Origin of the sequence: Shewanella nanhaiensis, from assembly GCF_019457885.1 — a bacterium.
GTDB classification, from domain to species: Bacteria; Pseudomonadota; Gammaproteobacteria; order Enterobacterales; family Shewanellaceae; genus Shewanella; species Shewanella nanhaiensis.
The window spans coordinates 1-47850 of record NZ_JAHZST010000026.1 but is presented as its reverse complement, the minus strand read 5'-3'; the positions used below and the strand labels follow the sequence as shown (position 1 = coordinate 47850).

Sequence of the window (47850 nt, the reverse complement as noted above, 5' to 3'; positions counted from 1 at the left end):
GTGAAGAAGCCACCTTATTAAGGTGGCTTTTTTACGTTTGGACTTTTTTAAAATAACAGCCATTAGCTCGAGCTGACCTGAAACGATGTCAGGTGGCTTATCCACTTAAGCACGTACGTGCAATGCCTATTCCCGACGTCGGCCCGCCGCTGAGCGGGGACTCCAGTTCAGCGACTACGTCGCTTCTCGCTACAGAGTAGCTTAATGCTACGCATTCAAAGCACTACTTCTCCGCCCCCATGTGTTCGCTGCGCGAACTCCGAGAGTAGGCCATTTCCAGGCGCCTAATAATACCAATCGGTATAATCATCTGGTCAGATTTATCCATGAACGATTGCATAAAGTTTTCACCGTACTAATGTCACTAATAAAGCTATTCCATGCTCGTGAGCATTGATCAACAATATCCTCATAATTGGTAAAACACTTATTAGCTAAGTGATACTGTCTCATCTAGCTCCTTACTATGCCAACCGGCATCATCCATGATCACTACAGCGTGACGATCTGGAAGGGTTGCTTGAGAGATAAGCTTTAGGTGCTGGTGCATTATCCCTTTGTCGATCCAAGGAGTGATAAGTGCCTCAGTGTTACCATTTGACGGACATACAGCACCGAAAAGCCTAGCCTTTTTAAAACCCTATAGATGCTTGATAACTCATACCTAATGCCAAAATTCTTAAAAAGGTATTCATTTATGTCATGATCAGAAAGTCTCCGCCAGTTTCAGAGAGACTTTGCTGTTCAATAAATGTTGAAAGTTGTCTAGATTGAGCAGCATTTAAGGCAGGAGGCCGGCCAGGAGATGTTTTGTGCTCAAGCCCAACTAGGCCTTGCTCCAAAAAATCATTTACCCATTTATTTACACTGGTACGGCTCACTTTAAGTATTTTGGTTATCTCAGAGCGATTGTGACCTTCACTGAAGTGCGCCAAGTCTAAAAGACGGATCCGCTTTTGTGCATTTTTCTCTCGGCGAGCCAGGCCTCGAAAATCGGTGGTTTCAAGCTTTTCCATGTGCAATTCAACTCATAGAATTAACTTAGGCATTGATGCTCGTTCACAGCTGCTATCGTATTGTGACTGTTAATTGCATTTTTACTAAAACTTATCTTGTAAGTACTCAGGAAGCTCAAGTAGTGAGTCTAACTGCTTATGAGCGATGATCCATTTTTGATCATTTCTCTGCTCTGGTGCAGGGATAGCAATGGTTTGCATATTGGCTGATCTGGCTGCAATAAGTCCATTGAATGAGTCTTCGATTGCAACACATTGGGAGCTGGATAGCTCTAGGTCATCAATGCAATTAAGGTAGACCTCTGGGTGCGGTTTTCCGCGCTTTAGATTCTCTGCCGATTGAATTGAATTAAAGTAGTGTCCTATCTCTAGTTTGTTTAAAACTGCTTGAATGATAGCTTGTGATGAAGAAGTGGCTAATCCTACTTTTAGTCCATTCGTTTTACAAAAATCCAGAGCCTTGAATACGCCTTGTATGGCTGTACCATGATCTAATATGTGTTGAACAACCTGATTCACTATCTCTGTGGCGGTTTTATGATTGTCATAGTCCCTCCATGGGAAACGCTGATACCAGTAACTGACGACTTCATCGATTCTAAGGCCAGTTGTTTGCAGTGTATCTTGGTAGCTGATGTTTAAACCGTGATTTCTCATTGTTTCATATTCAGCTAATTGCCAAGCTGGTTCAGAGTCTATTAACACCCCATCCATGTCGAAAATAACAGCTTTAATTAGTGGTGATGCCATAGTATTCCAGTATGTTCAGTATAATTAAGGTGAATATTACAGCTTTATAATGGCTTTGAGGATAATAAACTTGGTATTTTCTAGATAAGAAACCCATTATTTATATCCCTGATTTTATAATTTAACCAGATAAGTATTAGGTGTAAGTTATTGTCATTAATAGAAATAGTTAATCTCGTAAACTATGGTCTAATTACATTGATGAGTTTAATGGAATAGATTACAGTGCATTGTGAGTTGTGCTATGGATCTATCTCTTGTTTGCTCTCTATAAGAGTGTGATCTGATTCAAACTTTTCTAGACTTGTAGTATAATGCGGCCAGAAATAAGGGTCGAGCCTGCTGAACTGTGAGCTTATTTATAAAGCAGTGCAGTTTTGTTGTAAGAACGCCAAACAAAGAGGAATGTTGCCGTGCTAGAAGCATATCGTAAACACGTCGAAGAGCGTGCTTCAGAGGGCGTAGTCCCTAAGCCACTAGATGCCCAGCAAGTGGCAGAGCTAGTTGAATTAGTTAAAAACCCTCCAGCAGGTGAAGAGGCGTTTATCCTCGACCTGCTTGAGAACCGAATTCCACCGGGAGTAGATGAAGCTGCTTATGTAAAAGCAGGTTTCCTAGATGCTGTTGCTAAAGGTGAGGTGACCTCATCAATCTTATCTTCTGCACGCGCAGTTGAACTGTTGGGCACTATGCAAGGCGGTTACAACATTGAGCCTTTAATTGCTCAACTAGATGTTGAAGCGCAAGCGCCTCTTGCTGTTGAAGCACTCTCTAAAACATTATTGATGTTTGATTCTTTCCACGATGTAGTTGAGAAGATGCAAGCGGGTAATGAATTTGCTAAACAGGTCGTTAACTCTTGGGCTGAAGCTGAGTGGTTCCTAAACCGCCCTAAGCTTGAAGAGAAGGTTTCGTTGACTGTATTTAAAGTGACTGGTGAGACTAATACCGATGATCTGTCGCCTGCACCAGATGCTTGGTCTCGCCCAGATATTCCATTGCATGCGCTAGCTATGCTAAAGAATGCTCGTGATGGTATCGTTCCTGATGAAGCAGGTGTGATAGGTCCCATTAAAGAGATTGAGCAGCTTAAAACTAAAGGTTTCCCATTAGTCTATGTGGGTGATGTTGTTGGTACAGGATCTTCGCGTAAGTCTGCAACTAACTCAGTGCTTTGGTTTATGGGTGATGATATCCCTAATGTGCCTAACAAGCGTGGTGGCGGTTTCTGCTTAGGTGGCAAAATTGCGCCTATTTTCTTCAATACCATGGAAGATGCTGGCGCACTCCCTATCGAGCTAGATGTTAGCAAGATGGATATGGGCGATGTGATTGATATCTACCCGTACCAAGGTGTTGTTAAGCGTCACGATAGCGATGAAGTTATCTCTGAATTTAAATTGAAAACAGATGTGTTGATGGATGAAGTACGTGCCGGTGGCCGTATTCCGTTGATCATTGGCCGTGGACTCACTGCACGTGCCCGCGAAGTGCTTAAACTTGAGCCATCAGATGTGTTTGTACTCCCACAAGATGTTGCTGATACTGGTAAGGGATACACCCTTGCACAGAAGATGGTTGGTAAAGCATGTGGTGTAACAGGTATTCGTCCTGGTCAATATTGTGAGCCTAAGATGACTTCGGTCGGCTCTCAAGACACTACGGGTCCAATGACACGTGACGAGTTAAAAGATTTAGCGTGTTTAGGTTTCAGCGCCGATCTGACGATGCAGTCTTTCTGTCATACAGCGGCTTATCCAAAGCCTGTAGATGTAAATACTCACCATACACTACCTGATTTCATTATGAATCGTGGTGGCGTTTCTTTACGTCCTGGTGATGGTGTTATTCACTCTTGGTTAAATCGTATGTTACTTCCTGATACCGTTGGTACAGGTGGTGATTCTCATACACGTTTCCCTCTCGGTATCTCTTTCCCTGCTGGTTCCGGTCTGGTAGCTTTTGCTGCGGCGACTGGTGTTATGCCATTGGATATGCCTGAGTCAGTGTTAGTTCGCTTTAAGGGTGAGATGCAGCCTGGTATCACACTGCGTGATCTTGTACATGCTATTCCACATAAAGCGATTGAGATGGGCCTACTTACCGTTGAGAAGAAAGGTAAAATTAACTTCTTCTCTGGTCGTGTTCTTGAGATTGAAGGTCTTGAGAGTTTGAAAGTAGAGCAAGCATTTGAGCTATCTGATGCTTCTGCTGAGCGTAGTGCTGCAGGTTGTAGCATTAAGCTAGACAAAGAGCCAATTATTGAATACCTCAACTCTAACATCGTGATGTTGAAGTGGATGATTGCTGAAGGTTATGGCGATCGTCGTACTATCGAACGTCGTATTACTGCAATGCAGGAGTGGCTAGCAAACCCTGAGTTGATGTCTGCAGATGAAGATGCTGAATATGCTGCTGTGATTGAGATTGATTTGAATGACATTAAAGAGCCAATTCTTTGTGCACCAAACGATCCTGATGATGCCGTACTGCTTTCAGATGTAAAAGACACTAAGATTGATGAAGTGTTCGTTGGTTCTTGTATGACTAACATTGGTCACTTCCGCGCTACAGGTAAGATGCTAGATAAGTTTGCAAGCACTTTACCGACACGCTTATGGATTGCTCCGCCAACTAAGATGGATCGTGATCAGCTTACTGAAGAGGGTTACTACGCTATCTTTGGTCGTGTTGGTGCTCGTATCGAGATCCCTGGTTGTTCACTTTGTATGGGTAACCAAGCGCGTGTTGCTGAAGGTTCGACTGTCGTCTCTACTTCTACACGTAACTTCCCTAACCGTTTAGGTACAGGCGCAAATGTGTATTTGGCATCTGCTGAGTTAGCTTCTGTTGCTGCGCTGTTAGGTCGTCTGCCATCGGCAGAGGAGTATCAGACTTATGCGAAAGAGCTAGATGCAACTGCTGCAGATACCTATCGTTACCTGAACTTCGATAAGATTGAATCTTATACAGAGAAGGCTGGTGAGGTTATTTTTCAGTCTGCGGTTTAACAACTTTTTTGTAGAGTGAGTTAACAGTCAAAAGGCCAGCTAAATAGCTGGCCTTTTTGTATCTGTTTTTTTAGGTTACTCCTAGGGAAGAGAATAGAGCTGATGCTCACTAACCTAGTTGTACATTTTGAAAAGAGTTTGTTATGAATGCTTAGTGTGCAAGACTTCTAATAACTTGTCTTCTAATTCGAAGCGTGTTTCCATCGCATGACCTAAAGATGAAAGGTCTTTATCTAGTTGAAACAAGACTTTATCATCGACCAGTTCGGTGTATTTGTCATTGAAGTCTAGCGCTGAATCTGTGGTTTCGCTGATACGGGGAACGAGCTTTTGAGCGAGCTCTTTGCTTGAAACACCGTTCTTTTCGCATGCGGTCACGACTTGATCGTAAACCTCGAAATGCCCTTCAGAAACATAGTCCATGAGCTGATCACAAAACTCTTTAACCAAGGTGATTGCAGGGAGCGATTTCTCTGTCGAATCGTAGGGAGGAATTCCGGCTATTTTGCAGTAATTTATCAGTAGTTTACGACGGTTGTTTAGCCAGTGATCGATTAAGGTGTTTGCACCACCCCATCTTTGTTCGGCTTTTTCCAATTGTTTTAACATGATAGTTCCCGATTCTGATTTCTTCCCTGACTTCTAATGTAGGTGACAACTAGGGTATTAATCAACCATTATTCGACTATTTTGCGAGATAATAGAAATTGATCGGAGAGGTTGTTTTTTTCAGAAGAAAATAGTGACGAGGTAGGGGATTGAATCGGTTAAAAATAAAATGCCCAGCGATAAATGTTATCGCTGGGCGAGTATTGGTTTTGCGGGCTCGATGCGACGAGCTTCTTGATTGTTCTTGCTAGCGCAGACTTTTTATACCAAAGGCCAGTGAGCTGTGCAACTTTTTTTTCTCATATTGAGAACATTCACTGTTAATATTTATCAGGATACATTTCTGTTTACTCTTTGTTCAATTGAGTTAAACATGTTCATCTTGGTTATTTTTTATATGTAGTGGTGTTTGTCACATAAATGATCTCAGGGAGATTATTTTACTCTCGTAAATGCTAAACTACGCCCAGCGGAAATCAATAAGTCTAGGAATAGAGCCACATGGCAGAATTAAAAAATGATCGTTATTTACGCGCCTTACTAAAACAACCTGTCGACAGAACTCCTGTTTGGATGATGCGCCAAGCTGGCCGTTACCTTCCAGAGTACAAAGCGACACGTGCTGAAGCTGGTGATTTTATGTCACTGTGTAAGAATCAGGACTTAGCTTGTGAAGTTACGCTTCAGCCACTTCGCCGATATGATCTTGATGCTGCTATTCTGTTTTCAGATATTTTGACAATACCTGATGCTATGGGCTTAGGTCTGTACTTCGAAACCGGTGAAGGTCCTCGTTTCCAGCGTCCTACCGATACGATCGATGCGATCAAAAAGCTTTCAATTCCAGATCCAGAAGATGAGCTTGGCTATGTGATGCGTGCGGTTAGCACTATTCGCCGTGAGCTTAAAGGTGAAGTTCCTTTGATTGGCTTCTCTGGCTCACCTTGGACTCTGGCCACTTACATGGTGGAAGGTGGTTCAAGCAAGACATTCGAAAAGATTAAGAAGATGGCTTACGAAGAGCCTGCAACCTTGCATATGCTTCTCGACAAGCTTGCTGATTCAGTGATTTTGTACCTGAATGCTCAAGTAGCAAATGGTGCACAGTCTCTGATGATTTTCGATTCATGGGGTGGTGCGTTATCTCATCACGCATACCGTGAGTTCTCTCTGCGTTATATGCAGAAGATCGTTGATGGCTTAACACGTCATGCAGACGGCCGCCAAGTTCCTGTTACTCTGTTCACTAAAGGTGGCGGTTTATGGTTGGAATCAATGGCTGAAACTGGCTGTGATGCACTCGGTTTGGATTGGACAGTTGATATTGGCGATGCACGTCGTCGTGTTGGCCATAAAGTTGCCCTACAGGGTAATATGGATCCATCTGTACTGTATGCTTCTCCTGAGCGTATTCACCAAGAGGTAGATCAAATTCTATCTAGCTATGGTGAAGGTACTGGCCATGTATTTAACTTAGGACATGGCATCCACCAACATGTGGATCCAGAACATGCTGGCGCATTCATCAATTCGGTGCATGAGCTGTCAGCTAAATATCATAAGTAGTTGAGTCGCTAGTTATCATTGAGCCCATCCTGTGTGATGGGCTTTTTTATTGCGCTGATTTAGATTATTTCGCTGTTATCATTTGATCTGTTGTAGTTCTATATGGAACTGACTTCCCTCTCCAGGCACACTTTCGATATCAATATTACACTTTAGTAAGCCTAATAATTGTCTGACAATGGCTAATCCAACGCCCAGTTGAGGGAGCACGTCAGTGCGGTTGAAAGTGGGTTTTGCTTTTAATTGTTTTAGTGCTTGAAGCTCATGTTTATGCATCCCAGAACCATTATCTGATACACAAAGCCATACAGGATTATCATTGACATGCAGTAGCTCTTCGGATTGATGTGGCCGCGATTTTATGGTGATGCTGCCACCTGCAGGTGTATAACGAATAGCGTTGTCGATTAGGTTGCTTAATACTCGCATTAACAGCTGTGGATCTGTCAGTACAGTGAGCTCTGAGTCAAGCTCAAAGTCCAGCATGACATTTTGCTGCTTTGCCCTAGGGGCAAAAATAAGCACTAATTCATGGAGTATGTGGGTTAGTTCTACGGGTTTAAACTCTGGTGTTATCTGCCCATTCTCTAGGGCTGCTAGTTCCAGCATCTGACTTAACAATCTTTGTAAATGTCTTCCTGAATTGGCTGCGACCTCTATTAAATCGCTACTACGTTCACTTTTTGGCATCAGTAACCAGGTATCTATGTACCCCTGAAGTGAGGTGAGTGGTGTTTTTAGGTCGTGAGACAGGTGCAGCATGAAGTCATGCCGAGCTTGCTGTTGCTGGTTTATTGCTTGGTGTTGCTGACTGATTTTCTCTAATAAATGGTTAATATGTAAACTCAGTTGTTGAATCTCACTGCTACCCCGATACTCATCAGGAAGCGATAGGCCGTCACTGAGTTTTTGGCTACCAAGTACGCCTAAATCGCGCTCTAATCTTGAAAGTGGATTGGTGAGATATCTTGCTAATAAAGCAAATAGTATTAAGGCAAAAAGGATAGAAGCTAATGCAACCCCAACCCAAAACCTAGGGGCTTGATGTTCGCTGACTAAGGATTGCCACATATCGAAATCTTCACCACCTATGATCACATAGAGATAACCCGTCTTTTTGCCATCGGGACTTTGCAGATAGGCTGCTGAAAATATCTTTTTACTGTTTGCAGAACGGGGATCCATACCTTTAATTGGTAACTCATCCCCATCTATAAAATTTTTCAATGCGTGGGTATCGACTCTTAAGCGTTTTATTTTTTCTGCTTTAGCATCATATGCCACCACATTGCCTAAAGTATCGAGTGTGTATATCTCAAAGCTTGGGCCTAATAGCATAAAGTCATGAAAGGCCTCCTTTAAGGCGGCATCAGAGGTGATCCCTTGTGATAGAAGTGGGTTGATATGGGACATATGTAGAGCCAGATCTCGATGCAAGGATTGCTGTACCTGATCTCTGCTGAACTCTTGGTTAAACTGAAACCATTGCCAAAGTGCTAAGATCAAAATGAAGACAACTAAACTTGCGGAGAGTAGTAGCCGACTAAAGAGACTATTCATTAATGTGACCGTGTTTCTGGTGGTGAGAATTTATATCCTACTCCCCATACTGTTTTAACAAGCTCAGCAGCAGGAGTGCAATGGGATAGCTTGGCACGTAGGCGGTTTATATGACTATTTACTGTATGTTCATAGCCTGAGTAGGAGTAACCCCAAACGGCTTCTAATAGCTGCAATCGACTAAATACCTGCTTAGGATGTTTAGCCATAAATAGGAGGAGGTCAAACTCTCTGGCAGTTAACTCGAGTTGTGTGTCGAAGGCGATAACTTCTCGCGTGTCACAGTTGATAGTAATACCATTGAAGTCCAGCTGTTGCTCTTCATGTTCAGTTTGGTGACCTCGTCTTAGCAGGGCTTTTACCCTTGCCCTAAGCTCAAGCACACTAAATGGCTTTGTTAGGTAGTCATCAGCTCCTGATTCAAGCCCCAGTACGATATCTGCTTCAGAGTCTTTGGCTGTCAACATCATGCAAGGTGTCTCTTTTCCAGCATGACGAAGTTGTTGGCACAGCATAAGTCCATCTCCGTCGGGAAGGGTTCGATCGATTAAGATAAGATCAAAACTATTAAGCTCTAGGTTTTGGTTTGCCTGCTTTAGGGTTGTGCAGTGAATAACATCAAAATTGAGAGTGTTGAGGTTGAGCTTGACTAAATTCGCAAGATCCGGCTCATCTTCAACGAGTAAAATTTTGTGAGTATATTGATTATTCGCTGTACGTGTTCCATTCATCTTAAGTGCCTCGAAGCGGATCCTTAAAGAGTAGACCCACCTCGAGTGCTTTTTATTTCATCGATTGATAAACGCCCTGATTATTGAGTTCGGTTTATCGTGATGTTGAGGACTGGATTGTCGAACCGATGGGATGCAGAGAGGACTGAGTCTGTTAGTCCATCGTCTTGACTTATCACGCCTGGGTGAGCGTGTACCCTGTCAACATCGTCTCGCATAGCATTAAACCCCTCTCCACCATCAGCAGGCCCAGGAAGTGTCCCTTTGGCTTCAGAGTTGGACTCAGTGCCAGCATCGTAAGCGATTGATCTAAATCTTATGCTTTGCTCAACAGCTAGATCACTTAATGAAAAGTCATTGAGACCAGCAAAAGCATCATTGGTATTGACCAACATGGTGAGTATGGATAAAGAATCGACATCATCAGGGGCGAGGCTAAGCTCTATACTCTCAGACATGCCTGGGGGCAAGATACCTGCTCCGACAGTCACGCTATCTACGTCATCCATGGATGAGAAAAGTGAACCATCACCAGACTCAGCTATAGTCTCTAATGCCAAACTTGCTGGAGAGCCGACCTGCCAGGCTGATATATCACCGTGAGCAATAAGTGTAATGGGAGACATTGGCTGGTTTGCCGTTAAGTTTGTCACCGTTACGCTATAAACTTGATTAACCACAGGCGCCGGTGGTGTAGGAGGGGTGACCTCAGGCGTATTATCACTGTCGGAACAGGCACTGAGTAACAGGCTTGAAGATATTGCAGCCACGAGAAGAAGTTTATTTCGTGGTAGAGTTTTGAATGTATTCATCTGATACCACCTATTTAACTTCAACAACGACTCTTGCTACTGGGTTTAACCATCTGTGAATACGGCTATCAAGGTCGCTTATACCACCTGCTTCATCCATATCACCTAATACACCTGGATGAATATGTACCTTGTCGTTAGCACTTGTGTCACTGACGCCGGTTCCATTCATTCCTGCATCCATCCCTGGTGCTGCTGGGATACCAGGTGTACCTGACATTCCACCGCCATTGACTATCTCATCATTGGCCTCTGTACCCGCATCATAAGCGTTAACATTGATGGTGTAGGTGCCAGGAGTGGTGGGTATTTCCCAAGCATCGAGTCCAATAAAAGCATCATTCGTGGGTAATACCATGGCGACGATAGATAGGTGTGTCATGGATTGAGTATCTAACATTATCTCGTTAACTTTTCCGCCTGGAGCTAAAAGCCCTTCAGCTGGATTGCCTACCGTTAATTCGTTATTACCTGTTGCTGCAGCCATAAGATCTGCTATATCACCGCCTTCTGCCATTTTCTGCAATGCTGGGCTTGCCATCTCACCAGCTTGAAATTGATGGCTGGTGCTATCGTGAGCTGTGATGAGGATGGGGGTAAAGTGATTGCCTTGAGTTAGGTTTGTGATGCTTATCTCTAACTCTGCAGCCATGGTCGGTGCAGCTAGCATTAGCCCATTGAGTATTAAAATCTTACTTACTTTATTTAGGTTCATTATCTCTCTCCATATTGGTGTATATGTCGAGTATTACTCAATGAGATCACTGCAGTATCGCGTGTTTTTCACAACTTGGTTTTAAAAGTGTCACAAAAGTTTCACAGCCGATTGGGGATAGGCCGATCAGATCTCAAAATGAGGTAAATATTAATTTTACAGAGGGTTTTGTGTGCTAAATCAAAGCTAAGCGGTCTAGAAGGATGCACCCTATCGCTTACTTTAGCAACGGGCAAATTATAGCGGGTGTTATCCTGTTCCCAAATGGGGTATTTTGCACGGCGAAGTTATGGCTTCAGTCTATTTTGAGTGGAGCCGCTGTTAATTTTCCATGAATGATCCCTGTGAGACAAAATGCATATTGGCAAGAAACTCATCGTCTTTGTTGTTGGCTTCTGTCTTCCGGCAGTTATTGCCGTTTCTTACTGTTTAAGCATGTGGTTTGAACATAGAGTCGATAGATTAAGAATGGATGCCGTTAACGCTGAGTTAGTGGCTATCAAGACACAGTTAAACAGTGACATTAAACAATTGACGCTAATGGCCGATGTTTATGCGGTTCCTATTGCAGAACTTAGCCCCATGTCCAGAGTTTCATTAGATGAAGCTTGGCGTAACAGTGCAATCTCGGACAGCCTTAGTCTATTTTATCTTAACCAGGGTGAGTTAGAGCCCTTCTCACCGCTTTATGACGATATCCTCTCTTTTGAATTTGATAAGTTACCCAAGGAGCTATTGAGCCATACCAAGAGAAAAAGTGGCGTTTACATCGAAGATAATAGTGGCTTTATTGTTAGCCTAGTTCCTATCACTGATCATAAATCAGTTTTGATTGTAAGAAAGCTGACAGAGGAGCTGTTGTCTAGCTATGGAGCGAATGATTTTGTTCACAAGATCTATTTCGCGGATGGACCAGCAGGAGATCATTATATAATCGATGGCTCAAAGTATATTGCCGATCTCGATGTTGCCAGTTTGCTGCCTTTGCAAGAGTCCCACCTTGAGGTTCAGTTTTCCACAGAGATGTATAACAAGGTCTGGCTTAAATACGATCTTGTGACTTTTGGGATTGTTGGTCTTGGGCTGTTGATACTCATCATTGGTTATACCTGGTTGAAACTTGGTCTTATTCGACCCTTTCATCGCTTGATGTCTCAACTTGCGGATATCGACCCTAAAGCAAAGGCCTATACACCGATACAAGGCTCTGGTTGCTCCGAATTGATTGTAATGGCTGATAGGGTAAACACATTATTAGCACGTATTTTTCAGCAGAAAGAGCGAGCTAAAATAACTTTAGAGTCAATTGCTGAGGCGGTAATTTTAACTGATACACACGCTACAGTTGTTTATTTGAACCCCCAAGCTGAGCGAATGCTTGAGATTAAAGAGGCTAAGGCAATTGGTGCCAAGGTAGACACACTTTTAAAAGCTGACAAAACGATTAAGAGTGCTTTGTTGGATGTTATGGGGACTCAAGCACAGCCAACTATACTGAATAAACATATGTTTAGGACTAGTAATGCTAAGGTTATGGAGCGTAGTGTTAGTAGTTTATTGAACCACCAACAAGAGGTGGTTGGCTCTGTGGTTGTGCTTAGAGATATAACCCAAGAGGAGAAATTAAAGCGGCAGCTGAGAGTCAGAGCTAACTTTGACCCAACAACATCTCTGCTTAATCGAAGGGCTTTTGAGGAGAGATTGGCTCACTTTAGTGAGAACGCGCACTCTCTAGCCATCTGTTACTTTGATCTTGAGCAATTTAAGTTAATCAATGATTCTTGTGGTCATAGTGCTGGAGATCAGATGTTGGCCATGGTGGCTAAAGCAATACAGTCTTGCCTGAATAAAGAGGATTTGCTCGCGCGTTTAGGCGGCGATGAATTTGGTTTGGCAATACGAAACCAAAGCGCCGTTGAAGTTGCTCAAATAGTGAAACGTGTGATCTCCAGAGTATCACTTCAGGTTCTACATCATAATGCTTGCCATTACCGAGTTGGGGTCAGTGTCGGCATCGCAATTGCCCGCGCGCCCTATATTGCATCAAAAGAGCTGGTAAAAGATGCAGACATTGCTTGTTTAGCCGCGAAACGTAAAGGGAGTAACCAGATCCATTTTTATGATGATAAAGATAAGGAGTCTGTTTACCAACGTAATGCGCCCATGTGGGCAGTGAGGATCGGACAGGCGATTGAGCATAATGAACTGCTTCTATATTACCAAGAGATCAAAGGGATGGGGGAGGGAGTCACTCGTCAGCGAATGGAGATATTACTGCGTGTGCAAGAGCCTTGTGGTCGGATACTCGCCCCTGCACAATTTATTGAAGCCGCCGAACGCTTTAAGTTGATGAATGAAGTGGATAAAGAGGTTATTCGTAAAACATTCCTCTGGTTATCTTTGCATGAAGATATCTGGGATGATCACTGCATTTCCATCAACCTTTCAGGTAACAGCTTAGGAGCGGAGGGAATGGTTGAGTATATCGCTAAGCAGTATGAGCGTTTTGAGATCCCGAGTCAGTGTATCTGTTTCGAGATAACAGAAACCAGTGCTATTCAAAACCGTAATCGCGCTATGGATATGATTAATCATCTACGCAAACTTGGTTTTTCATTTGCCCTAGATGATTTCGGTAGTGGTTTTGCATCTTATGGCTACCTGAAAGAGTTGCCCGTTGATTACGTTAAAATCGATGGTTGTTTTGTCAAAAACTTAGCTAACAATGCCAAAGATTTTGCTATTGTAAAATCGATTCATGATGTGTGTTGTGCCATGGGAATTGAAACTGTGGCTGAGTTTGTAGAGAACCAAGATATTATTGATAAATTAGAGAAAATTGGTATTAACTATGCTCAAGGGTACGCAATAGGCAGGCCAAAACCTTTAAATAATTATGTGCAAAGTCGAGCGATTCAAGTTGAACAAGCTAAACTTGTATCTGAAGTTCAACTTTTGAGCGCATAAAGTTTGCCATAACGATGTAAGTGTTTGATTTTATATGAATAGATAGTAAGAGATATTATTCAAGGAATGAATATGGATGGATTAAATGGAAAAGTCATTATTATCACCGGGGCCTCAGAAGGAATTGGCCGCGCGTTGGCACTCACCATGGCACCTCTGGGGTGTAAATTGGTATTGAGTGCTAGGAACGAGTCTAGATTACTCTCTTTAGCACACGAGATAGAGAGTCAAGGGGAGCCTCCCCTGGTGTTTGCCACAGATGTCACCAGTCAGTCACAATGCCAAGAGTTAATTGATGCCACGGTAGAGCACTTTGGTTGCTTAGATATCTTAATCAATAATGCCGGAATGACCATGTGGTCTAAATTCGATGAATTATCGGATTTAAGTGTGTTAGAACGGATAATGCAGGTTAATTATCTAGGCCCTGCTTACTTAACACATGCAGCACTTCCACAATTGAAGTTAACTCAAGGGCAAGTGGTGGTCGTGGCTTCATTAGCCGGACTGACAGGAGTCCCTGCTAGAGCCGGTTATGCTGCATCAAAGCATGCAGTTATGGGCTTTTTTGAGTCTTTGCGTATTGAGCTGGCTGAGCATAATGTTGCCGTGACGACTCTCTGTCCGGATTTTGTCACTACTCAGGCCCATAAACGTGCCTTAGATGCTGACGGTGAGCCTTTAGGTCAAGCCCCAATTCAGGAATCAAGAGTGATGTCGGCCGAGGAGTGTGCTCGGATGATGTTACCAGTGATCTCGGGTCGTAATAGAATGATGATCACCTCACTTAGAGGAAAATTAGGACGGTTTGTAAAGTTAGTTGCTCCGGGAATGATCGATAGAATGGCCCGAAGAGCCAGCTCTTCAGGCTATTAGATGCTTCAAACGGGATATCTAAGAGAGTAAAGCTAGGAGTTAGTATTTAAGTGATTAATGATAGTTTGCTCTGCATCGCTTTGGGTTATCTGATTATCTGATGGTGTTATTTGAGCCGTTGGGGTGACGCCAGTGGCCTCCTCTGCGATATGAAGCCAATCAGGGTGCCAGTAAAAAGAGGTGCCTGATATCGTATTCCAATTATGTACTCCTGCCGTTTCCCCTTGATAAACTAGATCGCCAATAGAATATTTCATTGATACTTCCTCTCATTCAAATTGATGACAATATAGTGCGCTTCATCTAAAGAGAAAAGTGTGATCTATATCCTGTTTTGTCTGTGTTGGTGGCAGCTCCATAGTGGTTGCTATAAAACTGTGAATATAAAAAAACCGGCTAAATACCGGTTTTTTTATTCACTAATAGAAAGATTAACTTTCCCGTGAGATCGCGCGGTAGGCGATATCTGTGCGGAAGTAGATATCATCCCAGTGGATCTTTTCAACAAGAGCATATGCAGCTTGCTGCGCTTCAGTGACGCTATTTCCTAGGGCTGTTGCACAGAGAACTCGTCCGCCATTAGTTACCACATGGCCATCTTTCATACTGGTGCCAGCGTGGAAGACTTTAGCATTATTGTTACCTAGGTCTAGGCCATCAATCACGTCATGCTTACGGTAGGCTTCAGGGTATCCGCCAGCAGCCAGAACGACGCCTACGGCTGCGCGGCTATCAAACTCAGCAGTGACCTTATCTAATTCACCGCGAGTGGCCGCAAGACAAAGCGCTACAAGATCTGATTGCAGGCGCATCATAATGGGTTGAGTCTCTGGATCGCCAAAGCGGCAGTTATACTCAAGTACTTTTGCGCTGCCGTCAGGGGCGATCATCAAGCCTGCGTATAGGAAGCCTGTGTAGATATTTCCTTCTGCTGCCATTCCATCGACGGTTGGCCGGATCACATTGTTGATTGTCCAGTCATGTACCGCTTGAGTGACGACAGGAGCCGGTGAATATGCACCCATACCTCCGGTATTTGGACCGTAATCACCGTTATCACGGGCTTTATGATCTTGGCTGGTGGCCATGGCAAGAATGTTTTTACCGTCAACCATAACAATAAAGCTGGCTTCCTCACCTTTAAGAAACTCTTCGATAACCACGCGAGAGCCGGCTTCGCCAAATTTATTCCCTGCTAGCATATCTTCAATAGCGGCATCGGCTTGAATTTGGTCTTCGGCGATGATCACACCTTTACCCGCAGCAAGGCCATCGGCTTTTATTACAATCGGGAAGCCAGTATTAGCCGTGACTTGAGTTACATAGGCTTTAGCTGGCTCAATCTCAGTAAAGTTTGAGTAGGCTGCGGTTGGGATATTGTGTCTAGCTAAGAAATCTTTAGTGAAAGCTTTAGATGACTCTAGCTGCGCAGCACCTTGTGTTGGGCCAAAAATCGGTAGCTTAGCGTCATTGAATGCATCCACCACACCGAGTGCTAAAGGCACTTCCGGGCCAACGATAGTGATTTCAATGGCTTTATCTTGTGCAAAAGCGACAAGAGCTGGGATATCTTCAACCTGAATCGCGACATTTTCAAGCTTAGGTTCCATAGAGGTACCGGCATTGCCTGGTGCGACAAATACGGTTTCTACTTGTGCTGACTGAGCCGCTTTCCATGCGAGAGCGTGCTCACGTCCGCCGCCACCTATTACTAATACATTCATTTTTTATCCTTTTATAGCTGCGCCATATTTCCTATTTCGGCATCAAGCATGCTCATGTATTGGCATACATTGCGCGTGCTTTCTTTGAACTAGAAAAAATGGTTTGCTCTAAACGTTAAAAATTAATTTTTAGAGGCTCAAGATTCTAGGGTCAAAAATCTTGAACCTTTTTATCAATTAATGACGGAAGTGGCGCATGCCGGTAAATACCATCGCCATGCCGTGCTCATCAGCTGCTGCAATGATCTCTTCATCACGGATAGAGCCACCTGGCTGGATGATACAGCTGATACCAGCTGCGGCTGCTGCATCGATGCCATCACGGAATGGGAAGAAAGCATCGGATGCCATTACTGAATCTTGTACCTCTAACCCTTCATCAGCAGCCTTAATTCCAGCCACTTTAGCACTATAGACACGGCTCATTTGGCCTGCGCCAACACCAATTGTCATGCTGTTCTTTGCATACACAATGGCATTAGATTTAACGAATTTGGCGACTTTCCAGCAGAACATTAGATCTTTCATCTCAGCTTCAGTCGGTTGACGCTTAGAGACGACTTTCACTTCATCAAGTCCAACCATACCTTGGTCTCTATCTTGAAGAAGCAGCCCGCCGTTAACACGCTTGTAGTCCAGGCTGGTGGTCTTATTTGTCCACTCACCACACTCAAGCAGGCGAACATTGGCCTTAGATGCAACAACATCACGAGCGGCCTGGCTAACTTTAGGGGCGATAATGACCTCTACAAACTGACGATCAACAATCGCTGTTGCAGTTTCAGCATCCAGCTCTGCGTTGAAGGCAATAATGCCACCAAAAGCCGAGGTAGGATCGGTTTGGAAGGCACGATTGTAGGCTTCAAGTAGGTTTTCACCAATGGCTACGCCACATGGGTTGGCATGCTTTACAATCACACAGGCGGGTTCACTGAACTCTTTAACGCACTCAAGTGCAGAGTCGGTGTCGGCGATATTGTTATAGGAGAGCGCCTTGCCTTGTAGTTGAATAGCTGTCGCAACAGAGGCTTCATCTATATTTGTATCGACATAGAAAGCGGCTGTTTGATGGCTATTCTCGCCATAACGTAGATCTTGTTTTTTAACTAGTTGAGTATTGTAGGTGCGAGGGAATTTAGAGTCTTCGTGGCACTCATCTTTACTGTGTGCAGGAACTTTAGTACCGAAGTAGTTTGCGATCATGCCATCGTATGCGGCTGTATGTTCAAAAGCGGCAATCGCTAAGTCGAAGCGAGTTTCTAGTGTAGTGCTACCTTGATTCGCTTCCATCTCTGCAATGACGCGATCATAATCATGTGCATTGACTATGATGGTGGTGTCTTTATGGTTTTTGGCTGTAGAGCGGACCATAGTTGGGCCACCGATATCGATATTCTCGACGGCGTCTGCGAGGGTGCAACCCTCTTTAGAGACAGTTTCTGCAAATGGATACAGGTTAACCGCAACCAGATCGATTGGCTTAATGTTGTTTTGTTCCATGACAAGCTCATCGATACCACGACGTGCCAAGATACCGCCATGAACTTTAGGGTGCAGAGTTTTAACGCGGCCATCCATGATCTCTGGATGCCCAGTATGATCCGATACTTCAATGACAGGCACACCATTATCTGCCAAAAGGCGGGCGGTGCCACCAGTAGACAGTAGCTCTACGCCTTGAGCGTGTAGTGATTTAGCAAACTCAAGGATTCCGGTTTTATCTGAAACGCTTAACAGCGCGCGACGAATGGGTCTGGCATTATTCATTTTGGGTACAGTGTCCAGTAGTTATATTTAAGGATCTTTCGGAAAACAGAACTGTATTATCAGGTTCGATAATAAAATCTGTTTTCCAAAAGTCCCTCAATGCTAGCTTCTTGCACTTGCCTCCTTCGCAGCGCGCGTATTTTAACGTAAATCTTCTCTCTAGGCTTTTTATTTATATGTGATTTCACAATACGCATATGCGAACAAAGAGTCACGGCTAAAGGGGATATTTCAGGGCTGATTGGCGGCGGCGCGTGTAAACTTTGCGACTCTTCACACACTGGTTAGCTAAAAGGTGTTTTAAGGAGAGATTTATTGCACTATAACCCTTGACCTTAGATTTAACTCCAAGGTTTATACTTAGTCATATTCTAGGTTATTTATGATGGTTGATAAGGGCAACTCATGTATCGAATTGGTGAGCTAGCTAAGCAGTGTGAGGTGAAGGCCGACACATTGAGGTTTTATGAAAAGCATGGTCTGTTAGCACCATCCTCCAGAAGTGACTCAGGTTATCGTTTGTATAATGAGCATGACGCGGAGCGATTACGCTTTATCTTAAGGGCGAAGGCGGTTGGTTTTACCTTAGCTGAGATCACTGAACTACTCTCTATTGAGCTGGATAAGTCGAATTGGGCATGTGCGGATGTAAAAGGCATGGTAGACGGCAAACTTGAGCATGTGAATCAAAAAATTGCTGAGCTTAAGCATTTTCAGGTTTCCCTAGAGCGTCTATCTGATGCATGTTGCGGCGGACCAGAAAGCGCTGAGCATTGTTCGATACTAGAAGCGTTAGAGTCAAATACCGATAGCATAAAGTGTGAAAATCACGGTCATCACCATGATTCATCTCAGTATACAAAAAATTGTCAGAGTAAGGGTTAGTCTATGTTGTTAGCGAATTTTATAGATCTCTTTTTAGATTCAGCTCCTTGGTTGCTTTTAGGGCTATTTTTAGCCGGTATGTTGAAGATGTTTGTCCCTATGGCGTGGATGCAGAAACAACTTGGAGGACACGGTTTTAAAGCAACCGTCAAAGCGGCGGTGTTAGGTGCACCTCTACCTTTATGCTCCTGTGGGGTTATCCCAGCAGCAGTAGGGCTACGTCGCTCTGGAGCATCAAAGGCGGCAACAACCTCTTTTTTGGTATCTACTCCTGAAACCGGTGTAGACTCTGTGACAGTATCATATGTCTTACTTGGCCCATTTATGGCTATAGTCAGGCCCATCGCTGCTGTAACAAGCGCAATTGTAGCGGGTCTATTAGTTGGAAGGGATGATAACGACGGAGTTGTAATCGCAAAGTCAGAGTCTCAAAGTGTTAAGAAGAGTAGTTCTTCATCTTGCTGCAGCAAAAAAGAGAAAGATGAGCCTAAATCGGTTAACTCTTGCTGCACTGCCAGTAAGGGAGTAAAAAATAACCCTGAAGTTATCATGACACCCATTAATGCTGGTGAGAGTTTAATTGCTCACCCTAGTACAAAGGTTAAGGCTGACTCATGTTGCAGTAATAAGCCTGTAGAGAAGCAGAAAGCCAGCAGCTCATGTTGTTCAACGAGTAGTAATACTGCTGATGAAGGTGAAGCATGTTGTGAGTCGACAAAAGATGTGGCAACTGAGCTCAAAGGTACCTCTGTATTAAATCGTATCGGTAAAGGTTTGTATTTTGCAGCCACAGATCTGGTGCGTGATACGACAGTTTGGCTTTTGATTGGTTTGTTTTTTGCCGCATTAGTTCAAACCTATGTACCTGGTGATTTTATGGCTAAATGGGGCGATGGCATATTAGCTATGCTAGTGATGGTACTTATCTCTGTTCCTATGTATATCTGCGCTACGGCATCGACTCCTATTGCTGCAGGCCTTCTATTAGCTGGTGTTTCACCAGGAGCTGTGCTGGTATTTATGTTGGCTGGTCCTGCAACGAATATTGCAACATTAGGCGTTGTCACTAAAGAGTTAGGCAAGCGCGCACTATTTGGTTATCTGGGAGGCGTGCTGGGTGTGGCGCTATTGTCAGGTATTTTGGTTAACTATCTGGTGGAGACGTTTGGATTTGAGGTGATGCCGCAGGTTGGTGAGCAACATAATTTGCTTCCTGAAGCTATCGTCTATAGCTCTGGGGTTGTGCTAGCTATTTTAATGGTAAAAGTGCTGGTGGAAAAGTTACCCAAAAACTGGTGGCGACGAGATTGCTGCTCTTAATCCAATGAGCTGAGTGTTAAACTAGCCAGTTGATTGTATCAACTGGCTTTTTTGTGCAGTATTATTTTTGCTGCTTAGTTAAGCTGTATTAATCTGCTAAAATTTTGTCAAGAATAGGCTTGTTAGCATCTGGGAACTCATAATTTACCAGCTCTTTTTTTGGTACCCAGCAGACCTCTTGCTGCTCTAGACCAGTGGCTTTACCTGCGAAATGAGTGACTAAGTGTATATCGAGTAACACCTGCTTGTCTGGATAATCGTGATTTATTTCCATAAGTGGGCTACTTGAAGCAACATCTAAATTGACCTCCTCCTTGAGTTCTCTCTTAAGTGCATCCGTTACAGTTTCATTTAGCTCAATTTTGCCGCCAGGAAACTCCCACTTTCCACCTTGATGAAGATGATCAAGACGTTTTGCAAGTAAAACCTCTTGTTTATCATTGATGATAACGCCTACTGCAACATGTACTCTCTTTTTTACTGAGTCTGTCATAGGTTAATTCTCTTTGAAAAAATCAGCTTCGTCATAACCTAGGTTATCTAAGTCATCAGCATCAAACTCGGGTTTAACGGGGATGGCATGCTTTTCTGACGCCCAGTCTCCAAGATCGATAAGCTTGCAGCGTTCACAGCAGAAAGGTTTAAATTTAGATTCGTTATTCCAGAGCACATCTTTTTGGCAGGTAGGGCACTTTACACTTGTAGGCATGACGTAAGACTCAATTACTTAGGTTAGCAAACTGTTGTCGCTAAGGGATTAGAGAGATGGGTAATAATACTGATTTTAAGCGCAGGTGGCTAATTGGAATTCTATGGTTTTATCTGAGTGTTTCTGTTGTTCAAATTGAACAAAATGAATCGCAAAGCGATTTTTGTGCCCACTGATAGTTGGGTAGCAGCCCTGTTGAGAGTCAATTTTGACTCGTATCATTGAGAGTGCTTGATTGCTATTACCTTGAAAAAAACCAACTTTAGCCGTGGTATCGTTGAATTGGGTTGTCTGTCTGGTGAGTTCAAGCAGGAGTTTTATTGGGTTTAGTAAGGCTGTAAAATTCTCGACCCAAGCTAGGTATTCTTGCTGACGTACATCCCAAGGTTTAGCTAGCCAGTAGTGAAGCTGGGGGAGGTCGAAGTTACAACAGGCACCCGGCATATTGAATCTCTGCCTTAGTGCGGCTAAGAAACGATCTTGTTTAAGTGCTGATCCTGGGCGGTCGCAGGCTTGTAGGGCTTCCTTGGCTGTGACTAAGCGGTTTAAATAGAGTTCGACCTGTTGTTTATCTATATGGGGAAGAGTTTGCCAGTTAGAGAGTGTGATTATCTGTTTATCAAGATCCTTTAACACTTCACCACGATAGTCACAGCGTTCGGTTAATTCGCACAAAGAAAAAAGCGGGTAGAAGCATCTGTGTTGATGATCTTGTTCCACATTTGTCTCGAGCTGCTGTGATAAATACTCTAATCGAAGAAAGCTTCTGGTTTTTTCGTTTAAAGGTTGTTCATAGGTCAATTCTGTCATGGCATTGATTAAGTGTTATTGGACAATTTTAAATAATTATTATGTAATGCAACCACTTTATTTCTAAGTGCCGATCTCTCTCCATGATTGTCGATGACATCATCAGCTTTTGACAGCTTCTCTTCTCTTGAAGCTTGGCTATCTATTATCTTCTGTATCTGCTCTGCAGTTACTGAGTCCCTGATCTTTGTTCTATTGCGTTGTTGCTCTGGTGAAATATCAACCAAAAGTGTTCGATCTACTAACCTATCTAATCCATTCTCAAATAGCAAGGGAGCAATCAAAATGCTATAGGGTGAGCGGGTATTATCGAGTTGCTTTAACATCTCTGCACGGATAATGGGATGCAATAGGGCATTTAGCCACTCTAGTTCTTCGGGTTTTGAAAAAATATGTTCCCTAAGTTTAGCTCTGTTTAGTGTGGAGTCAGAGTTAAGAATATCGGCACCAAAGTGTTGAGTTATTTTAGTGAGCCCAAGCGATCCTATTGCAACCACTTCACGTGCAACAATATCGGCGTCGACTAGTTCAATGCCTAACTCTGCAAATATATTGGCAACGGTTGTTTTACCACTGCCAATTCCACCTGTTAACCCAACTACTAAATTTGTCATGTCTCTATAGCCTAAAAGGTGTCTCTAACATTTGATTCTAAAGGGTGGAGAGGTACCAAGCGTTGATACTTGAGCCCCATATCATGGCTATCCAACCCGCGATAGCGATATAGGGGCCAAACGGGATAGGGTTTGTGTGATTGATTTTTTTTGTCACAATCAATCCAATACCAATAATAGCTCCGACGAGTGAAGAGAGTAATACTATTATGGGGAGTAGTTGCCAACCCAGCCAAGCACCGAATACGGCTAATAGCTTAAAGTCGCCATAACCCATCCCTTCCTTGCCTGTTAATAGCTTAAACCCCCAAAATACACTCCAGAGACTAATGTAACCGGCTGCAGCACCAATAATGGCATCAGTTGGGCTAGCAAAAGTACCGTTGAGGTTGATGATAAGTCCTAGCCAGAGCAGTGGGAGGGTGATTTGGTCTGGTAACAGCATTTCGTCAAGATCTATCCCAGTCAAGACGATCAAGCCAAAAGTTAATATCGTGGCTAAGGCAAACTCAATGCTTGGGCCAAAATGAAGTGCCAGAAATGCGATAGCTAACCCAGTCAATAACTCTATAACAGGGTATCTGGCTGAAATATGAGTCTGACATGATGCACATTTGCCTTTAAGCATTAGCCATCCAAGAATAGGGAGGTTATGCCAAGGTTTTATATTGGTGCCACATTTTGGGCATGCTGAATTAGGTATGATTAAGTTGTATTTTTCAGGATAACTATCAATTGGATTTTCTAGTTTCTTAGCAATAGGCTTAATTAGCGCTTCATGGTATTCATTCAGGTATTGGTTGCACTCCTGCTGCCACTCTCGCTTCATCATTACTGGTAAGCGGTGAATGACGACATTGAGAAAGCTGCCGATAACGGCTGCAAAAACAAAACTAATCATGGCAAAGAGCCACAAGTTATGGCTCATGGTTGAAATAAATTCGGACATGGAGTTTTAGTTTCTTATTTGGCGTTATTATTAGTCAGTATTTTAACTGACGCTTTAAGTGGTTAGGAAGCCATGATTATATTCAGCTATGCTCTGGCTGCCTAGCTGACAATCTTTCCTATCTGAAAAATAGGTAGATACATGGCGACGATTAAGCCACCAACTAGAGTGCCGATGACCACCATCATAATAGGCTCGATTAGGCTAGATAGTCCATCTACGGCATCATCTACCTGCATCTCATAGATATTAGCCACTTTATTAAGCATATTATCCAACGAGCCTGATTCTTCGCCTATCATCACCATCTGAATTAGCATATCTGGGAAAAGCCCTGTTGTTCTCATGGCGACATTCATCTGCATGCCCGACATCACTTCAGAGCGCACTTTGAGCAGTGCATTACGATACACTGCATTACCCGAAGCACCAGCAGCAGACTCCAAGCCCTCTATAAGGGGGACACCCGCAGCGAAGGTTGTTGCTAAGGTTCTTGCAAATCGCGCCATAGCGGCTTTATGTAGGATAGGACCTATGGCTGGTATTTTTAAGACAAGTGCATCGACCTTATCTCTGAAGGTTTGCGAGTGCAGGTGAGTGCGACGAAATAGAAAAACAGCAACAATAATAGTAATGGCAAAGATGTACCATGATGCTTGAAGCGCTTCAGATATGTTAATCACTAGCTGTGTAAAAGCCGGTAGCTCTGCACCAAAACCTGAGAAGATCTCCTGAAATTGAGGAACCACAAAGACTAGCAACATAGTTGTTACACCTACAGCAACGATGACAACGGCTGCTGGGTAGAACATGGCTTTTTTTATTTTAGATTTGAGAGCCTCAGCTTTCTCTTTATAGAGGGCAATACGCTCAAATACTGCATCGAGAGAGCCAGAATGCTCTCCAGCTGCGACAAGATCCACATAGAGATCGTCAAAATATTGCCTGTGGGGGCGAAGCGCATCGGAAAGTGGAATACCTGACTGTATCTCAGTTAAGATCGTACCTAATAGCTCTCGCATCTTTGCTTTTTCGTGACCTCGACCCAACATCTCTATGGTTGTTACTAGTGGGACACCAGCTTGAAGCATGGTGGCTATCTGGCGAGTGACCATGGCGATATCCATGGCTGTTATTTTAGGATCGCCGAGTTTAAAAAGAGATGCGGCTTTTTTCTTTACTGATTTAGGGTTAACGCCCTGGGATTTTAGCTGGCTTTTTACCTCTGCGATCGTTGCTCCACGAAGTTCACCTGAGGTTTTTTTGCCATCACGGTTTAGGCCTTTCCACTCATAGGTGAAAACCTTAGGTTGGGCCTTGGCTGTTTTTTTATTGGTTTTTTTACTTGCTGTTGCCGTGGCCATGGTTCATTCCTTTGCTACTTAGATATATAGGAAGTTAGATAAATATTAAAACTAAAAGCTAGTGACGCGATTGATCTCAGTAATGCTAGTGACACCTTGAACGACTTTTAAAAGTCCTGAGCCTCTTAAGTCCCGCATACCTTGAGTTTTAGCTTGATTGGCAATTTGTAGAGAGTTACCTCCCTCCATAATAGTACGAGCTATCTCATCTGACATCTTCATTACTTCATATATACCCACTCGCCCCTTGTAACCTCCAGAGCACAAATCACAACCTATAGGCTTGTATATGGTTATTCCCTTGTCAATTAACTCATGTGGGAATCCGAGCTTTTGAAGTTCATGTTCAGGGATATTTTCTGGTTGTTTACACTCAGGGCAGAGTCTTCGAGCTAAACGCTGAGCAATAATCAGGTTTACTGAGCTGGCAATGTTATATCCTGGCACGCCCATATTAATTAGTCGAGTGAGTGTCTCTGCGGCTGAGTTAGTATGCAAAGTTGAGAGTACTAAATGACCAGTTTGAGCCGCTTTAATGGCTATCTCCGCGGTTTCTAAGTCTCGGATCTCACCCACCATCACCACATCAGGATCTTGACGTAGGAATGAGCGCAGCGCTGAAGCGAAAGTTAGCCCAGCTTTAAGGTTGATATGAACCTGGTTTACACCTTCGAGATTGATTTCAACTGGATCTTCTGCTGTGGAGATGTTGCGCTCTTCGGTATTTAAGATGTTAAGGCCTGTATAGAGAGAGACGGTTTTACCAGAACCAGTAGGGCCCGTGACTAGGATCATTCCCTGAGGTTTCGAGAGCATCTCTTCATAAAGCTGCCTTTGATCATCCTCATAACCTAGTTTTTCAATGCCAAGTTGCGCCGAAGAGGAGTCTAAGATACGCATTACTATCTTTTCTCCCCAAATTGTGGGAAGAGTGCTCACACGAAAATCGATAGATTTTGTGCGTGAAAGCTTCATCTTGATGCGGCCATCTTGTGGCACACGACGCTCGGCAATATCTAGCTTTGACATCACCTTTAAACGGGCGGATATTCGGCCTGATAAGTTGACTGGAGGTTCTGATACTTCATGAAGTATGCCGTCAATACGAAAGCGGATACGATAGCGCTTCTCGTAGGGTTCAAAGTGGAGATCTGAGGCTCCCTTGCGGATAGCATCGGTAAGAATTTTATTGATATAGATAACAATTGGCGCATCATCACCTCCCTCTCCATTTTGATCATCATCGCGTTTACTTGTATCTTCAACTTCAATGCCGGCTAGCGCATCTTCATCTATGCCGCCAATATCTAGCGCTGATATATCTTCCTCAAGCACCTTTTCTAATGCTTTAGTGAGCTTGTCATCTTCGACTAATATAGCTTCGGCATGCAAACCTGCACTGAACTGGAAATCCTCTAAAGCGGCAATGTTAGTTGGATCTGAGGTGCCGATATAGAGGCGGTTTCCCCGTTTAAAAAGTGGCAGGCATTTATGTTTTTCAATTAGTTTCTTATTAAGAAAATCTTCAGGAATGCTAGCAATATCGAACTCATCGAGATCAAGCAGCGGGGTGCCATACTCTTCATAACAGAGTTCTGCAATTTCACGAGCCGAAATTAACTTTTCAGAGATAACAGTGGAAACAAGAGATTGTTTGCTTTGTCTAGATTTGGTGATAGAGGAAGCGATCTGCTCCTCTGTGAGCAAATTTTTACGGATAAAAAGTGTGGAGAGACCAAGATGTAGCCCAGTTGTTGGCATTTATCCTCTTTCTTAATAGAGTAAACTAAAACTAGCTGAAAGAATGGTTGGCAATAGCCAAAGACCAGTCATTAAAATTGGCCTTTGGCTAAACAAAGATATTACAAACCAGCACCTTCCTGACATTGTGCAGCAGTTGCTGTACCGTCAGCACCAGCTGCTGAAGTATATGCAAGGGCACCATCAGCGCCAATTTGAGCTGTAACTACACAGGCGCCATCAGTATAGGCTAAATCTGTAGCTGTCGCTTCGGCTACTGCTGGTGTAGCGGTAATATTACCATCGGCTGTTATTTCAGCCGCTAGAGTCACACAACCAATATTTGTTTGGATACAAGCTTGAGCTTTAGATACATATCCTGCAACTCCTTTCATAACTGCACCACCGTGAGATGTTGCGACGTATTCACGATAAGCGGGTAGTGCAACTGCGGCGAGAATACCGATAATTGCAACAACGATCATTAATTCAATAAGGGTGAAACCCTTGGCTTGCTTGTTTAGCTTTTTGGTTAATTGAATACCTTTCATTTTCTCTCTCCGTCGACAAACATAGAACCTCATTAATGCATTTAGTATAGCTCACTTAGTCTGGGTGCTCCTGCGCTAGCTGTTTCATCCTGAATCAACCTAAACCATAAGTTTTACCTATAAATAAGTTTCATTAGTTTAGGTCTGGTAATGAAACCTTAGGGATAACTATGACTCGGTTGCTACTGACTAAGTTTGTCGCTGTTAAATTTCGCCAATCTGTTTCTATATTTGTCAATTTGCTAACTGTTAAAAGTTTGTTACACCCAGTGGTGTAGATTCGTTATAACTCTATTTCGGCAAACCGCACCTTATGTTCTCCTCCAGTTCAATACCAGTTTTTATACTGGTTTCGAAAGGTTGAGCGGCTCCTTAAATAAAATTTAAAGTGACCTTAAGGTGAGGCTGGCCGAAATGGCCATCTCGCCTACGTCCAAAGTTAGTACAAAGTTAATGATAATGGAACAGGAGATTGCAACAAAGTACTAATTTCGCGGTAAATTCGTCTATTGTTTACAATTTAGCGGTCGAAAAGTTCTAACATTTTTTTGGCTCTGTACGAAAAACTGACGATTTCGTCAGTTTCGTCAAATTTTAGTCGCAAGTTGCAGGGTTTTATTCTGGTTGATATCTGAACCGCAAAATTATGTTTGGTTTAACAATTAACCATTTTTTAAATGTTAAATGTTAATTTTTTGTATCTCCTCTTGAATAGTAGCAATTCAAGAAGAAGGTATAGTAAATGGCGTAAATGAAATGGATAAGGGGAGACAAAGCCTGTGACTATATACAGGATACAGGCTCTGTTTTAGCTTTAATTTTCAGACTGAGGTTTGCTAGAATCAGTTAGCTCTTAAGTCGAAGAGAGAGATCCAGTGCTTTGACATGTTTAGTTAATGCACCTACAGAGATATAATCCACGCCAGTTTTCGCAAAATCGCCAATCGTCTCGAGTGTTACATTGCCGGAAACCTCAAGTTTGGCTTGTTGAGCATCAGGAAGACGCTTGTTTAGCTCAACCGCGGCTATCATCATAGTGACATCAAAATTATCCAGCATGATGATGTCAGAGCCCGCCTCTAACGCTTGCTGGAGCTCTAAAATACTTTCAACTTCGACCTCTACCAGCTTATCTGGGTGAAGTTCACGTGCTTTTGAGATCGCCTGAGCGATACCACCGCAAGCCATGATGTGGTTCTCTTTTATAAGAAAAGCATCAAACAGACCTATACGATGGTTTTTTCCACCACCACAGGTTACTGCATACTTTTGTGCTGTTCTTAACCCTGGTATCGTTTTTCTGGTATCAAGAAGCCTAGTATTTGTTGCTGCGATCCTATCTGTATACTGCTTAGTTAATGTCGCGACACCAGAAAGAGTTTGGATGAAGTTCATGGCCGTACGTTCGCCAGTGAGTATGGCGCGTGCTGGGCCTGAAAATTCACAAAGCACTTGGTTAGGTACTAAAAGGTCGCCGTCATCTACATGCCAATGCAGAGCAACCTCTCCGCCTAATTGGTTAAAGACCTGTTCGGCCCATGCTTTTCCACAAAATACACCCTCTTCACGGGTAATTAAGCTAGCTTGAGCATGTCGGTCTGCAGGGATGAGTTGTGCGGTAATGTCAGCCGATGCTCTTTCTTGTGCTTGCTCACTGCTTGAGCTGCTTTCATCCTGATAGCCTAAGTCTTCCTCAAGCGCAACTTTAACGGCAAGTCTGATGTCATTTTCCAACATGGTCGGTGTCCTTGAACTACTGCAAATAAACAGGTTAAGAGATTTGATAATCTGTCTACATACTATGAATTTTATAGCAGATCTATTTAGATTGGATGATAACAAATCTGATTTCGAATGTAGAGTCAGTCTAAAGCTAGATTGATCCTTTTTCGTAGATTGTGGCAGGCTTAGTTTTGACTTTATTATCAGGCTTTTCAGCTGTAGAAACTACTGGTAGAGTGTGAGTACTTCATTTTATCTTTATTAAGGTTGCCCCTCTGTCAATGGTTGGACAAAATCCGATTAAATTAAATGCTGGTTGGGTTCAAAGCGGTGTTAGAGAGTGTCTATCTCCCCATTTTAATGCGCGCCCCAAAGGTGAGGTGAGTCTATTGGTGATTCATAATATTAGCTTGCCGGCTGGGTGCTTTGGCACTCCTTATGTTGATCAGCTTTTTCAGGGCTGTTTAGACTTAGAGGCTGATACTAGCTTTGGTGAATTAAAGGGGCTGGAGGTGTCAGCTCATTTTATGATCCGTAGAGGTGGTGAGATAGTACAATATGTCTCCTGTGATGAGCGTGCATGGCATGCGGGGATATCTGAGTTTCAAGGCCGACAAGGCTGTAATGATTTTGCCATAGGTATTGAATTAGAGGGGACAGATCTCATTGCTTACTCTGAGGTTCAATATCAGGCGTTGCTTAGGTTAACTCTTGCCTTGTTCGATGCGTATCCTATGCTGAATATGGATAGAGTGGTCGGTCATAGTGATATCGCACCTGGGCGGAAAACAGATCCTGGTGACAGTTTTGATTGGTTAAAATATAGAGATGGCTTAACTCAAGCACTGGCTTGATATCTGTTGAGGTTTGATTGTTAGTTAAGTAATCATGAAATTTAAGGAATAAATGATGGCACTGTTCTCCTTGTTGGTGGCAATCTTAGTTGAGCGATTGAAGTTTCTGCCTCAATCTTGGCAACTCGATTCAATTCTTAACCTCTATTCAAAGACGCTGTTTGGTAATAAGCAGTTAAGCTCTGATGTCATGATGGCCTTAGCACTGCTCCTGCCTGCAATCGCGGTGCAAGTTGCCATGTGGGCGGTTAATGGGATCTTCTGGGGAGTCGTGAGTCTTATCTTGTGGGTGGCGATCTCAATTTTGTGTTTTAGTCACTTAAAGCAGAGACAGCTGTTTAAGCGTTACATGCAAGCTGCTTGCAGAGGTGACTCTCAAGCTTGTTACCATTTTGCCGACGCGCTCGATCCCAACGTCTCATTAGATGCTGTTTCTGAGGAGGAGCTAGGGGCTAAAGTTGGGCAAAGTGCAGCTTGGTTAAACTACCGCTTTTATGGTGCCGTTGCACTGTTTCTTATCATACTTGGCCCAGCAGGAGCGGTTTTCTATTGCACGGTTCGTTACTTTTCTGACCAAAACCAAGAGGAGAAGCTTGAGCTTCCCTTAGTGGAAGATGTTTTAATGGTACTCGATTGGTTACCTAGCCGTATTTTTGCTTTTGGATATGTCCTCAGTGGTCAGTTTTCCCAGGCTTTTGCATGCTGGGCACAATATGCGTTAAATATCCGCAGTAGCGCTAGGGAGGTTGTTACTCAGGTTGCACAGGCCGCTGAGCCGCAACCAGAGGCTTCAGCAACACCTATCTGTACACAGTCAACTTTGAGTCTGCTGCAACTGAGTAAGCGAAACTTTATTCTTTTGCTTGTTTGCTTGTCCATGTTGACCATCTTTGGTGTTGTGGCTTAAACCATTTTGAAAGGGGTAATACCAATACACTGATTGGTATAGAGCCCCTTTGATCTATCTAGGAGGGGAATAAATTAATGTAAGAGGATGTTTAAAGGTACAGAATTTATTTTAGTATCTGCTCTTTTAGATTTTTTTCATTTAATTTCCCCGCTCTTTGAACCTACCGCTCTATCTTTTTATACATTTTTTTACTTTTAAATCAGTAGTCTTACTCACTAAGTTTTAAGCGAACATGTCGATTTACCCTTTGATTTGGTGATAATGGTCTGACCGCTAACAGGTTTGATTTCGGCTATGCTCACACATCGTCTATTTACATGATTCTGATCACAAGCTAGACATTCAAAATGTGATTTGATAAAGTGCGCGCAGTCAACTAAATTGGTAAGACCAATTTACAATAGAAGCTGAGGGCCATATGGCTTATAGCAAAATAAACCAGCCAAAAATATCCGATGTCATTATGGGGCAGTTGGAGCAGATGATCCTTGAGGGAAGCCTTCAACCAGGTCAAAAGTTACCACCTGAGCGTGAGCTTGCACTTCAATTTGAGGTCTCTCGTCCGTCACTACGTGAAGCTATCCAGAAGCTAGAAGCCAAAGGCTTACTAATGCGCCGTCAAGGCGGTGGTACTTACGTGAAAGAGCAGTTGTGGCAGAGCTTAGCTGATCCGATAGTGGAGCTGATGCATAGCGACTCAGAAAGTCAATATGACTTGTTGGAGTTTCGTCATGCAACGGAAGGGATGATGGCTTATTTTGCAGCCCTTCGTGGTACCGATGCTGATATGCAAAATATCAAGCGCACCATTATGGACGTTGAAGCTGCGAAAGAGATTGAACAGCAAGCTAAAGCGATTGTGTGCTTCTATCGAGCAGTAGCTGAGGCGTCACATAACGTTGCTATGCTTCATCTCGTATTAAGTTTATCTCCTGTGTTACATAAAAATGTAGCGCAGAACTTGGAGCTTCTAGATCGGAGAGAGGAAGCTTCCACTATGGCAAACGATCACAGACGAGCTCTGCTCGCTGCTATTGTTCGCCGCGATCCCGATGCAGCAAGAGAAGCCTCGAATGAACACCTAAGTTACATCGAGGAAGTCATGTTGTCTGTGAGGGAAGAAGATAGTCGGTTGCAGCGAAGTCTGCGCCGTTTAAAAAGCGGTGTTTAAGACCTGAAAGCAGGTCAACACCAGACCATATTCTGAAAATGCAAATTTCATAACGTATATAGGGAAGGACAGCAAAATGTCTGAACATATGCTACAAGACGTAGATCCACTAGAAACTAACGAGTGGTTGTCTGCTCTAGAATCTGTTGTACGTGAAGAGGGGGTTGAGCGTGCTCAGTATCTTCTGGAACAAGTACTTGATAAGGCCCGTCTAGACGGTGTCGATATGGCGACTGGTATCACCACCAACTATATCAACACAATTCCTACGAGCCAAGAGCCTGCATATCCTGGCAATACAACGCTTGAGCGTCGTATTCGTTCTATCATTCGTTGGAATGCGATCATGATAGTGCTACGTGCGTCTAAAAAAGATTTAGACCTAGGTGGCCACATGGCGTCTTTCCAGTCAGCAGCTTCATTTTATGAAGTCTGTTTTAACCACTTCTTCCGTGCACCAAATGAAGTCGATGGTGGTGATTTAGTTTACTACCAAGGTCATATCTCTCCAGGTATCTATTCTCGTGCATTTGTTGAAGGTCGTTTGACTGAAGATCAGTTAGACAACTTCCGTCAAGAAGTCGATGGTAAAGGTATACCTTCATACCCACATCCAAAGCTAATGCCTGAGTTCTGGCAGTTCCCGACTGTATCTATGGGTCTGGGGCCAATGTCAGCCATCTATCAAGCACGTTTCCTTAAGTATCTTGATGGCCGTGGTTTAAAAGACACCTCTGCACAACGTGTATATGCTTTCTTAGGTGATGGTGAGATGGATGAGCCTGAATCACGTGGCGCAATCTCTTTTGCTTCTCGTGAAAAGCTCGATAATCTATGTTTCTTAATCAACTGTAACCTACAGCGTCTAGATGGTCCTGTAATGGGTAACGGTAAGATCATTCAGGAGCTTGAAGGCCTGTTTAGAGGCGCGGGTTGGAATGTCGTTAAAGTGATCTGGGGTAACAACTGGGACTCACTATTAGCAAAAGACACCACAGGTAAACTGCTGCAGTTGATGAATGAAACCATCGATGGCGATTACCAGACATTTAAGTCAAAAGATGGTGCTTATGTACGTGAGCATTTCTTTGGTAAGTACCCAGAAACTGCGGCACTTGTGTCTGATATGACTGATGCTGAGATCTTCGCGCTTAAGCGTGGTGGTCATGAATCATCTAAGTTATTTGCTGCATTTAAGAATGCACAAGACACTAAAGGTAAGCCAACTGTAATCTTAGCTAAAACCGTTAAAGGTTATGGCATGGGTGAAGCGGCTGAAGGTAAGAACATTGCTCACGGCGTCAAGAAGATGGACATGACGCATGTGCTTCAGCTGCGTAACCGTCTAGGCCTTGATGACCTACTTACCGATGAGAAAGTCTCTGAACTGCCTTATCTTAAGTTAGAGGAAGGATCTGAAGAGTATAACTACTTGCATGCTCGTCGTAATGGGCTTCATGGTTATACACCACAGCGTCTACCTAACTTTACTCAGGCACTAGAGCTTCCAAGTGTAGAAGAGTTTGGTCCTTTGCTTACTGAGCAAAAGCGTGAAATCTCAACCACAATGGCATTTGTTCGCACATTGAACATCCTGCTTAAAAACAAAGGAATTGGTAAGAATATCGTTCCAATCATTGCCGACGAAGCACGTACTTTCGGCATGGAAGGTCTATTCCGTCAAATCGGTATCTACAACCCTTATGGTCAGGAATACACACCTGAAGATCGTAGTGTCGTTTCTTACTATAAAGAAGCCACTTCTGGTCAAGTGTTGCAGGAAGGTATCAACGAGCTAGGTGCTATGTCTTCATGGGTTGCTGCGGCAACATCATACAGCACTAACGATCTGCCAATGATCCCATTCTACATCTACTACTCTATGTTTGGTTTCCAGCGTGTTGGTGACATGGCGTGGATGGCGGGTGATCAGCAAGCACGTGGCTTCCTATTGGGCGCTACTGCGGGCCGTACGACACTGAACGGTGAAGGTCTACAGCATGAAGATGGTCACAGCCATGTTCAGGCGAACACGATCCCTAACTGTATCTCTTATGATCCTACATATGCATACGAGTTAGCCGTCATTATGCAAGATGGTATCCGTCGCATGTACGGTGAGAACCAAGAGAACGTGTTCTACTACTTAACGCTGATGAATGAAAACTACGCGATGCCAGCGATGCCAGAAGGCAGCGAGGAAGGTATTCGCAAAGGTATCTATAAGCTTGAGTCTTACAAAGGTAGTAACAAGGTTCAGTTGATGAGCTCTGGTACTATCATGAATGAAGTGCGTAAAGCGGCTCAAATCTTGAGCGAAGAGTACGATGTTGCGTCTGATGTTTACTCTGTAACTTCTTTCAACGAGTTAACTCGTGAAGGCCAAGATGTTGAGCGTTTCAACATGCTTCATCCAGAAGCTGAGCAGAAACAAGCATACATCACTCAAGTGATGGGAACTGAGCCTGCTATTGCTGCGACGGATTACATGAAGAATTATGCCGAACAAGTTCGTGCATTTATGCCTTCAGAGACATTTAAAGTGTTAGGTACTGATGGTTTCGGGCGTTCTGACAGCCGTGAAAACCTACGTCGCCACTTTGAAGTGAATGCTGGTTACGTTGTGGTAGCAGCACTGAATGAACTTGCTAAACGTGGTGATATTGAAAAATCAGTGGTTGCTAAAGCCATTGCTAAGTTCAACATCGACGCTGATAAGACAAACCCGCTATACGCGTAAGAGGCAATACAAAATGACAATCGAAATTAATGTACCTGATATTGGTGCGGATGAGGTTGAAGTGACAGAGATCCTTGTTAGCGTAGGCGACAGGGTTGAAGAGGAGCAATCGCTCATCTCTGTTGAAGGCGATAAAGCTGCCATGGAAGTGCCAGCATCGACAGCGGGTGTTGTTAAAGAGATCAAAGTTGCCGTTGGCGATAAGGTGTCTACAGATTCCTTGATTATGATCTTCGAATCAGATGCTGCCCCAGCTGCTCCTGTTGCTGAGTCAGCTCCAGTTGCAGCGCCTGCTGCACCGGCATCGGCCGAGCTAAAAGAGGTCAATGTACCTGATATCGGTGATGATGAAGTCGAAGTTACTGAGATTTTAGTCAATATTGGTGACAGCATCTCTGAAGAGCAATCGCTGCTAAGTGTTGAAGGCGATAAGGCTTCGATGGAAGTACCTGCGCCATTTGCCGGTGTATTGAAAGAGATCAAAGTTGCGGTCGGTGATAAAGTTTCTACTGGTAGCTTAGTCATGGTTTTTGAAGTAGCTGGTTCTGCGGCGGTGGCTCCAGCAGCTGCCCCTGCACCAGTAGCAGCTCCAGTCGCATCAGCGCCATCAGTACAAGATGTTAACGTACCCGATATTGGCGGTGATGAAGTCGAAGTGACCGAAATTATGGTCCAAGTAGGTGATACCGTTACTGAAGAGCAATCACTGATTAGTGTAGAGGGTGACAAGGCTTCGATGGAAGTGCCTGCTCCTTTTGCCGGTAAAGTGCTTGAGATTAAGATAAGCCAAGGGGACAAGGTTTCTACAGGCTCGTTAATTATGACCTTTGAAGTTGCTGGTAGTGCAGCCCCTGTTGCTGCTCCGGTAGCGGCAACAGCCCCTGTTCAAGCGGCTCCAGCGCCAGTTGCTAATTCTGCTGCACCAGCGAAAGAAGACTTTGTTGCGAATAAGGCTTATGCCCATGCATCACCAGTTATTCGCCGTCTTGCTCGTGAGCTAGGTGTTAACTTAGCAAATGTAAAAGGCACTGGTCGCAAGAATCGCATTATTAAAGAAGATGTTCATAATTATGTGAAAGCGGCAGTTAAACTGGTTGAGTCTGGTAACGCAGGTAAAGGTGGTAATAGTGAGTTAGATCTGCTGCCATGGCCAAAAGTTGATTTCAGCAAGTTTGGTGAAACTGAGATTAAGCCACTGTCGCGTATTCAGAAGATATCTGGCGCTAATCTACATCGTAACTGGGTGAAGATCCCACATGTTACTCAGTGGGATGATGCTGATATTACTGAGTTAGAAGCTTTCCGTAAGGCGCAAAACGCTGCCGAAGCGAAGAAAGACTCTGGCATGAAGATCACGCCACTTGTGTTTATCATGAAGGCCGTTGCGAAAGCACTAGAAGCATTTCCAACCTTTAACTCTTCACTATCAGAAGATGGCGCAAGCTTAGTTCTTAAAAAGTATGTGAATGTAGGTATCGCAGTTGATACACCTAATGGCCTAGTTGTTCCAGTGTTTAAAGACGTGAACAAGAAAGGGATCCATGAGCTTTCTGATGAGCTGAAAGAGGTATCTAAGAAAGCTCGCGGTGGTAAGTTGACTGCTGCAGATATGCAAGGTGGTTGCTTCACTATTTCAAGTTTAGGTGGTATCGGCGGTACGGCATTTACGCCAATCGTTAATGCACCTGAAGTGGCTATTCTTGGTGTGTCTAAGTCTGACATGAAGCCTGTGTGGAATGGTAAAGAGTTTGAGCCACGCTTAATGCTGCCGCTATCACTCTCTTACGATCATCGAGTGATTGATGGTGCAGAAGGTGCACGTTTCATTACGTATCTAAATAACTGTTTATCAGATATTCGTACATTGGTTCTATAATATTAAAGGCTGCTTATATTAAGCAGCCTTTTTATATACCTAACAACCTCGAAATGCGGGATTCAGGATTTTGAAGTAACTTGGGTATGCACATGTAAGTGAATGATTGTTATCTGTGTCAAACACGGGTTAAAATGCAGCCACCTACAGAACATAGATGTTCAAAAGCTGGCTCTTAACCGTTTTACGTTATATTCGTCAGCGCAATGACAAGAAAAATAGAGGAAGAGATGAGTAACGAAATCAAAACTCAGGTAGTAGTACTAGGTGCAGGCCCTGCAGGATATTCAGCTGCTTTCCGTGCGGCAGATCTAGGTTTAGATACAGTTATTATCGAGCGTTTCAGTACACTTGGTGGCGTATGTCTAAATGTGGGTTGTATCCCTTCAAAGGCACTATTACACGTATCAAAAGTGATTGAAGAAGCAAAAACTATCTCCTCACATGGTGTTGTTTTTGGCGAGCCTCAAATTGATTTAGATAAGCTTCGCGAATACAAGAAATCAGTAATTGGTCAACTTACAGGCGGATTAGGCGGAATGTCTAAGATGCGTAAGGTTGATGTGGTTAATGGTCTAGGTAAGTTTACCGGTCCAAATACCATTGAAGTTGCTGGTGAAGATGGTGTTAAAGTTGTTCACTTCGAAAATGCGATCATCGCTGCGGGTTCACGCCCAATTCAATTGCCATTTATTCCACACGAAGATCCACGTGTATGGGATTCAACTGACGCACTTGAACTTAAAGAGGTGCCAGGCAAGCTACTTGTGATGGGTGGCGGTATCATCGGTCTAGAAATGGGTACTGTGTATTCATCTTTGGGTAGTGAGATTGACGTGGTTGAGATGTTTGACCAAGTTATCCCTGCTGCTGACAAAGACGTTGTTCGCGTTTTCACTAAGAAGATCAAGAAAAAGTTCAACTTGATGCTTGAAACCAAAGTGACAGCCGTTGAAGCTAAAGATGATGGCATCTATGTGACAATGGAAGGCAAGAAAGCACCGACTGAACCTGTGCGTTATGATGCAGTCTTGGTTGCAATCGGCCGTGTTCCAAATGGTAAAGGTCTAGATGCAGAGAAAGCAGGCGTAAATATTGATGAGCGTGGTTTTATCAATGTTGATAAGCAGATGCGTACTAATGTACCGCACATCTATGCTATTGGCGATATCGTGGGTCAACCAATGCTTGCTCATAAAGGTGTGCATGAAGGCCATGTTGCCGCTGAAGTTATCTCTGGTCTTAAGCACTTCTTCGATCCTAAAGTCATTCCTTCGATTGCGTATACAGACCCAGAAGTTGCGTGGGTTGGTCTAACTGAGAAAGAAGCAAAAGAGCAAGGCATTGCTTATGAAACTGCAACTTTCCCTTGGGCTGCTAGTGGCCGTGCTATCGCATCCGATTGTGCCGATGGTATGACTAAGCTAATCTTTGACAAAGAGACTCATCGTGTCATTGGTGGTGCTATCGTAGGTGTTAACGGTGGTGAGCTATTAGGTGAAATTGGTTTGGCTATTGAGATGGACTGTGATGCTGAAGATTTAGCGTTAACGATTCATGCTCACCCGACTCTTCATGAATCAGTGGGACTTGCTGCTGAGATCTATGAAGGTTCAATTACTGATTTGCCAAACCCAAAGGCAAAGAAGAAAAAGAAGTAGTTTGAACTTTTTTAATACTAAAGGCGCTCATTGAGCGCCTTTTTTGTGAGTAAGATAAGTATATTGTGTTTTTAATTGTCATTATCCCTGTTCAATATATCGCTTGCTGGTGTAAAGTTTTTGATTTTGTCTGCTAAAATGCATTTTTGAAGCATTTTTATTTTATCTATAGATGTTAAGCAGGTGAATTCAATCCGTTGAACTGCTACATTCAAGTTAAGTTTATGAGTTAACTGCCTAATGATAAAAAGAACCTATCAAATCCTCCTGTTAATTATAGTGATATTTATTACTTGTCTAATACCAACTAGGGCGAGTGATATTGTGCAGCGTGTATTTTCTGAAAGAGATGGCTTGGTCAATGGTACGATCAATGATATTAGTTTCGATAGCTATGGTTTTACTTGGTTAGCAACAGAGGAGGGACTTTATCGGATCAGTAATAGCAAGGTCAGGAGAGTCGATAAAAAAGGGTTTAATACTCGGCTATCTGATGAGTATATCGACTTTGTGGAGCCATTAAGCAGCAGACACTTGCTTATCAGTAATTACACCGATACCTATCTATACGATATTTTGCAAGACACCTTTATTCGCTTTGGCAGTGAACAGTTATTTCCTGACTATAAGAAGCTCTCCCTTGATGCTATCACTAAGAAAGATGATGGTGACTACCATTTTTTAAGCAAACAGGGGGAACTGCTTACCTTCTCTTATAAGAATATGACGCTTAACCTAATCAATACCCTTCCCTTTAATCAGGATCTTCCTTGGTCTGTTTTGATGGTGATGGATGATGAGCGTTTGTTAGTTGGCTCTCCGTATAAATTACACTTAAGAGACCAATTGGGGGAGTTTCAAATGGCTCTTGATTGGCAAGAAGATATGGGGATGATCAAGGGAGTTATGGAGGACTCTTCTGGCCGACTCTGGTTAAGTTCCAGCGATGGCTTATATGAGATCTTTAAAGACGATTTTAGCTTGAGAAAAGTGTCTCAACTTCCTTTTTATAACACTAAAGCAGCGGAAGATCGTAAAGGTAACTTATGGCTGGCAAGCAGAGAAGGTTTGATTAAATGGTATCCAGATCATGAAGAGGTAAAAGTTTATAAAGGAGACATCAAACAAGCTGCAGATATCGATTATATTTTTGATATTGCTATTGATAACAACGATATAATATGGGTTGGCGGTTCTGGTGATGCGCTGGCCGTGGTTGCAGAAGCTCCTGATTTTCTCAGTGAGACTTATACTCAAGCCCCTCCCTATTTGACCTCTGATGAGATGATTTGGTCAATTTGGGCTAAAAAGAATGGAGTGTGGCTAGGCACTGATAAAGGCTTAGTTGTCATAAATAAAGAATCTCAGACTAGTGCCACAGTATTACCCGAAGAGTTAGCGTTAAACGATAGTATCTATAAAGTGGATGAGCTTGACGCTTCACACTTACTTCTTTCCACGACAAATGGGCTATTTGTCGTCAATAAAGAGACGCATGAATCACAGCGTTTTGCTCTATGGAATCAGGGAGAGAACTCGTTAGAAAATAAGCTTGTTTTTTCCAGTTATCTTGATCCTCAAATAAAAGGACGTTGGTGGTTTGCTACGGGAAGTGGGCTCTTTTATTGGGAACCTGGGCTATTTACCCCTCAAGAGCTTCTGATTGCTAAGGAAAACCTTGGTCAATATAAGCCTAATTTAAGAGCTGTTTATCGTAGCATCGATGGTAAGTTATGGATCGCAGGAGAGGAGCTTTTTGGTTACATAGATCATATGGGAGGTTTCCACTCGACCTTAAGTATCTTTGGTGATTCAAGTAGGTCACCTACTATTAGTTACATAGATGAGGTGAGTCCTGGTGTACTTTGGTTAGGGAGTTCATTGGGACTGATAGAATACACGTTTGATAAAGGAGTGACAGAGTCTTTAACTAAAAGGTGGCAAGTCGATTGTCCATCAATCTTCTTTTTTCATAAGATCGCTCCCTATCGGGTTCTTGGCTGCCTAAACTCAATTATTCGCGTCAATATGGACACTGATGAGCTACTTGTTATAGAGCATGAAGATGGGTTAATTAGTCAGGAGATTAACGACGGCGCTTCATTTTACGATCCCAATGCTGGCTTGTATGTAGGCACACCTGATGGTGCCATGTTGCTGAATGTTTCAGGGATGAAAAATCGTATTAAAAATGATGGGATCATGCTTGAGTCGGTTTCCGTTTTTTATGAACAATCGACAGAGATTAGCTTGATTCCTGAGCAAAATAGTATGATTAAACCAGGTGCTAGAATGATCAACTTTCAGTTAACCAGCCTAGATTATCTGGACGATCGTCCGCTTACGTTACAGTACCGTATACGCTTGCAAAACGAACACTCTGTTGTTAACTACCTTCTTCTTTCTGATCAGTCCCTTGTTAGTGTCTCTGGCTTGAAGGCTGGGAAATATGTTCTCGACATTCTTAGTTTACAAAATGGGATCTGGTCGAGCGAACCATACTCATATCAGTTTGAAGTTGACGAGTTTTGGTGGGAAAGTTATTGGTTTAAAACTTTTTTTGTTATGACCTTGCTGCTTGTTGTCATTGTTATCTTAATTGGTCGACAACGCCAACTTTCTGCTTTTAGAGTGGTTAATGAAGCACTGGTAGAGAGTGAGGATAGGTTAAGACAATCTCTTAAAGGTAGTGATTCAGAACTGTGGGAGTGGCGTGACGACACTCAGATGTTCAACCTAGAGAATCAAGGTTCGGGACTCACTGGCGACAGTAAAAATATATTACTTACCTTAGATGATTTTCCTGTACATAGAGATGAGAAAAAGAGTGTCTTAGCAAGTTGGAAAAGCATGCTTAATGGCGATAGTGATCGATTTGAAGTGGAGTATCGTTATCGTAGGGATGATAAGTCTTGGGGCTGGACACGCGTGCGGGGACGTCCAGTAGATTTTGACCCAGAAACAGGGAAAATTACGCGAGTTGCTGGTATATATTCAGATATTACCGCTCAGCGTCAACTAGAAGATGATGTAAAACTATTAGCTCAAGCGTTTGAAAACACCTCTGAAGGTGTGCTTATTCTTGATGCCAAAGAACGAATTAAGGTCTCAAATAAAGCTGCTCAGATGATTTTAGGGTTAGACGTTGAAGCGTTTAACTCTAAGACTTTTTCCTCTTTGATGGTGGCTAAGGAGGGACGTTTAGATGAAGTTGCTAAACTACTGGGCAGTGGCGATTCATGGACAGGAGAGAGGGAGTTTATCTGTGCTAATGGAAACAACTGCCCTGTATGGTTAAATGTCTCTACCATGCTAGGAGGCAAAGGTGACATTGTTCATTATGTCGCAGTATTTTCTGATATTACAGAGAGAAAACGTTCAGAGGCTGAGTTACGGCGGCTGGCTAATTATGATGTATTAACCGGGTTACCAAACCGCTCACTATTTTCGACCCGTCTTGCCCAATCTATTCATCGAGCCGAACATAGCGGTGAAAAGCTAGCATTAATTTTCCTAGATTTAGATAGGTTTAAACATGTTAATGATTCATTTGGACATAGTATGGGGGATGCGCTTTTAGTCGAAGCTGCCAGTAGGTTGCAATCCTGCATTCCAGATGGGCATACCTTGTGCCGTTTTGGTGGCGATGAGTTTGTAATTTTACTTAGAGAGGTCAGTGATGTTGATATGATCAATCACATATGTACTGAGCTACTCAAGCAGATAAAAACCCCCTTTGAGCTTTATGGCCGAGAGTTTTTTATCTCGACTAGCATAGGGGTAAGTCTGTGGCCTGATGATGCAACTCAAGCTGAGAATCTGATTAAAAATGCCGATCAAGCTATGTATCATGCCAAAGAGGAAGGGAAGGGGAATTTCCAATATTACTCTTCGGAGCGAAACTCTGAGGCGCTGTATCATCTTCATCTTGAGGCTGAATTAAGGCGAGCTATCGAGCGTGAGGAGTTTGAGCTTCACTATCAACCCCAGATTGATATTCTTAAAGATGATAAGTTGATTGGCATGGAAGCATTGCTGCGTTGGCGTCATCACCAAGATGGGCTGATCCGCACCGACATTTTTATCAAGGTGGCAGAATCGTGTGGTTTAATTATTGATATCGATCGCTGGGTTCTACGCCAGGCTTGTATTCAAGGTGCACAATGGGCATCGACCTATGGCGATGGCTTTAAGCTTTCAGTTAATATCTCAGCGGTTCACTTTCGTCAGCCAGATTTTATTGAGGGAGTGAAATCGATTCTAGATGAGACAAAGATCCCTGCGGAAATATTAAGTTTCGAGATAACCGAAGGTGTCTTGATGAAGGAGCTTAATATTGCTAAAGCACATCTTAAGGAATTGAAGTACTTAGGAATTGATGTGGCGATTGATGATTTTGGTACTGGGTACTCCTCGCTGGCTTACCTTCGTCACTTTGACGTTACTACTCTTAAAATTGATCGCTCCTTCCTAATCGATATTGCGACGAATGAGGCTGATCAGGCGATCGCCAGTAGTATTATCGAGCTTGCTAGAAACCTGAAGTTAAGTGTAGTGGCTGAAGGTGTGGAAACCAAAGCCCAGTTAGAGCAAGTTTTCAGTCGAGGCTGCTATATTATTCAGGGATATTACTTTTCTAAGCCTTTAACTCAGCCAGAGATGGAGCGTTATATAAAGAGTAAGAAAATAGGCGGTTAGGCTCTGATTAAATAACAAGCTCACGGACACTTTTGTGTTTTATCTATGTTGTGCTTTTTTTGATACTATACGGCAGTCTTGTATAGAAATTAATTAAGAAATAACACTCTATGATACGTTCTATTGCACTATTTCTATTGTTCTCTCTTCTCTCCAGCTCTGTTTTTGCGGAAGTCAGGCCTAAAATTGGTCTAGTGCTCAGTGGTGGCGGCGCCAAAGGGGCTGCCCATATTGGCGTGCTTAAAGTACTCGAAGAGAATCGAGTTCCTGTCGATTATATCGCTGGGACAAGTATTGGTGCCTACGTCGCTGGAATGTATGCGCTCGGCTATAGCGCCGCAGAGATTGAGCAGATCATGATGAATGAGTCCTGGTCAAACGGGTACTCAGATACGATCCCAAGAGAGTCGCTGAGTTACCGTAATAAGCAGCAGCGAGATCGTTTTAATATTCCGTTAAATATTGGCTATAGCGATGAAACGGTGAAACTGCCCAACGGTCTGCTTCGTGGGCAAACCATGTCACAACTATTACAACGCTCAACTGGATTGGTCCATCAATTTGGGCACTTCGATGAACTCGCGATCCCCTACCGTGCAGTGGCGACCGATCTGGAAACGAGTAACCCTGTTATTCTTTCAACGGGCAGTATCGTTAAAGCGATGCAAGCATCCGCAACCGTACCTGGAGCACTTCAGCCAATAGAGTATGAAGGCAAGCTGTTAGTTGATGGCGGTATTGCGAATAATATGCCTGTCGATGTCGTCAAAGCGCTAGGCGCCGATATCGTTATCGCCGTCGATATAGGCTCATCGCTGGTAAAAAAAGAGGCATTAGATAGCACAGTCGCTGTACTTAACCAGTTATCAACCATGCTGACCAACGCAAGTACTGAGAAGCAAAAGTTGTTGCTCACTGAGGACGATATTTTGATCCGGCCTGATGTGGGGGATATGAGCACAACCGATTTTGAGGTTATGCCTCAGGCTTACGTGCTCGGCGAAAAAGCGGCACTTGAACATCTGTTGAGTCTTAAAGGTTTAAGTGTTGGTGAGGCTGAATATGTGGTTTATCAAGATAACAAGCAGAGGTTAAGCAAGCGTTGGCAAGATAGTGTGGAACGACCTCTGGTGCGGATTGTGTTTAATAACAACTCTAAAGTGAGTGAGTCGCTGTTAAGAGAGACACTCGATCTCCATGAAGGGGAGGTGGTGACGAAAGAGGAGTTAGAGAGAGCCATTGCCAATGTCTATTCATTAGATAAGTTTGAGCGAGTGAATGCTGAATTTGTCGATACAGATAGAGGGCGGATCTTGACCCTCAATACTCGAGCAAAATCCTGGGGACCTAACTATTTTGGCCTCGGATTTAGCTGGGAAGATGATCTGACTGAAGACTCAAGCATGTCTTTGGACTTCTCCTATACCATGACAGATCTAACCGATACTGGAGGAGAGTGGCGTAATGAGCTAAGACTTGGCTTTGAGAAGTTGCTTTCAACCGAGTTTTATCTGCCAATGGATTATGATCAGGCTTTTTATGCCAGAGCTGGGCTGGCTTATGAGCTCAAGGATTTTAGTATCTATGAAGATAACGCTAAATTTGTAGAGTTTTCTCAAACTGTGTACCGAGCGGATGTCGGCGTTGGCTATAACTATACATTGGAAGGTTTGATGGAGTTGGGTGTTACCAATGAGAAAGGTGAATTTGAATTTCTTAAAGATACTTATGACTATGACTCTTACGGTGTATATTTAAAACTAGGTTTCGATAACCTTAATAGTATGAACTTTCCAACTTCAGGTAATCGATTCACCTTTAATATGTATTATCGAAGAGACGTTAATGAGCTATCTGGTGAAGACTCCTATGCTGAGAACTCACTTCAAATAGAAGCCGATTGGCGAGGGGCTTTGAGCCTAGGGAATCATGCAATAGTGGGTATTGCCTCATTGGCTACCATAGATACGGAAGAGCAGTTTAGTCCACATCTATCTGAGCTGGGTGGTTTCCTTAATCTGTCCGGTTACCATAAAAACTCCTTGGTTGGTTCTCATAAAATATTTGGTGCTTTTGTGTATCAATATGATTTAGGTCGTGATGTGCTGGGAATGACGGATTACCCACTCTATCTTGGTGGTAGTTTGGAAGCTGGTAACGTTTGGCAAAACAAAGACAACATTGACCTCAACGATCTCATCTATTCAGGTAGCCTATTTTTCGGAACCGACACTAGTATGGGGCCTGCGGCCTTAGGTTTTGGTTGGGCCGATGATGGTGAGATGACGCTGTTTCTCTTTTTGGGAAAGAGCTGGTAAGTCATAGAAAGTTACAAATACAGTCTTATAGGGCCCGTGAGACTAATGTTAAGGTTAAAATGTTAAGCTAAATCATCATAAAACCGGGGACTATAATGAAAAGAGTAAGCAAGATGGCAATTGGGATCGCCTTAAGTTTAGGTCTCGCTGCGTGCAGTAGTAATGAGCCAAGTGCACCAGAAGTGCAATCAAAGAGCATGATTTCTGGTGTCGAGAAGGTTAACTTCGATACCTCTGTACGCCACCAAGATGATTTTTATTATAGTGTTAACGGTCACTGGCTAGCGAACACGCCGATCCCCGATGATAAGTCTAACTATGGTGCCTTCTCTGTTCTCTATGAGCGGAGCCAAAAAGCACTAAAACAGATTATCGATGATGCTGCATCTAAGCCAAATAAACTAGATGGCTCTAGTGAGCAAAAAGTGGGTGATTTCTATAACAGCTACATGAATACCGATATTGTAGAACAGTTAGGTATTTCACCACTAAGTGAGCAGCTTTCAGATATCTCTCTGGCGAAAGATCATGATGATATTGCCAGTTTAATGGGGGGCCTTTTACTTAATGGTGTGCAGATCCCATTTGGTTTTTACGTTAATAATGACGCAAAAAACTCTACTCAGTATGCTGTCTACCTTTATCAGTCAGGGCTCAGTCTTCCAGATCGTGATTATTACTTAAAAGATGACGCAAAGTTTGTGGCCAATAGAGCTGCACTTAATACCTATGTCACCGATATTATGACTCAAGCTGGCAGCAAAGATGCAAAACGTATCGCTGCTAGTGTTGCGAAAATAGAGCATTTTATTGCTAAGAGTCAATGGAGCCGAGTGGAGTCTCGCGATGCAAACAAGAGCTATAACAAAATGGATAGAGCAGAACTGCAGGCAAGTATGCCTGAGTTTGATTTTGTTCAGTTTGCAGCGAGCGCAGATATTGGCAAAGTGAAAGAGGTTATTGTTCGTCAAAAATCCTACTTTGAGGAGCTTGGCAAGCACTTTACTGGTTTTACTGTTACTGAGTGGCAGGATTATCTCTCTTTTCACCTTGTTGATAGTTATGCCGAGCTATTAAGTCAGAATTTTGTTGATCTGCATTTTAATTTTCACAGTAAAACTTTGATGGGCATAGAAGCACAGAAGCCACGTTGGAAAAGAGCGGTTGATGCTGCAGACCAAGTGATCGGTGAGCTAGTGGGCAAGGAGTATGTAAAGGAGCACTTCAAGCCAGAAGCTAAAGAGAAGATGGAATTACTGATCCAGGATTTGATCAAAGGGTTTGAAGTGAGCATTAATGAACTTGAGTGGATGACGCCTGAAACTAAGGTCGCCGCTCAGGAGAAGCTCTCTAAGTTCACTTATAAGATAGGTTATCCAGATAAATGGAGAGATTACACCAATCTTCAGATTAAACCTGATGAGCTGGTGGGTAATTATCAGCGTTACGCTAAGTTTGAATATAACACTATGCTGGATAAGCTTGGTAAACCTATCGATCGCACTGAGTGGCATATGACGCCGCAAACTGTTAATGCTTATTATAATCCGGTAATGAATGAAATCGTGTTTCCAGCTGCGATTCTACAGCCTCCCTTCTTTAATCTTGAAGCGGATGATGCAATTAACTTCGGTGGTATCGGTGCGGTGATTGGTCACGAGATAAGTCATGGCTTCGATGATCAAGGCGCTAAGTATGATGGCGATGGTAATTTACGTAATTGGTGGACAGATGCGGATCGTGAAGAGTTTCAAAAACGTGGTGCTCAACTATCTGCTCAATACTCTAAATATGAAGCCCTACCAGGTAAACATGTAAATGGTGATCTGACATTAGGTGAGAATATCGGCGACCTTGGCGGACTAACGGTAGCGGCGCGTTCATATCACCTAAGCCTAAATGGTAAAGAGGCACCAGTTATTGACGGATTAACTGGAGAGCAGAGACTCTTTATCGGTTGGTCACAAGTATGGCGTCGTAATTACCGTGATGAAGAGCTAAGTCGTCGATTAATGACAGACTCTCATTCACCTAGTCACTTCCGCGCGATGGGGACACCAAGAAATATTCCTGCATTCTATCAAGCCTTCGACTTAAAAGAGGGAGATAAGATGTTCTTAGCTCCAGAAGATCGAGTAAAGATCTGGTAGTGAGCTGACAAAGTTTATAAATAAAGGGCCCATCAAATGATGGGCTCTTCTATTTTCAAGCTGTAAAACAGTATTTGAGTGGTGATTTTGTCTACTATTGTGGATAAGTCAGGGGGTAAGTGGTGTGTAGGGTGTGGCTAAAAGCGGCTTTTAAAAAAAGATCGTTTTTTCGTAAAAAAGCCCTTGTGCTCTGGGCTGAACTCCCTATAATGCGCATCCACTGACACGGCACAGCAGGCCAATCGCTCTTAGCAAAAGCTAGATAGAATGGGACTTGCAGTAATGTTAGAGAATCAAAACTCCTCGGAGATTTGATTCAGGTGACAAACGCTTTAGAAGCTTGATTTAGATGGTTGTTGACACGAGAGTGAACAAAGAATCATCGCTTGAAAAACTTCTTTAAATAAGCGCTTGACGCCAACCACGGAGAGTGTAGAATACGCCTCCTTAAGCCAATGGCCTAGCGTCAACGGCAGCATCTGAAAGATTGATGCTAACGCTCTTTAACAATTCAAAACAAGAAATCTGTGTGGACACTCACAGGTGTTGAGTTATTCGAAATTGTCTTCTGTTCTTTGGAATGTTGGCAATCAAAAATTTTCTCAATGAACCACTGAGTGACCATAGCAATATGTAAACTTCATTAGCCTTTAGGGTTGATGAAAAACAGTATAATTCGTTGAGCCGTTCTTCATCCTTAATCG

At 43.2% G+C, this 47850-nt stretch carries 33 protein-coding genes and 1 pseudogene; 15 read left to right on the top strand and 19 right to left on the bottom strand.

All coding sequences use genetic code 11. The features are described 5' to 3' along the window. Nucleotides 1–306: 306 nt before the first annotated feature. Together K0625_RS22565 and hxpB are read right to left on the bottom strand one after the other, a co-directional pair. Nucleotides 307–1016 (bottom strand): annotated as a pseudogene (locus K0625_RS22565) (helix-turn-helix domain-containing protein). 84 nt (nt 1017–1100) lie between these two features. Next, nucleotides 1101–1766 carry a hexitol phosphatase HxpB gene (hxpB, locus tag K0625_RS22560; protein WP_220111697.1) on the bottom strand — a complete coding sequence of 222 codons (666 nt, stop codon included), beginning with the start codon at nt 1764–1766 and terminating at the stop codon, nt 1101–1103. Nucleotides 1767–2179: 413 nt separating this feature from the next. On the opposite strand from hxpB, the gene acnB reads away from it, so the two are divergent. Continuing rightward, a complete protein-coding gene (gene acnB, locus K0625_RS22555) occupies nt 2180–4777 on the top strand; it encodes a bifunctional aconitate hydratase 2/2-methylisocitrate dehydratase (RefSeq protein ID WP_220111696.1) in 2598 nt (865 codons plus the stop codon). A 141-nt stretch (nt 4778–4918) separates the two neighbouring features. On the opposite strand, the gene K0625_RS22550 is transcribed toward acnB, so the two are convergent. Next, entirely contained in the window at nt 4919–5386 is a 468-nt protein-coding gene (locus tag K0625_RS22550; protein ID WP_012322936.1) for an Rsd/AlgQ family anti-sigma factor, read from the bottom strand. Nucleotides 5387–5887: 501 nt separating this feature from the next. Here K0625_RS22550 and hemE point away from each other — a divergent pair. After that, entirely contained in the window at nt 5888–6952 is a 1065-nt protein-coding gene (gene hemE, locus K0625_RS22545; protein ID WP_012322937.1) for a uroporphyrinogen decarboxylase, read from the top strand. Between the two features lie 78 nt (nt 6953–7030). On the opposite strand, the gene K0625_RS22540 is transcribed toward hemE, so the two are convergent. The 4 genes from K0625_RS22540 to K0625_RS22525 all read right to left on the bottom strand — a co-directional run bounded on the left by K0625_RS22540 (nt 7031) and on the right by K0625_RS22525 (nt 10770). Beyond that, the gene (locus K0625_RS22540; RefSeq protein WP_220111695.1) at nt 7031–8512 is read right to left on the bottom strand and encodes a sensor histidine kinase; all 1482 of its coding nucleotides are present in this window, start codon (nt 8510–8512) and stop codon (nt 7031–7033) included. Beyond that, nucleotides 8512–9243, bottom strand: coding sequence for a response regulator transcription factor (locus K0625_RS22535; protein WP_220111694.1), 732 nt, complete (start codon nt 9241–9243; stop codon nt 8512–8514). The genes K0625_RS22540 and K0625_RS22535 overlap by 1 nt, the downstream gene beginning before the upstream one ends. 80 nt (nt 9244–9323) lie before the next feature. Beyond that, complete coding sequence (locus K0625_RS22530; RefSeq protein ID WP_220111693.1) at nt 9324–10055, bottom strand: spondin domain-containing protein; 732 nt, start codon at nt 10053–10055, stop codon at nt 9324–9326. Between the two features lie 10 nt (nt 10056–10065). Then, complete coding sequence (locus K0625_RS22525) at nt 10066–10770, bottom strand: spondin domain-containing protein (RefSeq protein WP_220111692.1); 705 nt, start codon at nt 10768–10770, stop codon at nt 10066–10068. Nucleotides 10771–11124: 354 nt separating this feature from the next. On the opposite strand from K0625_RS22525, the gene K0625_RS22520 reads away from it, so the two are divergent. Then, entirely contained in the window at nt 11125–13737 is a 2613-nt protein-coding gene (locus K0625_RS22520; RefSeq protein WP_220111691.1) for a putative bifunctional diguanylate cyclase/phosphodiesterase, read from the top strand. Nucleotides 13738–13809: 72 nt separating this feature from the next. Beyond that, nucleotides 13810–14613, top strand: coding sequence for an SDR family oxidoreductase (locus K0625_RS22515; RefSeq protein WP_220111690.1), 804 nt, complete (start codon nt 13810–13812; stop codon nt 14611–14613). A gap of 32 nt (nt 14614–14645) precedes the next feature. Here K0625_RS22515 and K0625_RS22510 read toward each other — a convergent pair whose 3' ends face one another. The 3 genes from K0625_RS22510 to purH all read right to left on the bottom strand — a co-directional run bounded on the left by K0625_RS22510 (nt 14646) and on the right by purH (nt 18104). Next, nucleotides 14646–14870: a hypothetical protein gene (locus tag K0625_RS22510; RefSeq protein ID WP_220111689.1), complete on the bottom strand. Its 225-nt coding sequence runs from the start codon at nt 14868–14870 to the stop codon at nt 14646–14648. Nucleotides 14871–15044: 174 nt separating this feature from the next. Then, entirely contained in the window at nt 15045–16337 is a 1293-nt protein-coding gene (purD, locus tag K0625_RS22505) for a phosphoribosylamine--glycine ligase (RefSeq protein ID WP_220111688.1), read from the bottom strand. A 177-nt stretch (nt 16338–16514) separates the two neighbouring features. Beyond that, complete coding sequence (purH, locus tag K0625_RS22500; protein ID WP_220111687.1) at nt 16515–18104, bottom strand: bifunctional phosphoribosylaminoimidazolecarboxamide formyltransferase/IMP cyclohydrolase; 1590 nt, start codon at nt 18102–18104, stop codon at nt 16515–16517. Between the two features lie 405 nt (nt 18105–18509). On the opposite strand from purH, the gene zntR reads away from it, so the two are divergent. Continuing rightward, entirely contained in the window at nt 18510–18989 is a 480-nt protein-coding gene (gene zntR / locus K0625_RS22495; RefSeq protein ID WP_220111686.1) for a Zn(2+)-responsive transcriptional regulator, read from the top strand. 3 nt (nt 18990–18992) lie between these two features. Continuing rightward, the gene (locus tag K0625_RS22490; RefSeq protein WP_220111685.1) at nt 18993–20309 is read left to right on the top strand and encodes an SO_0444 family Cu/Zn efflux transporter; all 1317 of its coding nucleotides are present in this window, start codon (nt 18993–18995) and stop codon (nt 20307–20309) included. Nucleotides 20310–20397: 88 nt separating this feature from the next. On the opposite strand, the gene mutT is transcribed toward K0625_RS22490, so the two are convergent. From mutT to nadC, 9 genes are all read right to left on the bottom strand, one after another. After that, nucleotides 20398–20802 carry an 8-oxo-dGTP diphosphatase MutT gene (gene mutT, locus K0625_RS22485; RefSeq protein ID WP_220111684.1) on the bottom strand — a complete coding sequence of 135 codons (405 nt, stop codon included), beginning with the start codon at nt 20800–20802 and terminating at the stop codon, nt 20398–20400. Nucleotides 20803–20805: 3 nt separating this feature from the next. Continuing rightward, complete coding sequence (gene yacG, locus K0625_RS22480) at nt 20806–21018, bottom strand: DNA gyrase inhibitor YacG (RefSeq protein WP_220111683.1); 213 nt, start codon at nt 21016–21018, stop codon at nt 20806–20808. A 75-nt stretch (nt 21019–21093) separates the two neighbouring features. Beyond that, nucleotides 21094–21828, bottom strand: a complete 735-nt coding sequence (zapD, locus tag K0625_RS22475) for a cell division protein ZapD (protein ID WP_220111682.1) — start codon at nt 21826–21828, stop codon at nt 21094–21096. Between the two features lie 8 nt (nt 21829–21836). Then, entirely contained in the window at nt 21837–22442 is a 606-nt protein-coding gene (coaE, locus tag K0625_RS22470) for a dephospho-CoA kinase (protein WP_220111681.1), read from the bottom strand. 37 nt (nt 22443–22479) lie between these two features. Next, nucleotides 22480–23391 carry a prepilin peptidase gene (locus tag K0625_RS22465; protein ID WP_220111680.1) on the bottom strand — a complete coding sequence of 304 codons (912 nt, stop codon included), beginning with the start codon at nt 23389–23391 and terminating at the stop codon, nt 22480–22482. Between the two features lie 101 nt (nt 23392–23492). Continuing rightward, complete coding sequence (locus K0625_RS22460) at nt 23493–24755, bottom strand: type II secretion system F family protein (protein ID WP_220111679.1); 1263 nt, start codon at nt 24753–24755, stop codon at nt 23493–23495. A gap of 51 nt (nt 24756–24806) precedes the next feature. After that, nucleotides 24807–26516 carry a type IV-A pilus assembly ATPase PilB gene (gene pilB, locus K0625_RS22455; protein ID WP_220111678.1) on the bottom strand — a complete coding sequence of 570 codons (1710 nt, stop codon included), beginning with the start codon at nt 26514–26516 and terminating at the stop codon, nt 24807–24809. A 101-nt stretch (nt 26517–26617) separates the two neighbouring features. Next, complete coding sequence (locus K0625_RS22450) at nt 26618–27046, bottom strand: type IV pilin protein (RefSeq protein WP_220111677.1); 429 nt, start codon at nt 27044–27046, stop codon at nt 26618–26620. Between the two features lie 846 nt (nt 27047–27892). Next, nucleotides 27893–28783 carry a carboxylating nicotinate-nucleotide diphosphorylase gene (nadC, locus tag K0625_RS22445; protein WP_220111676.1) on the bottom strand — a complete coding sequence of 297 codons (891 nt, stop codon included), beginning with the start codon at nt 28781–28783 and terminating at the stop codon, nt 27893–27895. Nucleotides 28784–29049: 266 nt separating this feature from the next. Between nadC and ampD the strand changes: the two genes are divergently transcribed. The 9 genes from ampD to K0625_RS22400 all read left to right on the top strand — a co-directional run bounded on the left by ampD (nt 29050) and on the right by K0625_RS22400 (nt 47146). Beyond that, nucleotides 29050–29622: a 1,6-anhydro-N-acetylmuramyl-L-alanine amidase AmpD gene (gene ampD, locus K0625_RS22440; RefSeq protein WP_232847247.1), complete on the top strand. Its 573-nt coding sequence runs from the start codon at nt 29050–29052 to the stop codon at nt 29620–29622. 55 nt (nt 29623–29677) lie between these two features. Further along, entirely contained in the window at nt 29678–30529 is an 852-nt protein-coding gene (gene ampE / locus K0625_RS22435; protein WP_220111698.1) for a beta-lactamase regulator AmpE, read from the top strand. A gap of 421 nt (nt 30530–30950) precedes the next feature. Continuing rightward, on the top strand, nt 30951–31703 hold the full coding sequence (gene pdhR, locus K0625_RS22430; RefSeq protein ID WP_012322968.1) for a pyruvate dehydrogenase complex transcriptional repressor PdhR: 753 nt from the start codon (nt 30951–30953) through the stop codon (nt 31701–31703). A gap of 76 nt (nt 31704–31779) precedes the next feature. After that, nucleotides 31780–34443 (top strand): pyruvate dehydrogenase (acetyl-transferring), homodimeric type, encoded by a 2664-nt coding sequence (gene aceE, locus K0625_RS22425; RefSeq protein ID WP_220111675.1) that lies wholly within the window; start codon nt 31780–31782, stop codon nt 34441–34443. A gap of 13 nt (nt 34444–34456) precedes the next feature. Continuing rightward, a complete protein-coding gene (gene aceF, locus K0625_RS22420) occupies nt 34457–36319 on the top strand; it encodes a pyruvate dehydrogenase complex dihydrolipoyllysine-residue acetyltransferase (protein ID WP_220111674.1) in 1863 nt (620 codons plus the stop codon). Nucleotides 36320–36525: 206 nt separating this feature from the next. Then, complete coding sequence (lpdA, locus tag K0625_RS22415) at nt 36526–37980, top strand: dihydrolipoyl dehydrogenase (protein ID WP_220111673.1); 1455 nt, start codon at nt 36526–36528, stop codon at nt 37978–37980. Between the two features lie 240 nt (nt 37981–38220). Next, a complete protein-coding gene (locus K0625_RS22410; RefSeq protein ID WP_220111672.1) occupies nt 38221–42678 on the top strand; it encodes an EAL domain-containing protein in 4458 nt (1485 codons plus the stop codon). A gap of 110 nt (nt 42679–42788) precedes the next feature. Continuing rightward, nucleotides 42789–44996 (top strand): patatin-like phospholipase family protein, encoded by a 2208-nt coding sequence (locus K0625_RS22405; protein ID WP_220111671.1) that lies wholly within the window; start codon nt 42789–42791, stop codon nt 44994–44996. 95 nt (nt 44997–45091) lie between these two features. Further along, on the top strand, nt 45092–47146 hold the full coding sequence (locus K0625_RS22400) for a M13 family metallopeptidase (protein WP_220111670.1): 2055 nt from the start codon (nt 45092–45094) through the stop codon (nt 47144–47146). Nucleotides 47147–47850 lie beyond the last annotated feature (704 nt).

Excerpts from the sequence above, each read along its gene's own strand:
- hxpB (WP_220111697.1), bottom strand. The coding sequence starts at position 1,766 with ATGGCATCACCACTAATTAAAGCTGTTATTTTCGACATGGATGGGGTG.
- K0625_RS22550 (WP_012322936.1), bottom strand. The coding sequence starts at position 5,386 with ATGTTAAAACAATTGGAAAAAGCCGAACAAAGATGGGGTGGTGCAAAC.
- hemE (WP_012322937.1), top strand. The coding sequence starts at position 5,888 with ATGGCAGAATTAAAAAATGATCGTTATTTACGCGCCTTACTAAAACAA.
- K0625_RS22540 (WP_220111695.1), bottom strand. The coding sequence starts at position 8,512 with ATGAATAGTCTCTTTAGTCGGCTACTACTCTCCGCAAGTTTAGTTGTC.
- K0625_RS22535 (WP_220111694.1), bottom strand. The coding sequence starts at position 9,243 with ATGAATGGAACACGTACAGCGAATAATCAATATACTCACAAAATTTTA.
- K0625_RS22530 (WP_220111693.1), bottom strand. The coding sequence starts at position 10,055 with ATGAATACATTCAAAACTCTACCACGAAATAAACTTCTTCTCGTGGCT.
- K0625_RS22525 (WP_220111692.1), bottom strand. The coding sequence starts at position 10,770 with ATGAACCTAAATAAAGTAAGTAAGATTTTAATACTCAATGGGCTAATG.
- K0625_RS22520 (WP_220111691.1), top strand. The coding sequence starts at position 11,125 with ATGCATATTGGCAAGAAACTCATCGTCTTTGTTGTTGGCTTCTGTCTT.
- K0625_RS22515 (WP_220111690.1), top strand. The coding sequence starts at position 13,810 with ATGGATGGATTAAATGGAAAAGTCATTATTATCACCGGGGCCTCAGAA.
- K0625_RS22510 (WP_220111689.1), bottom strand. The coding sequence starts at position 14,870 with ATGAAATATTCTATTGGCGATCTAGTTTATCAAGGGGAAACGGCAGGA.
- purD (WP_220111688.1), bottom strand. The coding sequence starts at position 16,337 with ATGAATGTATTAGTAATAGGTGGCGGCGGACGTGAGCACGCTCTCGCA.
- purH (WP_220111687.1), bottom strand. The coding sequence starts at position 18,104 with ATGAATAATGCCAGACCCATTCGTCGCGCGCTGTTAAGCGTTTCAGAT.
- zntR (WP_220111686.1), top strand. The coding sequence starts at position 18,510 with ATGTATCGAATTGGTGAGCTAGCTAAGCAGTGTGAGGTGAAGGCCGAC.
- K0625_RS22490 (WP_220111685.1), top strand. The coding sequence starts at position 18,993 with ATGTTGTTAGCGAATTTTATAGATCTCTTTTTAGATTCAGCTCCTTGG.
- mutT (WP_220111684.1), bottom strand. The coding sequence starts at position 20,802 with ATGACAGACTCAGTAAAAAAGAGAGTACATGTTGCAGTAGGCGTTATC.
- yacG (WP_220111683.1), bottom strand. The coding sequence starts at position 21,018 with ATGCCTACAAGTGTAAAGTGCCCTACCTGCCAAAAAGATGTGCTCTGG.
- zapD (WP_220111682.1), bottom strand. The coding sequence starts at position 21,828 with ATGACAGAATTGACCTATGAACAACCTTTAAACGAAAAAACCAGAAGC.
- coaE (WP_220111681.1), bottom strand. The coding sequence starts at position 22,442 with ATGACAAATTTAGTAGTTGGGTTAACAGGTGGAATTGGCAGTGGTAAA.
- K0625_RS22465 (WP_220111680.1), bottom strand. The coding sequence starts at position 23,391 with ATGTCCGAATTTATTTCAACCATGAGCCATAACTTGTGGCTCTTTGCC.
- K0625_RS22460 (WP_220111679.1), bottom strand. The coding sequence starts at position 24,755 with ATGGCCACGGCAACAGCAAGTAAAAAAACCAATAAAAAAACAGCCAAG.
- pilB (WP_220111678.1), bottom strand. The coding sequence starts at position 26,516 with ATGCCAACAACTGGGCTACATCTTGGTCTCTCCACACTTTTTATCCGT.
- K0625_RS22450 (WP_220111677.1), bottom strand. The coding sequence starts at position 27,046 with ATGAAAGGTATTCAATTAACCAAAAAGCTAAACAAGCAAGCCAAGGGT.
- nadC (WP_220111676.1), bottom strand. The coding sequence starts at position 28,783 with ATGTTGGAAAATGACATCAGACTTGCCGTTAAAGTTGCGCTTGAGGAA.
- ampD (WP_232847247.1), top strand. The coding sequence starts at position 29,050 with ATGGTTGGACAAAATCCGATTAAATTAAATGCTGGTTGGGTTCAAAGC.
- ampE (WP_220111698.1), top strand. The coding sequence starts at position 29,678 with ATGGCACTGTTCTCCTTGTTGGTGGCAATCTTAGTTGAGCGATTGAAG.
- pdhR (WP_012322968.1), top strand. The coding sequence starts at position 30,951 with ATGGCTTATAGCAAAATAAACCAGCCAAAAATATCCGATGTCATTATG.
- aceE (WP_220111675.1), top strand. The coding sequence starts at position 31,780 with ATGTCTGAACATATGCTACAAGACGTAGATCCACTAGAAACTAACGAG.
- aceF (WP_220111674.1), top strand. The coding sequence starts at position 34,457 with ATGACAATCGAAATTAATGTACCTGATATTGGTGCGGATGAGGTTGAA.
- lpdA (WP_220111673.1), top strand. The coding sequence starts at position 36,526 with ATGACAAGAAAAATAGAGGAAGAGATGAGTAACGAAATCAAAACTCAG.
- K0625_RS22410 (WP_220111672.1), top strand. The coding sequence starts at position 38,221 with ATGATAAAAAGAACCTATCAAATCCTCCTGTTAATTATAGTGATATTT.
- K0625_RS22405 (WP_220111671.1), top strand. The coding sequence starts at position 42,789 with ATGATACGTTCTATTGCACTATTTCTATTGTTCTCTCTTCTCTCCAGC.
- K0625_RS22400 (WP_220111670.1), top strand. The coding sequence starts at position 45,092 with ATGAAAAGAGTAAGCAAGATGGCAATTGGGATCGCCTTAAGTTTAGGT.